This is a genomic window from Pseudomonas brenneri (assembly GCF_007858285.1).
Classification (GTDB): domain Bacteria; phylum Pseudomonadota; class Gammaproteobacteria; order Pseudomonadales; family Pseudomonadaceae; genus Aquipseudomonas; species Aquipseudomonas brenneri.
This window is the reverse complement of record NZ_VFIL01000006.1, coordinates 1-54,984: the sequence shown is the minus strand read 5'-3', so window position 1 is coordinate 54,984 and position 54,984 is coordinate 1. Positions and strand designations below refer to the sequence as shown.

The window sequence follows — 54,984 nt, the reverse complement described above, 5'->3', positions numbered from 1 at the left end:
CCAGGGGCGACTCACTGCCCAATTCTTGCAGCAAGGCCTGGGCGACCCACACGCCACCGGTGCGGATGCCAATGAAGCGCGGCTCGCTGATGGCACGGTGTTGCAAGTGGGTCGTCAGGCTCGTCGCCATCTGACGGATCAGTTCGGCGGGATTGGGCAGGCTCATGGTGGCTCCTTCAGGGGCTTGGGCAGCGTGACGCTGGCAAAGTCCGGGCTCAAACGTAAGAAGACGCGGCAAGCCGCGTCAGTCAGGATTCAAATAAAGCGGTGTTTTCATCCAGCCAGCCCTGCAACAGCAAGGCGGCGGCAATGGCGTCGACCGGGTTGTCGCGGTAGCTGCCCTTTTGCCCGCCACGATCGCGACGCTCACCCTTGGCCTCGAAGGTGGTCAAGCGCTCATCGTGGGTATAGAACGGCAGGTTGTAGCGCCCATTGAGGCGGCGGGCGAATTTTTCCGCGCGCAGGCACATATCGCTGGGGGTGCCGTCCATGTTCAACGGCAGGCCAACCACCACCGCGTCGGGCTTCCACTCCTTGATCAGGGCTTCGACCTGATTCCAGTCCGGTATGCCGTTCTGCGCCTTCAAGGTACACAGCTCGCGGGCTTGGCCAGTGATGACCTGGCCCACGGCGACGCCGATCTGCTTGGTGCCGTAGTCAAACCCGAGGATCAATCGCAAGGCCATCAGGCGTGTCCCGCCTGGCTGGTCAGCAGGTTGAGGTTGACCCCCAACTGTGCCGCCGCGGCGTTAAGACGCAGCTCGCTGGCGGTATTGAACAGAATGTCGGCATCAAACGGGCAGGTCAGCCAGGCATTGTTGGCCAGCTCTTCTTCCAGTTGCCCGGCTTCCCAGCCGGCGTAGCCCAGGGTAATCAGGCTCTGCTTGGGGCCGACGCCATCGGCGATGGCAAACAGCACGTCCTGGGACGTGGACAGCGATACCCCGTCCAGATCAACCGTTGCCTGAAACGTCGGGCCCGTGGGGTGCAGCACGAAACCACGGTCGGTCTGCACCGGCCCGCCGAAATAGATCGGCACCGCCTGGCAACTGGCGGGTGGGTCGATCTCCGGGCGCAGTTGCTCAAGGATATCGGCCAGGTTCAGGTCCTGCGGGCGGTTGACCACCAACCCCATGGCGCCATTGGCCGTGTGCTCGACGATATAGGTCAAGGTGTGCGCAAAGTTCGGGTCGGCCATATGGGGCATGGCGATCAGGAAGTGGTGCTTGAGGTAAGTCGGGCTGACATTTTTCATGTCCGCTAGTGTGGCGTTGGAGGGGCGAACTGACAAGCTGGGGATGTGTAGGAAATCGGTTAGCGGATTTATTTCCTGTGTAGGAGTAAGCTCGCTCCTACACCGTTGAGGGGGCAGATCAGTTGCTGGAAAGACGATCTCCCTTGGCAAAACGCCAGGTGCGGATGATTTCCAGGCGGTCGATATCGTTCAGGTCACCGGTAAACGGGGCGAACGGTGCGGCCAGGCGCACGATGCGTTGCGCCGCCTGGTCCAGCAACGGCTGGCCGGACGACTCCAGCACCAGCACTTCATATAAGGAGCCGTCGCGGTTGATCGACACCAGCAGGCGCAGGTTGCCGTAGATCTGCTGGCGCCGGGCCTCGTCCGGGTAGTTCAGGTTGCCGATGCGCTCGACCTTCTTGCGCCATTCGTCCTTATACCAGGCGCCTTTGTCGCGCATGGTCGAGGCGGCATTGAGCCGGTAGATGCGCGGGCGCTTGGCGTACAACTGTTGCTCATTGGCCAGTTCGGCCTCCAGGCTGGAGATTTCGCTGGAAAGTTGCGAGGCGTCGAATGTGGGGGCGGGTGTGCGTGGCGCAGGCTCAGTCTTCACGGCTTCGCGCGGGGTCGCGGTTTTCTGTGGCTTTGGCGCGACAGTGGCGACAGCCGCCTTGGGCACGGCCTGCTTGACCTCGGGTTTGGCCGCAGGAGGCGGCGTGACCTTATTGATCTTGTTGTCCTGGAAGGGCGCCACTTCGGTGGTCTTGGGCACTGCCTTCTTGTCCAGGGTACCGCTGCCTTGCTGATTATCCTGCGCCAGAAAGTCAGCCTTCTCGGGCTTTTTCTCACTTTTGAAGGTGGCGAGGGTGATTTCCAGGGTTTTACTGATCTGCTGGGGTTCGACGAAGGTAAAGCCCAGCCCGAGGATCAACGCCAAGTGAATCAGCGCTGCCAGGAACAGGGTAAAGCCGAGCCGATCAGCCGGGCGCACGCGGCTGCGGCTGAATTCGGGGGGCAGGTCAGACGGGAGCGTCATAGCAGGAAAACCAACATCGCGCGTTTCACAGGTGGCGCATGATAGCGCAATGTTGGTTTACATCCGGCTGTTCTATGTCACTTGGCTTGTAGCTTGTCGGCAATCGCTGCCATGAGCATTTCGCCGATATTGGTGCCGAACGCGTTGTCTATTTCGCGAATACAGGTCGGACTGGTGACGTTGATTTCCGTCAGGTGCTCGCCAATTACGTCAAGGCCTACAAACAGCAGGCCTTTTTTCCGCAGGGTCGGGCCAACCTGGGCGGCGATCCAGCGGTCCTTGTCGCTCAGCGGGCGGGCTTCGCCACGGCCACCTGCCGCGAGGTTGCCACGGGTCTCGCCGGCCGCCGGGATACGCGCCAGGCAGTAATCCACCGGCTCGCCGTCGATCATCAGGATGCGCTTGTCGCCATCCTTGATCGCCGGTAGGTAGGCCTGGCCCATGATCTGCTGGGTGCCCAGCGCGGTCAGGGTTTCGAGGATGACCGACAGGTTCGGATCGCCTGCGCGGTGGCGGAAGATCGAGGTGCCACCCATGCCGTCCAGCGGCTTGAGGATCACATCACCGTGCTTGGCGGCAAATTCACGCAGCACGTCGGCGCGGCGGCTGACCACGGTCGGTGGCGTGCACTGTGGGAACAGCGTGGCGAACAGCTTTTCATTGCAGTCACGCAAGCTTTGCGGCTTGTTGACGATCAGCACACCCGCGCGCTCGGCCTGCTCCAGCAGGTAGGTGGAGTAGACGAACTCCATGTCGAACGGCGGATCCTTGCGCATCAGGATCACGTCCAGGTCGCTCAGGGGGCTGTCGACCTCGTCTGCCAGCTCAAACCACTTCTCAGGGTTGGCGAACACCTGCAAGGGGCGCATCCGCGCCCGCGCCTCGCCGTCACCCTGGTAAAGGTCGCGCTGTTCCATATAGAACAGGGTCCAGCCGCGGGCTTGGGCGGCCAGCAGCATGGCCAGCGAGCTATCCTTTTTATAGGAGATGCTGGCGATAGGGTCCATGACAATGCCGACGCGAACGCTCATGGGGGATTTCCTCTAGCAAATAAGGGCGCATAAAAGTGGCGTCAGAGTGGCGCTGCGGCTGTTGTGGGTCAAGGAAAAACCACCTTGCCGGTCGGCCGATAGATTGCCTCCCCAGTCTGTGCTAAAAAGGCTGCCATGGCGTGTCGGCCCTTGAACCACAAGGGTTCTGGCGCTCGTCCCTGGCAATATCCGGCAGTACACACCGAAAACCGATTCGCTGTGGCGATGGTAGAGCAGATATGGAACAGCATTCCAACGCCTTGAAAGTGATGGTGATCGACGATTCGAAAACGATTCGCCGCACCGCTGAGACGCTGTTGAAGAACGTAGGGTGCGAAGTCATCACGGCCATCGACGGTTTTGATGCCCTGGCCAGGATCGTCGACCATCACCCGCACATTATCTTTGTCGACATCATGATGCCGCGCCTGGATGGTTATCAGACCTGCGCCCTGGTCAAGAACAACCCGGCGTTCAAGGCCATCCCGGTGATCATGCTGTCATCCAGGGATGGCCTGTTCGACAAGGCCAAGGGGCGCATCGTTGGTGTCGATCAATTTTTGACCAAGCCTTTCAGCAAGGAAGAACTGCTGAGTGCGATCAAGGCCTATGTGCCGGGTTTCGCTGCAGTAGAACAAGCACATTGACCCAGCCCCCTCGGGGCTTGCGTCAACCAATGTAGTGGGGAAAACCATGGCACGCGTTCTGATCGTCGACGATTCGCCGACTGAAATGTACAAACTGACGGGCATGCTGGAAAAGCACGGCCACCAGGTCCTCAAGGCCGAGAATGGCGCCGACGGCGTGGCCCTGGCCCGCCAGGAAAAACCCGATGCGGTGTTGATGGATATCGTCATGCCGGGCCTCAATGGTTTCCAGGCCACGCGCCAGCTGTCCAAGGAGCCGGAGACCAACGGTATCCCGATCATCATCGTCACCACCAAGGACCAGGAAACCGACAAGATCTGGGGCGCACGCCAGGGGGCCAAGGCGTACCTGACCAAGCCGGTGGAAGAAGACAAGCTGATCGAAGTCCTGAACTCGGTGCTCAAGCCCTGACGGCTCGCCCCCATGACCGAGTCGCAAACCGCCTTTGAGCTGCTGCTGGACATCGACCGCCGCTGCCGCCTGCTGGCCGCTGACCTGCCGTCCCAGGAAACCCGCTCCCACAGTTGGAGCGGCATCGGTTTTCGCCTGGGGGAGCATTGGTATGTCGCGCCCATGGGCGAAGTCGCCGAGGTGTTGCATGAGCCGCGCTGCACGCTGATGCCCGGGGTCAAGCCCTGGGTCAAGGGCGTGGCCAACCTGCGCGGGCGCTTGCTGCCGGTGATCAACCTGTGCGGGTTCTTCGGCTATGAGTTATCGGCCGCGCGCAAACAGCGCCGGGTGCTGGTGATCGAGCACGAAGACACCTTTGTCGGCCTGCTGGTGGATGAAGTGGTCGGCCTGCAACATTTTGCCCAGGACCTGCTGCGCCCGGTATCGGCCAGTGTGCCCGCCGCCAGCGCTGCGTTTATCCAAGGCCAGTTCAGCGGCGACCCGCTGTGGCAGGTCTTCAGCCCCTTTGCCCTGGCCCAGGCCCCGGGCTTTCTGGATGTTGCCGCATGAGCACCGTCACTCCCGTCAAACCGCAGCCAGCTTCGCGCAGCCGTTCGCAGATCATCGTGCTGTTTATTGCGCTGATCATCTTCATCATGCTGCTGTTCGCCAACTTTGCCTACCTCAACACCCAGTCCACCTATGACAAGCAGTACATCGGCCATGCCGGCGAGCTGCGGGTACTGTCCCAGCGCATAGCCAAGAACGCCACGGAAGCAGCGGCCGGCAAGGCCGCGGCGTTCAAGCTGTTGAGCGAGGCGCGCAATGATTTTGCCCAGCGCTGGGGCTACCTGAAAAAAGGCGACCCGGCCACCGGCCTGCCTGCCGCGCCCAGCGCCGTGCGCAGCGAAATGCGCGCCGTGCAGCACGACTGGGAAGCCCTGCTGAAGAACACCGACGTGATCCTGGCCAGCGAGCAGACGGTGCTGTCGTTGCATCAAGTGGCGGCGACCCTGGCCGAAACCGTACCGCAATTGCAGATAGAGTCGGAAAAGGTCGTCGAAATCCTGCTGCAACGCGGCGCGCCCGCCAGCCAGGTGGCGGTGGCCCAGCGCCAATCGCTGTTGGCCGAGCGCATCCTGGGGGCGGTCAATACGGTGTTGGCGGGGGACGAAACTGCCGTCAAGGCCGCCGACGCCTTTGGCCGCGATGCCAACCGCTTTGGCCAGGTCCTGGCCGGCATGCTCCAGGGCAGCGCCGGCCTGAAAATCAGCGAAGTACAAGACCCCGACGCCCGCGCGCGCCTGGCGGAAATCGCCGAGCTGTTCGAGTTTGTCTCCGGCTCCGTGGATGAAATCCTCGAAACCTCGCCGCAACTGTTCCAGGTGCGCGCCTCGGCGAGCAACATCTTCAGCCTCTCGCAAACCCTGCTCGATGAAGCCTCGCACCTGGCCATCGGCTTTGAAAACCTCGCCGGCGGGCGCACCCTCGACACCATCGGAGGCTATGTCCTGGGCTTGCTGGCGTTGGCCTCGATCATCCTGATCGGCCTGGTGATGGTGCGCGAGACCAATCGCCAGTTACGCGAAACCGCCGAGAAAAACGAACGCAACCAGAACGCGATCATGCGCCTGCTGGACGAAATCGAAGACCTGGCTGACGGCGACCTCACCGTGACCGCCTCGGTGACCGAAGACTTTACCGGCACCATCGCCGACTCCATCAACTACTCGGTGGACCAGTTGCGCGACCTGGTGGCGACCATCAACCTCACCGCCGGTGAAGTCGCCGGCGCCGTGCAGGAGACCCAGGCCACGGCCATGCACCTGGCCCAGGCCTCGGAGCATCAGGCCCAGCAGATCGCCGAGGCGTCGACGGCAATCAACCAGATGGCCCAATCCATCGACCAGGTGTCGGCCAATGCCGCCGAGTCCTCGGCGGTTGCCGAACGCTCGGTGGAAATCGCCAACAAGGGCAACGAGGTGGTGCACAACACCATCCATGGCATGGACAACATCCGCGAACAGATCCAGGATACCGCCAAGCGCATCAAGCGCCTGGGGGAGTCGTCCCAGGAGATTGGCGATATCGTCAGCCTGATCGACGACATTGCCGAGCAGACCAACATCCTCGCCCTCAACGCCGCGATCCAGGCAAGCATGGCCGGTGATGCCGGGCGCGGCTTTGCGGTAGTGGCCGATGAAGTGCAGCGCCTGGCCGAACGTTCGTCAGCCGCGACCCGGCAGATCGAGAGCCTGGTGCGGGCGATCCAGACCGACACCAACGAAGCGGTGATCTCCATGGAGCAGACCACCACCGAAGTGGTTCGTGGTGCGCGGCTGGCCCAGGACGCCGGGGTGGCGCTGGAAGAAATCGAGGGCGTGTCCAAGACCCTGGCTGCCTTGATCCAGAGCATTTCCAACGCCGCGCAGCAGCAAACCTCGTCGGCAGGGCAGATCTCGCTGACCATGAACGTGATCCAGCAGATCACCAGCCAGACCTCATCCGGCTCCACGGCCACCGCCGACAGCATTGGCAACCTGGCCAAAATGGCCAGCCAACTGCGGCGCTCGGTATCGGGTTTCACCTTGCCGCCCGTGCGCAAGACCGATGAATGACATGCCCACCCAAAACCACCGCAATCTAAATGTGGGAGCGGGCTTGCTCGCGAAAGCGGTGTATCAGTCACCTGATGTGCCGACTGACCCAGCGCTTTCGCGAGCAAGCCCGCTCCCACATGGATTCTCACGTTTCACCCATTCAGACGGGAGTCGTTATGGTTGACCGGCACGACTACGTCGCCCTCGAATGGGTCAAGGGCGAGATCGCCGACACCCTGAAGCAGGCCCGTTCGGCGCTGGACGCCTACACCGACGAGGCCAGCGATGAGGCCCTCGCGCAGTGCCTGGAGGGCATTCACCAGGTTCATGGTGCCCTGCAAATGGTCGAGTTCTACGGCGCGGCGTTGCTCGCCGAAGAAATGGAGCACCTGGCCCAGGCCCTGCAAGCCGGGCGTGTCAGCCAGCGCGAAGAAGGGATTCGCCTGCTGCAACAGGCCCTCGGGCAACTGCCGTTGTACCTGGACCGTGTCCACAGTGCCCGGCGCGACCTGCCCCTGGTGGTGTTGCCGCTGCTCAACGACCTGCGCAGTGTGCATGGCAAAAGCCTGCTCTCGGAAACCAGCCTGTTCAGCCCGCAACTGCTGGTGATCGCGCCGCTGCCCGAGGATGCACTGGCCCAACGTGCGCCGGCGGATTTTGCCGAGCAACTGCAGCAGTGGCGGCAAATGTTGCAACAGGGCTTGGCCGGGCTGCTGCGTGAGGACCACGGCCCGAGCAACCTGGAAGATATGGCCCGGGTCTTCGCCCAACTGGAAGCGCTGTGTCACGGCGCGCCGTTGCTGGCGTTGTGGCAAGTCACCTCGGCGCTGACCGAAGGCATGCTCACCGGGGTCATCGCCAATAGCCCGGCGTTGCGCAGCCTGTTCAAGAGTTGTGACAAGGTGCTCAAGCGCCTGCAAATCCAGGGCATCGAAGGGATCAACACCCCGGCGCCGGACCAATTGCTCAAGAGCCTGCTGTTCTATATCGCCAAAGTCACCCGGCCGACCCCGCGCATGCAAAGCCTCAAGGAACGCTATGGCCTGGATGAGGCCTTGCCCGACAGCGCGGTGGTCGATGCCGAACGTGCGCGCCTGGCCGGACCCGACCGCAATGCCATGGGCTCGGTACTGGGTGCGTTGTGTGAAGAGCTGGTGCGGGTCAAGGAACGCCTGGACCTGTTCGTGCGCAGCGACCGCCAGCACCTCTCGGGCCTGGACAGCCTGTTGGCGCCCTTGCGACAGATTGCCGACACCCTCGCGGTATTGGGGTTTGGCCAGCCGCGCAAAGTCATCATCGACCAGTTGGCGGTGGTCCAGGGCCTGGCCCAGGGGCAGCGTGAACCCAACGATGCGGTGTTGATGGATGTGGCCGGGGCGTTGTTGTATGTCGAAGCGACGCTGGCCGGGATGGTCGGTACCGTCGAGCCGCAAAGCCGTGAAGACAGCCGCCTGCCCACCACCGACCTGACTCAGATCCACCAGTTGGTGATCAAGGAATCATGCCAGTGCCTCAAGCAGGCCCGGGAACTGGTGATCGACTGCCTTGAAGCGCACTGGGATACGCAGCGCCTGGAGTCCCTGCCCGAACTGCTGACCCAGGTGCGTGGTGCCCTGGCGATGATCCCGCTGCACCGTGCGGCGAGCCTGATGCGTGGTTTCAATGACTACGTGGATGAGCAATTGATGGTCCACGCCACTGCACCAGCGGCGGTGGACCTTGAGCATTTTGCCGATGTGCTCACCAGTCTTGAGCACTACCTGGAGCGTATGCTGCAGGACCCGGATGCACCGGGCGAGCGCGTACTGGATATCGCCTTCGACGGGCTTGCGGCGCTCGGCTACGCGCCCGTACAGGCGCAGCAGCCCTGGCGCCAGGAGCGGGCCGTGCCGGCCGATGAGTTGCCGGTCGACTCCCAGACCCTGGCCCAGGCGCTCGCCAGCCCGACCCCGCGCCTCAACCCGCCGGCACTGCAACGCCCGGGCAGCCTGTTGCCGCCGCCTGCCGACGAAGAGTCGGTGGATGACGAACTGCGTGAGGTGTTCCTGGAAGAAACCGCAGAAGTGCTGGAAGTGTTGCAGCGCCTGGTCCCCCTGGGCGCTGCGAGCCTGGCCGACAAGACTGCCCTGAGCGACATGCGCCGAGCCTTCCATACCTTGAAAGGCAGCGGGCGCATGGTGCGGGCGTTGGTGTTGGCAGAGTTGGCCTGGGCTGTGGAAAACCTGCTCAACCGCGTGATCGAACGGGTCGTCGCGCCCGGCCCTGAAGTCCAGGCGGTATTGGACGATGTTGTGTTACTGCTGCCCGAGTTGATCGCCGAGTTCGCCTCTGACACTCAGCGCCAGCGGGACGATGCCGACCACCTTGCGGCACGCGCCCACGCCCTGGCCAATGGCGCGCCATTACCGGTTGCCGTGGAGCCGGACGACAACACGCTCGACCCGCTGCTGCTGGAGATTTTCCGCAACGAAGCGCTAAGCCACCTGGACAGCCTCAATCGGTTCTTGCACCAGGCCACCGAACAGATGCCGCTGCACGTCAGCGACGAGTTGCAACGCGCCCTGCATACCCTCAAGGGCAGTGCCTATATGGCGGGCGTCTTGCCAATCGCCGAACTGGCGCGGCCGTTGGATCACTTGACCTGTGAGTACAAGGCCCATCGCCTGGCGCTGGACCTGGATGAAGTCGAACTGTTGCTGGAGGGTGAAGCCCTGTTCCAGCGCGGCTTGCGCCAGTTGGGCAGTGATCCCCTGGTGCCTATCGAAGGCGCGCAGTCCTTGATCGAACGCACCCAGGCGCGTCTCGACAGCCAGCTCGAAGCCTTCCTCAACGCCCCGAGCACGGGCTTGCGGGTCAAGCGCGACCCGCAGTTGATCAGCAACTTCCTGGCCCAGGGCATGGATATCCTGCTGGACGCCGAAAGCCTGCTGCGGCGCTGGCAGCAACACCCCGGCGAGCGCCAGGAACTCAGCGCATTGCTGGACGAACTGACCACCCTGGGCGAGGGCGCGCACCTGGCCGACCTGCACCCGATGGACGAGTTGTGTGAAGCCTTGCTCGACCTGTACGGCGCAGTGGAAGAGAGCAGCCTGGCGGTCAGCGAGCGGTTTTTCCATGAGGCCGAGCAGGCCCATGAAGCCCTGATCAACATGCTCGACCAACTGGCCGCCGGCCAGGAAATCAGCCCGGCGCCGGCACGCATGAAGGCCTTGCGCGAGTTGCTCGATGAAGGGCTGGACCCGAGCGCCACCGGGCTGATCAAAAGCGATGGCAGTCGTACACTGAGCATTGCCGAATTGGGCGCGGCCACCACCCAGTTGCAACAGGACTGGGCGGTGGACGATGAGATCGTCGAGATCTTCCTTGAAGAGGCCGTGGATATCCTCGACAGCGCCGGGCAATCCCTCAAACGCTGGTTACTGGAGCCCGACGGCGTGGCGCCGCTCTCGTCCCTGCAACGCGACCTGCACACCCTGCGGGGCGGCGCGCGCATGGCCGAAATCGGCCCGGTGGGCGATCTGGCCCAGGAACTGGAAAGCCTTTACGAAGGCCTGGTGGACCGGCGCTACAGCTACTCCGGCGAATTGGCGCAAGTGTTGATGGACAGCCATGAACACCTGGCGTTGCAGTTGGAGCAGTTGCAAGAGCAGCAACCCTTGAGTGATTCCAGCGCCCTGATCAACCGTTTGCGCGAGGTACGCCAGAACGCCGCGCCGGTGGCGGTTCCCACACCGCTCGAGGCGCAGGTAGCCGGCAGTGATCCCGAGCTGCTGGACATCTTTCTTGAAGAAGCCGCCGACATTCTCGACAGCTCCGGCGCCGCGCTGTTGCGCTGGCAGGCCGAGCCGCAGAATCGCCAGGAAGTCGAGACCCTGCTGCGCGACCTGCACACCCTCAAGGGCGGCGCACGCATGGTCGAGATCGGCCCCATCGGCGACCTGGCCCATGAGTTGGAGTTTCTCTACGAAGGCTTGTCGGCCGGCTTGCTGGCGCCTACCGCTGAGCTGTTTGCGTTGCTGCAAGGCTGCCACGACCGCCTGGCACAGATGGTCGAGGCGGTGGCGGCGGGGTTGCCGGTTGGCTCGGTAGAACGTCTGATCGAGCGGATCAAAAGCCTGGTCCAACCTGTCGAAGCCCAGGCTGCCCCGGTCGCGATGCCCGCCGCCAAACCCGAGGCGCCGGCTGCCAGTGAGCCGGGCGCGGACATGGTGAAAATCTCTGCCGAACTGCTGGATGACCTGGTCAACCTCGCCGGTGAAACTTCGATTTTCCGTGGGCGTATCGAGCAGCAGGTCAACGATGCACGCACCGCCCTTACTGAGGTGCAAACCACCATCGAGCGCATGCGCGACCAACTGCGCCGCCTCGATACCGAGACCCAGGGGCGGATCCTCAGCCGCCAGCATGCCGAAGCCGAGCGCCTGGGCTACGAAGAATTCGACCCGCTGGAAATGGATCGCCATTCGCAGTTGCAACAACTGTCCCGTGCGTTGTCCGAGTCGGCTTCGGACCTGCTGGACCTCAAGGAAACCCTCGACCAGCGAAACCAGGATGCGCAGAACCTGTTGCAGCAACAGGCGCGCATCAACACCGAGTTGCAAGAAGGCCTGATGCGCACGCGCATGGTGCCGTTCGAGCGCATGTTGCCGCGCCTCAAGCGCATCGTGCGGCAAGTGGCCGGCGAGCTGGGCAAGGATGTGGAATTCGTGGTCGGCAATGCCGAAGGCGAGATGGACCGCAACGTGCTGGAACGCATGGCAGCGCCCCTGGAACATATGCTGCGCAACGCCGTCGACCACGGCCTGGAGTCGCGGGATGCGCGGCTGTTGGCGGGCAAGCCGGAGAAAGGTCGGATCACCCTGGACCTGAGCCACGAAGGCGGCGATATCATCTTCGACATGCGCGACGACGGCGCCGGCGTGCCGCTGGATGCGGTGCGGCGCAAGGCGATCAAGCGTGGCCTGCTGGACCCGGAGATGGAGATCAGCGACCGCGACGTGTTGCAGTTCATCTTGCAGCCGGGGTTTTCCACTGCCGAAAAAATCACCCAGATTTCCGGGCGTGGCGTGGGCATGGACGTGGTGCACGAAGAAGTGCGCCAACTGGGCGGCAGCATGTTCATTGACTCCACACCCGGCCTGGGCGTGCACTTTCGCATTCGCCTGCCGTTTACCGTGTCGGTCAACCGGGCGTTGATGGTGCAGTGTGCGGAGGACCAGTACGCGATTCCGCTGAACACCATCCAGGGCCTGGTACGGGTGTTGCCCAATGAGCTGGAAGGGCGCTACCAACTGGATCCACCTGTGTATGAATACGCGGGCCAGCGCTACGAGTTGTATTACCTGGGCGAGTTGCTGCACACCGTCGCCCGGCCCAAGCTGCTGGGGCAAGGCCAGCCGTTGCCGGTGCTGTTGATGCAATGCAACGAGCGGCACATCGCGGTGCAGGTGGACGACATGGCCGGTACCCGGGAAATCGTGGTCAAGGGCCTGGGCCCGCAGTTTGCGGCGGTGCAGGGGCTGTCCGGGGCGACCATCCTCGGCGACGGCCGGGTGGTGTTGATCATCGACCTGCTGGCGCATATCCGCGCCCTGGCACCGGCGTTGCCGGCCCAGGCAATGGAGAATCCGCTGACGGTCAACGAGCCGCAGAAAAAACGGCGGTTGCTCGTGCTGGTGGTGGACGACTCGGTCACTGTGCGCAAAGTCACCAGCCGCCTGTTGGAGCGCCACGGCATGAGCGTGCTGACCGCCAAGGACGGTATCGACGCCATCGCCGTTCTGGAGGAACACACCCCCGACCTGATGTTGCTGGATATCGAGATGCCGCGCATGGACGGCTTTGAAGTGGCGATCCAGGTACGCAACGACCCACGGCTCAAGCGCCTGCCGATCATCATGATCACCTCGCGCACTGGCCAGAAACATCGCGACCGGGCCATGGCCATTGGCGTCAACGACTACCTTGGCAAGCCGTATCAAGAGTCGGTGCTGCTCGAAAGCATCGCCTACTGGAGCCCGAAACATGCTTGACCACCGCACCAGTCAACTCACCGGCCTGCTCCTGCCCTTGGCCGACCGCCACCTGCTGCTACCCAACGTAGCGGTGGCCGAGCTGATCGATTTCCAGCGCGGCGAACCGGCCAGCGACGCACCGCCGTGGTACTTGCGGCAAGTGACCTGGCGCGACCAGCAATTGCCCTTGATCAGCTTCGAGGCAGCGTGTGGCGGTGCCAGCGTGGTCAGCGAACGCGCGCGGATCGTGGTCCTCAACGCCTTGGGTGGACGGGCGACGTTGAAATTTATCGCGCTGGTGATCCAGGGCATTCCCCGCTCGTACAAGCTCGACAGCCAGTTGAGCTATGTGGACGTGCCTCTATCGCCCCTGGAATTGGCGGCGGTACAGGTTGGCGAGCATGTGGCGAAAGTGCCGGACTTGATGGGGCTGGAGGCGCTGCTGGTCGAGGCTGGGTTGGCCTGAATGTGGAAGCGGGCTTGCGCTTGGCGCCAGCCCTTACTCAATCTGCGCAAAACGCTCAATGAGCGGTTGTTCACGGTGTTCCGCTTGCCAAAGATCGTAGGCACTTTGCATCGACAACCATAACCGCGCTTTGCTGATGCCTGCCCGTTCCAGCCTCACGGCAAGGTCTGGGCTGACTGGCGCGTGACCATGCAGGATCCTGGAGAATGTTTCCCTGGCAAAGCCGAGCCGCCGGGCCATTTCGGTAATGGTGATGCCCAAGCTGGGCATCACATCCTCAAGCAGGATTTCGCCGGGATGTGGTGGGTTGTGCATACCCATGTGCGTGCCCCTGTTCAATGGTAGTCAAGGTAATCAACCAGTTCGACGTGATCATCCAGCATACGAAAAATGATGCGCCAGTTGCCGCTGATGCTGACGGAACAGTAGTCGAGCAGATCGCCTTTGAGCCGATGAAAGCGCCATCCTGGGAGATTCAATTCGCCCGGGTGTTCTGCGCTATCCAGAATCAGCAGCACACGACGCAAGCGTTTCGCGTGACCCGCGTTGATGCCTTTGGTTGATCCTGTTTCATAAAAAGTCTGGAGTCCCTTGTGTTTCCAACTGACGATCATGGACGGATTGTGATGTGATACATCACGCTCTGCAATGGCCTTGTATCGGGTTTTGGGGTCAGATTCATGATGCTCTGCTGGTGGGATGATTCAAATCCAAAAGGCTAGTGAGGCGACATCCGAGCAACAACCCTAAAAGTTTGTAGGAATGATTGGTGGGGATGCAGCCCTCAGATTTTTCCCGCACGTTTTCGCGCCGCCCATGAACTTGTCGCTCGTAGCCTTCGCGCCTAGGCTTCGTCGGTCATCGCAAAAAACGGTGACACGGACGTGCAAGTCCGGTTACATATCGGCGCACCAACGCCCATAGCCATTCAACGGGCGTTTTTTATGCCTGCTGTGTTTGTTATGGCGGCTGTGCGTGGGAGATCTTCGGGTCTGCCGGGGTCCGATATGCCCGGTCTTGCACACCTGCGCACAGCTGCCACCCGATTTGCGTGCAAGCAAGCGGTGTCAGTCTCCTTCACATATCGGAGATGTTCACCATGATCAAACCCACCCCCAACCCGCCTACCTCATCCAATCTCTTCACCGTCAACCCGCACCAGAACACCGAAACCCTGCTGGTCAACGCCAGCGAAACCCTCGCGTCCCTCAACGCCCTGACCTGCGGTCTGGCCTTTGAGTTGAACGGCGCCCAGCGCGGCGTACTGCTGGCGATCCAACAAATGACCGAACTGGGCCAACTGCTGGTCGAGCGTGCGTTGGAGCAAATATCGCCTGCGGCCGCTGCGTAAAACTTGATCAGTCCCAGAAAAGGACCGTTCGTTCCCTTTTTGGGACTGATGCCTGCTCGGGTAAAGCCCTACGTAAGCCCGCCGATAACCCAAGGAGTCTTTCGGTGGAAGCAACAACACAATGTGGCTATTCGACGTATTTGCCCGGCTGTATAACCTCAACCCGTTTACCTTCGCTTTAATCATGTGGTTTGTGGTGCTGGTGATCACCGCCAGCGTGACGATGAAATGCCCAACCAGGCGCGGCAAGCTCGTAGGGTTTGGGATCACGTCCGTAGGCGCAGTGTTGATTCTGCGGCACCTGGAGCTGCTGACGCTCAGCGCCACGGGTAAAGAAATCAAAGGGGTCGTGACCAATTTTGTAGTCATGACCCTGGGCGGCCTGGGCTCGGGCCTGCTTGCAGTCGCTATCTCGAAAGGGCCGAACAAGGCCGAAATCGAACAGACCCGCAATTTCATCCGCGGCTGGGGCCTGAGGGGCTTTGAATACCTGTACGTGTTTATCCTCATGTGCTCACTCGCCTTGTCTGTGCTCTGCCTGCTCTTGTGGTTCTTCGGTTGGCCTGTGGTGACGGGGCATGCAGTGTCGGGCTTGTTGCTGGTGTTCCTGGGCGCGGTGTTGGGCTGCGCGATCGTCTCCCGTCTGCGCCGGTTAATGAAATGGGAGCAGTGGGGCGTGGGTCTGTTGTTTGGGCTGTTGCTGTTTCTGCTGCCGGTGTATGTGCAGGCGATTGGGGGGCTGGTGAGCTGGAGCCTGGCGGCGGTGCTGGGGTTTCATACCGTGGCAGGCATAGCCATGGGCTGGACCGTGTGGCGCCAGCGTATGGAATGGCTGTAGGAGGTAGGAGCGAGCTTGCTCGCGAAGGACGAATAGGCGCCGCGCGTTACCTGATAGCGCTGCATTATCGTTGACGGTTTTCGCGAGCAAGCTCGCTCCTACAGGGGGGGATCGTTACTCCAACCGTAACGGTTCGCCGCCGAGCTTGATTGATACCCCCCCTCATTCACTCCTATGGTGAGCCCCACGACAGCGAACCCGTGGAGCGATCATGACAACAACAATAACCCCCGACTCGCGCTGGACGCGGCGACGCGATGAGAAACAGCGGCGCCTGGCGCGGGTGGCCTCCCTGACTGATGGCGTGGTGTTGCCCACCGAGCGCATTGTCGAGGCCCTTGAAGCCCTGATCCTGCCCGGCGACCGGGTGGTGCTGGAAGGCAACAACCAGAAGCAGGCCGACTTTCTCTCGCGCTCCCTGGCCAAGGCCGACCCGGCCGTGCTCCATGACTTGCACATGATCATGCCCAGCGTCGGGCGCTCCGAGCACCTGGATCTGTTTGAAAAGGGCATCGCGCGCAAGCTCGACTTTTCGTTCGCCGGCACCCAATCCCTGCGCATCAGCCAGTTGCTCGAAGACGGTCTGCTGGAAGTCGGTGCGATTCACACCTACATCGAACTCTATGCACGGCTGGTGGTGGACCTGATCCCCAACGTGGTGCTGTCTGCCGGCTTCATGGCCGACCGCGCCGGCAACATCTACACCGGCCCCAGCACCGAAGACACCCCGGCGCTGATCGAGCCGGCGGCCTTCAGCGATGGCATCGTCATCGTCCAGGTCAACCAGTTGGTGGATGACGTCAGCGACTTGCCCCGGGTGGACATTCCGGCGAGCTGGGTGGATTTTGTGGTGGTGGCCGACAAGCCGTTCTACATCGAACCGCTGTTCACCCGCGACCCGCGCCACATCAAGCCGGTGCATGTGTTGATGGCGATGATGGCGATCCGTGGCATCTATGAGAAACACAACGTTCAGTCGCTGAACCACGGCATCGGCTTTAACACCGCGGCGATTGAATTGATCCTGCCGACCTACGGCGAATCCCTGGGCCTCAAAGGCAAGATCTGCCGCAACTGGACCCTCAACCCGCACCCGACGCTGATCCCCGCCATCGAAAGCGGCTGGGTCGAGAGCGTGCATTGCTTCGGCACCGAACTGGGCATGGAACACTACATCGCCGCGCGGCCGGATGTGTTCTTCACCGGTCGCGACGGCTCGCTGCGCTCCAACCGGATGTTCTGCCAACTGGCCGGCCAATACGCGGTGGATCTGTTTATCGGCGCCACCTTGCAGGTCGATGGCGATGGGCATTCCTCCACCGTGACCCGTGGTCGCCTGGCCGGGTTTGGTGGTGCGCCGAATATGGGGCACGACCCGCGCGGGCGCCGCCACGGCACCCCGGCCTGGCTCGACATGCGCCACGGCGATGCCCCAGAAGCCCTGCTGGAGCGCGGCAAAAAACTCGTCGTGCAAATGGTCGAGACCTTCCAGGAGGGCGGCAAACCCACCTTCGTCGAAACCCTCGACGCGGTGGAAGTGGCGCGCAAAAGCGGCATGCCGCTGGCGCCGATCATGATTTACGGCGACGACGTGACCCACCTGCTCACCGAAGAAGGTATCGCCTACCTGTACAAGGCGCGCTCCCTGGAAGAGCGCCAGGCGATGATCGCCGCCGTCGCCGGAGTCACGGCCATCGGCTTGCGCCATAACCCCAAGGACACTGCGCGCATGCGCCGCGAAGGCTTGATTGCCTTGCCCGAAGACCTCGGCATCCGCCGCACCGACGCCACCCGCGAACTGCTGGCGGCCAAAAGCGTGGCCGACCTGGTGGATTGGTCCGGCGGCCTGTACAACCCGCCCGCCAAGTTCAGGAGCTGGTAAATGCACGCACTCAAACTGCACACACTGACCCTGGCCGAACAACTGGCGGACCTGGCGGTCGACGCGCTGATCGACGAAGCCGACTTGTCGCCCAAACCGGCATTGGTGGATCGGCGCGGCAACGGCGCCCACAACGATCTGCACCTGGGCTTGATGCATGCCTCGGCGCTGTCCTTGTGGCCGGCGTTCAAGGAAATGGCCGAGGCGGCGATTGAGCTGGGTGAAATCGGCTTGCCGCTGCGCGAAGCCCTCGGTCGTATCGGGCGCGAAGGTGAGCAAGCGATGCTCACCACCACACAAGGCGTGAACACCCATCGTGGCGCGATCTGGGCCCTCGGCCTGCTGGTGGCTGCCGTCGCGTTGGACCCCACGTCCCGCAACGCCAGCGCCCTGAGCCTGCGCGCCGCGCGCCTGGCCCTGCTCAATGACCGCTATGCGCCGCAACCGTTGAGCCATGGCGTGCAAGTCGCCCAACGCTACGGCGTGCGCGGCGCCCGGGAAGAAGCGCAATTGGGCTTCCCTGCGGTGCTGCAACGTGGCCTGCCGCAACTGCACGCAAGCCGCGTGCAACAACAGGGCGAGCAGAACGCTCGGCTCGATGCGCTGCTGGCGATCATGACCCAACTGGCCGACACCTGCGTGCTCTACCGTGCCGGCACCGAAGGCCTGCAAGCCATGCAGCAGGGCGCCCAGGCCGTGCTCGATGCAGGCGGCAGCGCCAGCCTGGGCGGGCGTCGCCGGCTCAACGAACTGGACCAACAGCTACTGGCCCTGAATGCTTCCCCCGGTGGCGCCGCCGACCTGTTGGCCGCCTGCCTGTTTATCGACCGCATCGAGTCTTGCGACGGAGCGTTTTGATGGAAACCCTATCTTTTGAATTCCCTGCCGGGCAGCCGCCCAAAGGCCGTGCGCTGGTGGGTTGCGTCGGTTCCGGCGACCTTGAAGTGCTGTTGGAACCGGGCACTGCGGGCACCTTGAACATCCAGGTGCAAACCTCGGTCAACGGCGCCGAGCAACGCTGGCAACACCTGTTCCAGCGGCTTTTCCAGGAACAGACACCGCCGGCCTTGAACATTCAGATCCACGATTTTGGCGCCACCCCCGGCGTGGTGCGCTTGCGTCTGGAGCAAGGTTTCGAGGAGCTTGGCCATGACTGACTTACTCAACCGACACAGCTTCGTCGAGCTCGGCGCCCGTCAGCGGGCCAAGGCGTTGCTGGATGCCGGCAGCTACCGGGAACTGATCGACCCGTTCCAGCGCGTGATGTCGCCTTGGCTGAGTCGCCAGGGCGTGGTCCCGCAAGCCGACGATGGGGTGGTGATCGCCAAGGGCACCCTCGACGGTTTACCCGTGGTGATCGCCGCCATCGAAGGCAACTTCCAGGGTGGCAGCCTCGGTGAAGTGGGCGGCGCGAAAATCGCCGGCGCCCTGGAGCTGGCCGCCGAGGACAACCGCAATGGCATTCCCACCCGCGCCGTGCTGCTGCTGGAAACCGGTGGCGTGCGCTTGCAGGAAGCCAACCTCGGGCTGGCGGCGATTGCCGATATTCACGCCGCGATTGTCGACCTGCGCCAGTACCAGCCGGTGATCGGCGTGGTGGCTGGGAGTGTCGGTTGTTTTGGCGGCATGTCCATCGCCGCCGGCCTGTGCAGCTACCTGCTGGTGACCCGCGAAGCCCGCCTGGGCCTGAACGGCCCGCAGGTGATCGAGCAGGAAGCCGGCCTTGAAGAGTACGACTCCCGCGACCGGCCCTTTATCTGGAGCCTGACCGGCGGCGAGCAGCGCTTCAACAGCGGCCTGGCCGACCGCTATGTGGCGGACGACGTGGCGCAGATCCGCCAGCAGATCAGTGAACTGTTGCAGCAAGGTTTGCCGGCCACTCAACGCAGTCGCCAGGCCGACTATTACCTGGCGCGCCTGGCTGAACTGGACGCCGCACCGCAGATTGAGCCGGCCACGGTTCGTGACCTGTATCAGGGAGAACGCTCATGAGCGGTTTGCAGTGGTTCAATGCATTGAGCGCTGGCGCAGCGCCGGTGGCGGGTTTGCCGGCGTCGTTGAAAGTGGCGGATGGCGTGCTCGGCGAGCAGGCCGTACGGTTTATCGCGGTGGTGCCGGATGCCGCCAACCGCTTCCCCCGCGCACGCCAGGGTGAGGTGGGTTTGCTGGAAGGCTGGGGCTTGGCCAAGGCGGTGGATGAAGCCATCGCCAGCGGCGATCAACGGCCGATCATTGCCATCGTTGATGTGCCGAGCCAGGCCTATGGCCGTCGCGAAGAAGCGCTGGGCATTCATCAAGCCTTGGCTGGCGCAGCAGACAGTTACGCCCGCGCCCGTCTGGCCGGGCATCCGGTGATCGCATTGCTGGTGGGCAAGGCTATGTCCGGTGCGTTTCTTGCCCATGGCTACCAAGCCAATCGCCTGATTGCCCTGCGCGATCCTGGGGTGATGGTGCACGCCATGGGCAAGGCCTCGGCGGCGCGGGTGACCTTGCGCAGCGTCGAAGAACTGGAAGCCCTGGCCGCCAGCGTGCCGCCCATGGCCTACGACATCGACAGCTACGCCAGCCTTGGTTTGTTGTGGGAGACCCTGACCGTCAGCCAGATTGAACAACCGACTGCCGACGACCTGGCGCGGGTCAGCGATTGCCTGGTGCAGGCGATCAAGGACATACAGAACAGCGGCGTGCGGGATTTGCGGGGGCGCCTGGGCGCCGTCAACCGTGCGGCGTCCAGCCATGTACGCGAGCTGCTGCGGGAGCAATGGTGAACGCTCACGACTTGCTTTGGGGCATGACCCCGGGGCATTTGCCTGCTGACGCACCGGCCTGGGTGCTGGACGTGATCGGCGCGGGACACCCGGTGGTGGTACGCCGGGCGCAGGCTGAACCGGGCCATGTGGCGGTGGGTGTGCGCGGGCGTTTGCGTGAGCAGCGCTTTGCCGCCGTGATGCCGCTTGCGGCAGTGCGGCGGCGGGTGGTGCCCGAGGCACTGTGCGACGTGATCTCGCCCCGCAATCTGCCGGCGCTGCGGGCACTTGCGCAGCTGCGGACGGTGCTGGCGAAGGAGATCTGGGGCGTCACTGGCAGTGCGGGTTTCGAGTTGGCTACGGGTATTGAAGCGCTGCATGCCCAGAGTGATCTGGATTTACTGCTGCGCACCCCCGAGCGTCTTGGACGGGGCGATGCCGAAGATCTGCTGGCGATTCTGGACACGGCGCCGTGTGCCGTGGATCTGCAACTGCAAACGCCGTATGGCGCGGTGGCCTTGCGGGAATGGGCCGGCCCATCGCAGCGGGTTCTGTTGAAAAATGCCAGCGGCGCGCACCTGGTCGTCGATCCATGGCAGGCGGTGGCATGAGCAGCCTTTTGGTATTCCCGGGGCAGGGCGCCCAGCGCCCGGGCATGCTCCAGCAATTACCCGCCAGCGTCCTCGACGAAGCCAGCGATGCCTTGGCGCACGATGTGCGCCAGCTCGATTCGGCGCAGGCCCTGGCCAGTACCCGCGCAGTGCAACTGTGCCTGCTGATCGCCGGCGTGGCTCATGCCCGTCAGTTGCAACACACGCCGGACTACGTGGCGGGCCTGTCCATCGGCGCTTACCCGGCGGCCGTGATCGCCGGCGCCCTGGCGTTTGCCGATGCACTCAGGCTGGTCAGCCTGCGCGGTGAACTGATGCAGCAGGCTTATCCACAGGGTTACGGCATGACCGCGCTGATCGGCCTGGAGTTATCCACCGTCGAAAGCGTGCTGGCCGAGATCCATAGCCCTGATTCACCGGTGTACCTGGCCAATATCAACGCCGACAACCAGAGCGTGATCGCCGGCAGTGATGCGGCCATGCAGAAGGTCGCCGACCGTATCAAAGGCCAGGGCGTGGCCAAGCGGCTGGCCGTCAGCGTGCCGTCCCATTGCGCGCTGCTGGAGGTGCCTGCGCAAACACTGGCCGAAGCCTTCGCCAAGGTCACGCTCAAGGCACCGACCATCACCTACCTGAGCAGCACCCGTGCGCGGCCAATCCGTGATGTTGAACAACTGCGCGATGACCTGGCCTTCAACATGTGCCGCATCGTCGATTGGCGCGGCACTGTGCAAAGCGCCTATGAGCGCGGCGTGCGCCTGCAAATCGAACTGCCTCCCGGCGCGGTACTCACCGGCCTTGCGCGGCGGGTATTTGAACAAGGCACCGTGATTGCCTTCGACGGTGCCCGCTTGGACACCTTGCAGGCCCTGCTGGAACAGGAGGGCCGCCGTCACCGATAAAGCATGACCTTGGCTTTCGAAGCACAAAAACAACAATTTCGATCAAGCATCAAGAGGACAACCAGCATGATTATCTACGGTGTGGCGTTTCTGGCGCTGTGTACCCTGGCGGGCCTGTTTATCGGCGAGCTGTTGGGCAAATGGATGGGCATCCCGGCCAACGTCGGCGGGGTGGGGATCGCGATGTTGCTGCTGATCGGCCTGGGCAGTTACCTGGGCAAGCGTGGCCTGTTTACTGGCAAGTCGGAGCAGGGCGTGAGCTTCTGGGCGGCGGTGTATATCCCGATTGTGGTGGCCATGGCGGCCCAGCAAAACGTCTATGGCGCGATCAGCGGTGGTCCCATGGCAATCCTCGCCGGCACCTGCGCGGTGGTGGTGGCATTTGCCCTGGTACCGGTGTTGGTCCGCATCGGCAACCGTGAGCCGGATGCGGTCGTCACCACCAAGTCGGCAGGGTGAGCGCGATGTACGAATCCTTGATGAAAGTCATCACCGGCTACGGCCTGATCAGTGGTTTTGCGGTGATCGGTCTGACCATGTGGGTGTCCTACTGGATCAGCGATACCTTCACCAAAGGCCGCTTGCATGGGTCGGCTATCGCGATCCTGCTGGGCCTGGTTCTGTCCTATGTGGGGGGTGCGTTTACCGGCGGGTCCAAGGGCGTGGTGGATATCCCGCTGCTGTCGGGCATTGGTCTGCTGGGCGGGGCGATGCTGCGGGACTTCGCCATCGTCGCCACGGCGTTTGGGGTGAGTGTCGATGAGCTCAAGCGCGCGGGGTATGTGGGGGTGCTGGCGCTGTTTGTCGGGGTCGGCTCATCGTTTATCGCGGGCGTCGGAGTGGCCATGGCCTTTGGTTATACCGATGCGGTGAGCCTGACTACCATCGGTGCTGGCGCCGTGACCTATATCGTCGGGCCGGTGACCGGGGCGGCGATTGGCGCCAGTTCCGAGGTGATGGCGCTGTCCATTGCGGCGGGGTTGATCAAGGCCATTTTGGTGATGGTGATGACCCCGTTCGTGGCGCCGCTGATTGGCCTGAACAGCCCGCGCAGTGCGGTGATCTTCGGCGGCCTGATGGGCACTTCCAGCGGCGTCGCGGGCGGGTTGGCGGCGACCGATCCGAAGCTGGTGCCTTATGGTTGCCTGACGGCGGCGTTTTATACGGCGCTGGGGTGTTTGTTGGGGCCTTCGTTGTTGTTTTTGATGATGCGGGGGTTGGTGGGGTAGGGCGTAGATCGCTGTTAAAAGATAGGGTCCCATCGCAGGCAAGTCAGCTCCCACATTGGAATGCATTTCAAATGTGGGAGCTGCGGTGCGACGATTCGACTTGCCTGCGATGGCGGTTTCAATCCTGCCGATTGGCATACATCCGACACTCTGCCAACAACGCCAGCAAATTCGGATCGCGCTCCTTGGCCTTCAAGAACACCACGCCAATGTGCTGCTGCAGCCGGTAGCGTGCCTGCAATGGAATCAGCTTCACCCGGTTCTCATACACCGCCGCAATCCTTCCCGGCAGCAATGCATATCCCACCCCCGAGCTGACCATGCTCAGCAAGGTGAAGATGTCGTTGACCTGCATCGCCACCTTCGGCTCGAAACCCGCCTGTTTGAACACCCGTGCGCCATCCTGGTGAGTGGCGAAGCCTTGGGTCAGGGTGATGAAGGTGGCGTCGCGCACCTGGGCCAGGTCGATTTCCTGTTCGCGGTCCAGGGGCGAATCGGCGGGGGTAGCGAGGAAGATGTCATCGGAAAACAGCTGGATCTGCGCGCAGTCCGGCTCCATCACCTGGTCGTCGAGGGAGATCAGGATCGCGTCGACTTCCATGTTCTTGAGCTTGTACATCAGGTCGACGTTGGAGCCCAGGATCAGGTCGATATTGAGCTCGCTGCGGCGGATTTTCAGGCCCATGATCAGTTGCGGCACGGTCTTGACCGTCAGCGAATACAGGGCGCCGAGCTTGAAGCGTTCGGCGGAGAAACCAGCGGCCTCGCGGGTCAGGCGCACGCTATCGACCACGTCTTGTACCAGCTTCTGTGCGCGTTCTTCGAGCACGTAGGCGCTTTCCAGCGGGGTGAGGTTGCGGCCTTCGTGCTTGAACAACGGGCAGCGCAGGGCGTTTTCCAGGGAGTGGATGGCCCGGTGCACGCTGACATTGCTGGTCTGCAACTCGGCGGCGGCGCGGGCCAGGTTGCCGGTGCGCATGAAGGCCAGGAAGATTTCCAGTTTCTTGAGGGTGAACTCTTCATCGATCTGCATGGCGATGACTCTTATTCGAATGCGTTCGATTGTGCCCTTAAAGCGCCGCAACCGTCATAACGGTCTTGCACTCTGGCCTGTCAGGCCTGAGCCTTACGGGGTCGATGCAGCAGTTTTGGAGGTTGGCGACACATGTATCACGGAGAACGATTCAACGCCTGGAGTCATTTGCTCGGCGCCGTGGCGGCCTTTATCGGCGCGGTGTGGATGCTGGTGGTGGCGAGCATGGACGGCAGCCCGTGGAAGATCGTCAGTGTGGCGATCTATGGTTTTACCCTGCTGGTGCTGTACAGCGCCTCGACGGTGTATCACAGCGTGCGCGGGCGCAAAAAAGAAATCATGCAGAAGGTCGATCACTTTTCGATCTACCTGCTGATCGCCGGCAGCTACACCCCGTTTTGCCTGGTGACCCTGAACGGGCCATGGGGTTGGACGTTGTTCGGGATTGTCTGGGGGCTGGCGGTGATCGGGATCCTGCAGGAGATCAAGCCGCGCTCCGAGGCGCGCATTTTGTCGATTGTGATCTATGCGGTGATGGGCTGGATCGTGCTGGTGGCGGTCAAACCGTTGATTGCCGCGTTGGGTACGGACGGTTTTATCTGGCTGGCGTCGGGTGGGGTGCTGTACACGGTGGGGATTATCTTTTTTGCCCTGGAGCATCGGCTGCGGCACTCCCATGGGATCTGGCATTTGTTCGTGATCGGCGGCAGCCTGCTGCACTTTGTGGCGATCATGCGCTATGTGCTCTGACAGACCACATGGAGCTGGTTTTTGTGTGGGCGCTGGCTCCTACAGGGTTCTGCGGTGTTTTAGAGGCGGTCTAGCTGCTCCTGGGCACGGCTGCCAAAGATCTCCAGCAGGCTGGCCAACATATGCGGCGGCGGTTCATCCGCGCGGGTCAGGGCGTACAGGGTGATGGGCAGCGGCGGGGCCAGGGGACGGATGCAGGTGCTGTCGGTGGAAGCGCCCAGCGCGGTGAAGGGGTCGATCACGGCCAGGCCGGCGCCGGACTCCACCATGGCCCGGGCCAGGGAGTAGGTCTGGACTGAAATGCGCACGCGCGGCGGCGGTTCGACGGCCTCCAGGTAACTATCGAGTCGCGCCGACAGCGGGTCGGCGCTGGACAGGCCAATCAACGGTGCGCCCGCCAGGGCCATCAAGGGCAAGGGCTTGCCCAGTTCAGCCTGTGCCCAGTAACCCCGTGGTGCCAGCGCGACCAACACGCCATGGGCCAAGGCCTGGGCTTTGAGCCCTGGATGGTCTGGGGACTTGAGCGTCAGCGCCACATCCATCTCGCGCATCAACAGGTTTTGCACCAGTTCGCGGCTGTGGGCGCTGGACAGTTCGCAGGCAATGTCCGGGTAGCGTTGGGTCCACTCGCCAATCGCCGGTGGCAACAATGACAAGGCCAGGGCCGGTGTGGCGCCGATGCGCAGGCTTTGGCCGGGCGCGCGCCGCAGGTTCTGGGACAGGCGCCGCACGCCTTGCAGGCTTTCGCTGACCTTATCGACTTCGCGCTCCAGGGCCAGGGCTTCCGGGGTGGGCTGCAGTTTGCCGCGTATGCGCAGGAACAGCGGGAAGCCCAGTTGCAGTTCGGCGTGTTGCAGCACTTTGGTCACCGCCGGTTGCGAGACGTGCAGCAACTGCGCGGCGGCGCTGACGGAGCCGGTCTGGCGGATGGCCTGGAAGATTTCGATATGACGCAAGCGCATGACGAGTCCATAACCTTTGTTTATAGGTGGTCCATCTTTATTCATTGTCCGGCGCCTGTCACCTGCCCCTAGTCTTGTACGCTCATAACAAGCATCGAGAACGCACATGGCTCAGCAGGTTTGCATCATTGGCGGTGGGGTCATCGGTCTGGCGAGCGCCTATGCCCTGGTGCGCGCCGGCATGGACGTGACGGTGGTCGAGGCCCGCGACAGCCTGGGCAGCGAGACCAGTTTTGCCAATGGCGGCCAACTGTCCTATCGCTACGTCGCGCCGCTGGCGGACAAAGGCGTGCCATTGCAAGCGATTGGCTGGATGCTGCGCGGTGACTCGCCGTTGAAGCTGCGGCCCCGCCTGGACCCGGCGCAATGGCGCTGGATGGCCTCGTTCCTCGGCGCCTGCCGGGCTTCGGTGAACAAGCGCAATGCCAGCCACTTGCTGCGCCTGGCCACCTTGAGCCAGGGCATCTTGCAGCAATGGCGCGAAGAGGATGGGCTGGACGGCTTCGACTGGCAGCGCAACGGCAAGCTGGTGACGTTTCGCAGCCATCACACCTTCGAGCATGCCCGGGGCAAAGTCATGGACCGCCTGCAACAGCAGGTGTTGTCCGCCGCTGATTGCACACGGCTGGAGCCGACCCTGGGCGCCCAGGATTTTGTCGGTGGGATCTACACGCCCAATGAAGAAGTGGCGGACTGTCATGCGTTTTGCCAACAATTAGCCGCGCGCCTGGAAGCGTCGGGCCGCTGCCGGTTTTTGCTGGGCCGCAAGGTCTCCGGTATTCGCCATGCCAACGGCACGGTGCAGGCGATTGAGTTGGGCGACGAGGTGATGCCGGTGGAGCACCTGGTGCTGGCAGCGGGGGTGCGCAGCCCCGAACTGGCCTTGCCGGGCATCGCATTGCCGTTGTACCCGCTCAAGGGCTACAGCTTGAGCGTGCCGATTGGCGAGGAGCATGCAGCGCCAAGGATCAGCATCACCGACTATGACCGCAAGATCGTGTATGCACGTATCGGCGAGCAGTTGCGGGTGGCGGCAATGGTCGACATCGTCGGTTTTGATACGGGCCTTGAGCCCAAGCGCCTGGCCCTGATCAAGCGCCAGGCCAGTGAGACCTTCCCCCTGGCCGGCGATTACAGCCAAGCCATCGAGTGGGCCGGCATGCGCCCGGCCACCCCCAGCGGCGTGCCGCTGATTGGCGCCAGTGTGTACCGCAACCTGTGGCTCAACCTCGGTCACGGCGCCCTGGGTTTCACCCTGGCTTGTGGCAGCGGCCAGGTGTTGGCGGAACTGATCGGCCAGCACAGACCTTCCATTGATATGCAGGGCCTTGCGCCCCGCGCCGCTTAGGACATAGCAATGACCATCACCCGGATCAACAGCAACAGTCGCCTGTCGGGCGCCGTGACCTTCCAGGGCCTGGTATTTCTCTCCGGCCAGGTGCCGGACGAAGGCCAGGACGTCACCACCCAGACCCGAGAGGTGCTCGCCAAGATTGATGCGCTACTGGCCGAGGCTGGCAGCGACAAGGATCATCTGCTCAACGCAACCATTTACCTGAAGAACATCCAGGATGGCTTTGCGCCGATGAACGATGTCTGGTCCGCCTGGCTCACGCCCGGCCAGGCACCGACCCGCACCACCCTGCAGGCGGAACTGGCACGCCCGAGCGTGCTGGTGGAAATCAGCGTCATTGCTGTACGTCGTCCATAACAAGAAAACCAACGGAGAATAACAATGCACAAAATCACGTTGATCGGCACTGCACTGGGGCTGCTGTTGACGGCCCAGGCCCAGGCCAATGAAGCGCCGCTGACGGGCACCCTGGCCAAGGTCGCCAATGCCAAGAGCATCACCCTGGGCTACCGTGATGCGTCGGTGCCGTTTTCCTATGTCGGTGACCACACCGGCAAACCCATGGGTTACTCGGTGGACCTGGCGAGCAAGATCGTCGAGCGCATCCAGCAGAAGACTGGCGTGCCCCAGCTCAACGTGAAGTACAACCTGGTCACCTCCCAGACCCGCATTCCGTTGGTGATCAACGGCACCGTGGACCTTGAGTGCGGCTCCACCGGGGTGACGGCCGAGCGGCAGAAGCAGGTGGCGTTTTCCTATGGCTTTATCTACGTGAAGGGCCAGTTGCTCACCGCCAACGACAGCGGTATCCAGCGCTTCGCCGACCTGCGTGGCAAGAATGTGGTGACCACCGCCGGTACCACCAACGAACGGTTCCTCAAGAGCTACAACCACGAGCACAAGTTGGATATGTCGGTAATCAGCGCCAAGGACCATGGTGAAGCGTTCCAGATGCTGCAATCGGGCCGCGCCGTGGCGTTCTATATGGATGACGCTTTGCTCTACGGCGAGCGTGCCAAGGCCAAGGACCCGCACAAATGGGTGGTGGTAGGCGAGGAGCAGTCGCGAGAAATCTACAGCTGCATGGTGCGCAAGGACGACCCGCAGTTTCTGGCGGTGGTCAACGAGACCCTGGGCGAGCTGTACAGCTCGGGGGAAATCAATGGGATTTACCAGCGCTGGTTTGAACAGCCGATTCCGCCGAAGGGCTTGAACCTGGAGTTCCCGATGACCAGCGAGCTGAAGGCGATCATTGCCAAGCCGGTGAGTGATCCGGTGGAGTAAACACTCAATCCCCATGTGGGAGCGGGCTTGCTCGCGAAAGCGGTGTGTCAGTCAATACATCCGCAGACTGATAAAACGCTATCGCGAGCAAGCCCGCTCCCACATTTTTGATTGGGTTTACATGCAGGGTTAGAAGTCGCCCCAGAGTTGTTGAGCAACGGATAGCGCGACTACCGGTGCAGTCTCGGTGCGCAACACCCGCGGGCCCAGTCGTGCGGCGTGGAAACCTGCGTGTTGTGCGGTTTCTACTTCGCCATCGGTCAAGCCACCCTCCGGCCCGATCAAGAACGCCAGGCTCGACGGCTTGGCATGGCTCACCAGCGGTTCGGCCACCGGGTGCAGCACCAGTTTCAAATCGGCCTCGACCTGTTTCAGCCAGTCGGCCAGCAACAGCGGTGGGTGAATCACCGGCACTGTCGAGCGGCCGCATTGCTCGCAGGCGCTGATTGCGACCTGGCGCCAGTGCAGCAGGCGTTTGTCGGCACGTTCGTCCTTGAGGCGCACTTCGCAGCGTTCGCTGAAGATCGGCGTGATGGCGTTGACCCCAAGCTCGGTGGCTTTCTGGATCGCCCAGTCCATACGCTCGCCACGGGACAGCCCCTGGCCCAGGTGAATGTGCAGCGGCGATTCGACCTGGCCGGCGAAGGCTTCGGTCAGTTGCACGGTCACGCGTTTTTTCCCGACTTCCAGCAGGCTACCGCGAAACTCCTGGCCAGAGCCGTCGAACAGTTGCACGGCATCGCCTTCGTTCATTCGCAGCACGCGGCTGATGTAATGCGCCTGGGCTTCGGGCAACTCGTGGTCGCCAAGGCTCAGCGGGGTATCGGTGAAAAAGCGCGACAGTCTCATGGGTGTTCTCTGCAAATAATGTGTGTGTTGCTATACGGCGGGAGCGACGCTTTTCCTGTAGGAGCCGGCTTGCCGGCGATGGAGGTCAACGATGACGAGGGTTGCCCGGATGAACGCGGCGTCCTCACGTTTTTCGCCGGCAAGCCGGCTCCTACAGGGGAGGGTTAGCCGGGGTCGCGAAAGCCTGGGTGAAAGTCTTTCGGGACTGCCACGCTGACTTTGCTGTTGGTGGCGATATCAATGCCTTCAGTCGCCACTTCGGCCAGGAAGTCGATCTGCTCCGGGGTAATCACGTACGGCGGCAGGAAATACACCACGCTACCCAGGGGACGCAGCAAGGCCCCGCGTTCCAGGGCGTGTTCGAATACTTTCAGGCCGCGCCGTTCCTGCCACGGGTAGGCGGTCTTGGTGGCCTTGTCCTGCACCATCTCGATGGCCAGCACCATGCCGGTCTGGCGCACTTCTGACACATGGGGGTGGTCCACCAGGTGCGCGGTGGCCGTGGCCATGCGTTGGGCCAGGGCCTGGTTGTTCTCGATGACGTTGTCTTCTTCGAAGATATCCAGGGTCGCCAGGGCCGCCGCACATGCCAGCGGGTTGCCGGTATAGCTGTGGGAATGGAGGAAGGCGCGCAGGGTCGGGTAGTCGTCGTAGAAGGCGCTGTACACATCTTCGGTGGTGACCACGGCCGCCAGTGGCAGGTAGCCGCCAGTCAGGGCCTTGGACAGGCACAGGAAGTCCGGACGGATGCCCGCCTGTTCGCAGGCGAACATGCTGCCGGTACGGCCAAAGCCCACGGCGATTTCGTCGTGGATCAGGTGTACGCCATACCGGTCGCAGGCCTCGCGCAGCAGCTTGAGGTACACCGGGTGGTACATGCGCATGCCACCGGCGCCCTGGATCAGCGGTTCGACGATCACGGCGGCGACGCTGTCGTGGTTGTCCGCCAGGGTCTGTTCCATGGCCTGGAACAGGTTGCGCGAGTGTTCTTCCCAGCTCATGCCTTCGGGGCGCAGGTAGCAGTCCGGGCTGGGCACCTTGATGGTGTCCAGCAGCAAGGCCTTGTAGGTCTCGGTGAACAATGGCACATCGCCTACCGACATCGCGGCGATGGTTTCGCCGTGGTAGCTGTTAGTCAGGGTGACGAAGCGCTTTTTGTTCGGCTGGCCGCGGTTGAGCCAATAGTGAAAGCTCATCTTCAGCGCGACTTCGATGCACGACGAGCCATTGTCGGCGTAGAAACACCGGGTCAGGCCTTCGGGTGTGATCTTCACCAGGCGCTCGGACAGTTCGATCACCGGCTGGTGGCTGAAACCGGCGAGGATCACGTGCTCCAGTTGGTCCACCTGATCCTTGATGCGCTGGTTGATGCGCGGGTTGGCGTGGCCGAATACGTTGACCCACCAGGAACTGACGGCATCGAGGTAGCGTTTGCCTTCGAAGTCTTCCAGCCATACGCCTTCACCGCGCTTGATCGGCACCAGCGGCAGTTGCTGGTGGTCTTTCATCTGGGTGCAGGGATGCCACAGCACCGCAAGGTCGCGCTGCATCCACTGGTTATTCAAGCCCATCTTTTAGTCTCCTCGAAGCGCTGCCACGGCCTGCGCAGGCAAAACAATCGCGCAAGCCTATGCAATGGCGGGCTGTGTCACAACCCATGAACGGTGAATTGGCAGTAAATGCAGGACGGTCTGTCACGTTTCTGCTGAATAGTCCTTAATCCCTGGTTAATTTAGTGTTCATAGGCTCAAGATCGGATTAATCGATCTTTCGAAGCAAAATTTTCCGCTTTATATCGATAGATAAATCGCTAGTCTTGGGCACAGTTCTTACGGGATTTGGGTAATGCAGCTACGAAACTCATCGACCCGCTACGGCTGGGTCAGCATTGTTATTCACTGGAGCGTGGCGCTGGTGGTGTTTGGTTTGTTCGCGTTGGGCCTGTGGATGGTCGGTCTCGACTATTACAGCGCCTGGCGTAAAGACGCACCGGATTTGCACAAGAGCATTGGCCTCACGCTGTTTGCCGTCATGTTGGTGCGTATTGTCTGGCGTCTGCTCAGCCCGCCGCCGCCAGCGTTGGCCAGTTATAGCCGCATGACGCGGATCGGCGCGGCATTTGGCCATGCGTTCCTGTATCTCGGGCTGTTTGCCGTGATGATTGCTGGCTACCTGATTTCCACCGCAGACGGTGTCGGGATCCCGGTGTTTGGTTTGTTTGAAATTCCTGCCGTGGTTTCCGGTCTACCGGACCAGGCAGACGTAGCTGGCCTGGTGCATTTGTACCTGGCCTGGGTACTGGTGGTGTTTGCCGGCCTGCATGGCGTGGCGGCCTTGAAACACCACTTTATTGATCGTGATGCGACCCTGGTGCGTATGCTGGGGCGCAAAGCCTGATGTTCAACCTCGACTCACAAGGAATAGAAAGCATGTTGAAAAAGACTCTCGCCGCTCTGGCAATCGGTTCTGCTCTGCTGTCTGCAGGTTCGGTGATGGCCGCTGACTACGTGATCGACAAGGAAGGCCAGCACGCCTTCGTCGACGTCAAGGTCAGCCACTTGGGCTACAGCTTCATCACCGGTACCTTCAAGGATCTGGACGGCAAGTTCAGCTTCGATGCGGCCAAGCCTGAAGATGCCAAGATCGAAGTGAATGTGCGCACTGCTAGCATCTTCACCAACCACGCCGAACGTGACAAGCACGTGACCAGCAAGGACTTCCTGGAGTCGGGCAAATTCCCTGACGCCAAGTTTGTCTCCACCAGCGTCAAGCCAACCGGTAAGAATGCTGATGGCAAGCTGACCGCCGATGTGACCGGTGACCTGACTTTCCACGGCGTTACCAAGCCGATCGTGGTCAAGGCTACTTTCCTGGGTGAAGGCAAGGATCCATGGGGCGGCTACCGTGCCGGCTTTGAAGGCACCACCAGCATCAGCCGCAAAGAGTTCCATAAAGACGGCATGGACGTTGGTCCACAGTCCGACAAAGTTGAGTTGTACATCACCTTTGAAGGTGTAAAAGCGAAGTAATCCTTCGTCTGTAGGAGCGAGCAAGCTCGCTCCTACAGTTTGAAGGCATAAAAAAACGCCCCGTATCGCAAGATACGGGGCGTTTTTTATGCTTTTGACAACCTAGCGGTTGCGAGTCAGCAACGCAGGTTTTTCACCACGAGGACGGCCTGGCAGTTGATCCAACTGTTCAGGTGTCAGGATCCGATCACTTTTCGATTCTTTGTGAATGATCTTCGGTGCAGGGCCGCCGCGCGGGTTCTGCACAGCCGGCTCTGACAAGCGCGGCTGCTCATCACGAGCCGGGCGACGGTTGCGCGACTCTTCGCGACGGGCCTGGCCATCACGCGGTGCGCCGTTACGCGGACCACTGCGCTTGGCAGGTGGCGTACCGGTGGTGCCACCGCTGTTGTTGCGCGGACCATTCTGGCGACCCTGTGGCTGAGCACCGGTGCGCGGAGTACCGGCGCCAGCACCCGGTGCCGGGGCACCTGGACGACGACCACGGCCCTGGGCCGGCTTGGCCTGGGGCACGTAGTCAACGCGGTTACCAAAGTTATCCACATCGTCGTCGAGGAACTCGTCCGGTGCGCGGTCAGCGGCAGCACGTGGCGGCTGGCTCGGCTGGCGCTGTTCGCGGGCCGGGGTACCTTCGCGGGGCTTCTGCTCACGGGCTGGGCGTTCGCCACGGCCGTTGGTTGGCGCTTTTTCCTTGCCGCCCTTGTCCTTGCCTTTGTCGCGACGACCACCGCCACCACCGCCGCCGTTCGGGCCATCGCCCTTTGGACCGCGTGGGTTGCGTGGGTTACGCACGTCCGGACGCTCGCGCACTTCCGGTTTTTCGGCTTCCACGGTGCTGGAATCGAAGCCCATCAGGTCGCCGTCGGCGATTTTCTGCTTGGTCATGCGCTCGATGCTTTTCAGCAGTTTTTCTTCATCCGGCGCGACCAGGGAAATGGCCTCGCCCGAACGACCGGCACGGCCAGTACGGCCGATACGGTGCACGTAGTCTTCATCGACGTTTGGCAGCTCGAAGTTGACCACGTGTGGCAGTTGGTCGATATCCAGGCCGCGGGCGGCGATATCGGTGGCAACCAGGATGCGTACGGAGCCAGCCTTGAAGTCGGCCAGGGCCTTGGTCCGCGCGTTCTGGCTCTTGTTGCCGTGGATGGCGACGGCGGTCAGGCCGTGCTTGTCCAGGTACTCGGCCAGGCGGTTGGCGCCGTGCTTGGTACGGGTGAACACCAGGACCTGTTCCCAGGCGCCAGCGGTGATCAGGTGGGCCAACAGCGAGCGCTTGTGGCTGGCTGGCAGGCGGAACACCCGTTGCTCGATACGCTCGACCGTGGTGTTGGGCGGCGTGACTTCGATGCGCTCGGGGTTGTGCAGCAGCTTGCCGGCCAGGGCGGTGATGTCATTGGAGAACGTTGCCGAGAACAGCAGGTTCTGACGCTTGGCCGGCAGGCGTGCGAGGACTTTCTTCACGTCATGGACAAAGCCCATGTCGAGCATGCGGTCGGCTTCGTCCAGCACGAGGATTTCCACGTGGGACAGATCGACGCTGCCTTGGCCGCACAGGTCGAGCAAACGACCAGGGCAGGCGACCAGCACGTCAACACCACGGGACATGGCCTGGACCTGTGGGTTCATGCCGACGCCGCCGAAGATGCAGGCGCTGACGAACTTCAGGTCGCGGGCATACAGCTTGAAGCTGTCATGCACTTGGGCTGCGAGTTCGCGGGTGGGGGTCAGGACCAGTACGCGCGGTTGGCGCGGGCCGTGACGCTGGGATTTGTCCGGGTGACCGTTGGGGAACAACCGCTCCAGAATCGGGAGGGCGAAGCCACCGGTTTTACCAGTACCTGTCTGTGCCGCGACCATCAGGTCGCGACCTTGCAACACGGCGGGAATGGCCCGCTGTTGCACCGGAGTAGGCTCGGTATAGCCCGCTGCCTCGATGGCGCGGACTAAAGCCTCGGAGAGACCGAGGGAAGCAAAGGACATGAGTAATCCTGTTTTAGTTAGGGCTTGGCCCAAAGGGATAATCTTGCCGGGCGCGAATGGCGCTTAGGGGAGCGCAATCCCGTCCGGTCCTGCTGCGTCTGGCGGGCACTCCACCGGCTCGCGCGGGCTGAAAAGCTGCGCTGTAGCGGGGTTGGGTGCCTTTTTCAAGACCTCAGCGGCCGGGCGTAAGCCTGGCGGAAAGGCCGGAGTATAACAGAGCAATCACTGCGCGCTGCTTTCCTGCTGCTCAACGGTGTCGTCCAGCCGTGCTGACGGAGCTATTTGTGCGTGTGAACCGGCATATTTTGCGCTCAAGGCCGCGTAGGCGGGCTCTTGCTTGAAGCGCTTGAGTTCGGCGGCAAAGCGCTGGACCAGCAAGTCCATGCCTGCGCCACGGCGTACGGCGAGGAATTGCTTCTGGCTGCTGATCACCGGCGGCGCCTGGGTAACCTGGTTTTCCAGGCCCAACGCCTTGAGCACATGTTGGCCGACCCGGCGGTCGGTGATCACCAGGTCAATCCGACCACGGGCCAATTTACCGAAGTTGGCTTCATGGCTGGGGGCCGGCTCACGGGTGAATCCCGAGGACTCGCTGAATTCGCGGCCATACAGGTAGCCCGGCGAGGTGCCGATGGTCAGCCCCTTGAGGTCATCCAGGGTCTGGAACGGATGTGGGCGCTGATTGGCGTAGAACATCACAAACTCAACCTGGGACAGCGGTTCGCTGGGGTAAAGCAGCGCTGCGTCCCGCTCATGGCTGTGAAAGATATCCAGCGCGCCATCGGCCAGGCCCTGGTCGAGCATGGCCAGGCAACGCTTCCAGGGCAGGAACTGCCATTGCACCTCGATCCCCAGGCGCTGGAACACGATGACCGTGGTCTCGTAGTCGAGCCCGCGCATCTGGCCGTTTTCTTCGTAGACGTAAGGCGCCCAGGGTTCGGTGACAATGCGCAATTTCTCGCCGTGGGCGGTCAGGCTCAGGCAAGTAAAAAGAACGGCGGTCAACAACTGGAGAATGACGGGCATACCCTGAGGTTACGACTGTCTCAGGTTAAAGAGAAGCTCTGGATCGGGGATCTTCAGGCAGCAAACCTGAACTTTTATTGTGCTGCCGACCCGCAAGGATTCCGGGCCGGCAGTACACAGGGCAGCCTCAGCGTGGCAGCTTGAGGTTGTTCCAGATCGCCAGGCTCGGGTCAGCCTGGTTCAGGGTGTAGAAGTGCAGCCCGGGTGCGCCACCTTGCAGCAGGGTCTCGCACATTTCACTGATGACCTGCTCGCCGAAGGCCTGGATGCTTTTGACGTCATCGCCATAAGCTTCCAGTTGCTTGCGCACCCAACGCGGGATTTCTGCACCGCAGGCGTCAGAGAAACGCGCCAGCTTGCTGTAGTTGGTGATCGGCATGATGCCCGGCACGATCGGGATATTCACGCCCAGGGCCTGCACGCGCTCGACGAAGTAGAAGTAGCTGTCGGCGTTGAAGAAGTACTGGGTGATCGCACTGTTGGCGCCGGCATTGGCTTTGCGTACGAAGTTGTGGAGATCGTCTTCGAAGTTGCGCGCCTGGGGGTGCATTTCCGGGTAGGCGGCCACTTCGATGTGGAAGTGGTCACCGGTCTCTTCCCGAATGAAGCTCACCAGGTCGTTGGCGTAACGCAGCTCGCCGCTGGCGATACCCATGCCGGACGGCAGGTCACCGCGCAGGGCGACAATGCGCTTGATGCCGGCGGCCTTGTATTGGGTCAGCAGGCCGCGCAGGTCGTCCTTGCTGTCGCCCACGCACGACAGGTGCGGAGCGGCAGGCACTTTGACTTCGCTTTCCAGCTGCAGCACGGTGTTGATCGTGCGATCGCGGGTCGAGCCGCCTGCGCCGTAGGTGCAGGAGAAAAAATCGGGGTTGTAGCTGGCCAACTGCTTAGCAGTCGCCATTAGTTTTTCATGCCCAGCATCGGTCTTGGTCGGGAAGAACTCGAAGCTGTAGCGACGGTCTTGGGACATGGTAATACCCTTGGAAACTCGAAGGCCTGGAAGGCATACACAATCGAAGCGGGTGCCGGGCTTTCTGTGGGAGCTGGCTTGCCTGCGATAGTGTCACCACGGTATTGCTCAAATACCGAGGTGCCTGCATCGCGGGCAAGCCCGGCTCCCACAGAAGAGCCGGCGCCAGCAGGGCCGATCAGTAGCGGTAGGCGTGCGGCTTGAACGGACCTTCAACCGTCACGCCGATGTAGTCGGCCTGGGTCTTGGTCAGTTGAGTCACGACGCCGCCGAAGCCGCGGACCATTTCCAGGGCCACTTCTTCGTCGAGTTTCTTCGGCAGTACTTCCACGGTCAGGCGCTCGGCTTTCTGGGCGGGCGACAGGTCGGCGTATTTCTGGCCGAACAGGAAGATCTGCGCCAGTACCTGGTTGGCGAACGAGCCATCCATGATGCGGCTTGGGTGGCCCGTGGCGTTGCCCAGGTTCACCAGGCGGCCTTCGGCCAGCAGGATCAGGTAGTCGTCGTTCTGCGGGTCGAAATCACCGGCACCGGTACGGTGAACCTTGTGCACCTGAGGCTTCACTTCTTCCCATGCCCAGTTCTTGCGCATGAAAGCGGTGTCGATTTCGTTGTCGAAGTGACCGATGTTGCATACCACGGCGCGCTTTTTCAGGGCCTTGAGCATGTTGGCATCGCACACATTCACGTTACCGGTGGTGGTCACGATCAGGTCGATCTTGCCCAGCAGGGCCTTGTCGATGCTGGCTTCGGTGCCGTCGTTCTGGCCGTCGATGAACGGCGAAACCACTTCGAAACCGTCCATGCAGGCTTGCATGGCGCAGATCGGGTCAACTTCGGAAACCTTGACGATCATGCCTTCCTGACGCAGGGACTGGGACGAACCCTTGCCCACGTCACCGTAGCCGATCACCAGGGCTTGCTTGCCCGACAGCAGGTGGTCGGTGCCGCGCTTGATCGCATCGTTGAGGCTGTGACGGCAGCCGTACTTGTTGTCGTTCTTGCTCTTGGTCACCGAGTCGTTGACGTTGATGGCCGGGATTTTCAGCTCGCCCTTGGCCAGCATGTCCAGCAGACGGTGTACGCCGGTGGTGGTTTCTTCGGTCACGCCGTGGACGCGGTCCAGGATGGCCGGGTATTTCTTGTGCAGCAGCTCGGTCAGGTCGCCGCCGTCGTCGAGGATCATGTTGGCATCCCAAGGCGCGCCATCTTTCAGGATGGTTTGCTCCAGGCACCACTCGTACTCTTCTTCGGTCTCGCCTTTCCAGGCGAAGACCGGGATGCCGGCAGCAGCGATAGCCGCCGCGGCCTGGTCTTGAGTCGAGAAGATGTTGCAGGACGACCAACGCACTTCGGCACCCAGGGCAACCAGGGTTTCGATCAGCACGGCAGTCTGGATGGTCATGTGGATGCAGCCGAGAATCTTCGCGCCCTTGAGCGGCTGTTCAGCGGCGTACTTGCGACGCAGGCCCATCAGGGCTGGCATTTCGGATTCGGCGATAAAGGTTTCGCGACGGCCCCAGGCAGCGAGGGACATGTCGGCGACTTTGTAGTCGGTAAAACCTGCAGGCGTGTTGACAGCGCTCATGAAGAGCCTCCATTCGTAGTGTGCGAATGGGCGCCGTTGTGCGTTTAGTATCCAACCAGGACAACCCGGCTGGGCAACGCCCCATCCGAGCCTGACAGGCCGGGGCCTGCTGCAGCGCCCCTCGGACAGGTGGCGGGAGAACGGTATCAATCGCAGATGACCGTTTTGAAACGGTGGCGATTATAGCCGCCTGCGCCCGACTTCCCAAGCCTTTCTGTCGGCGCCATGAAGATCGCTCATGACACTGATAGGCAATGCCTCATAGAGCTTGGGCCGGCGCTCTGCCATGATGTTGCCCATCATTTCGCAAGACGCTTTGGAGTGAACATGAACTTCCACACCCGCAAATGGGTAAAACCCGAAGACCTCAACCCCAACGGCACCCTGTTCGGTGGCAGCCTGTTGCGCTGGATCGACGAAGAAGCGGCGATCTATGCGATTGTCCAACTGGGCAACCAGCGGGTGGTGACCAAGTACATCTCCGAGATCAACTTTGTCAGCGCTTCGCGCCAGGGCGACATCATCGAGCTGGGCATCACCGCTACCGAGTTTGGCCGCACCTCCATCACCTTGACCTGTGAAGTGCGCAACAAGATCACGCGCAAGAGCATCCTGACCGTGGAAAAAATGGTCTTCGTCAACCTCGGCGAGGACGGCCTGCCGGCGCCCCATGGTCGTACCGAGATCAAGTACGTGAAGGATCAGTTTCAGGACGACAGCGAGTAACGATCCGCCGTGTAGCGGTGGTCATTGAACGCTCTTGAGGGCGCACTGGTCGTACCTGAAATCGCCCCCTCGTTCAGGTACGCCCATGGCCACGCAAAAAGACGGCAAGACCCCCAACCTGTCGCAGGAAGAGCAGCAGGACGTGGACAAGAACCAGCCACCCAGGGCGGCGGTGCTGCATGAAATCATTCGCACCCAGGGCGACCAGGAGCTGGAGCGCAGCGTAGCGGCGTTGTGGTGGTCGGCGCTGGCGGCCGGCTTGACCATGGGCCTGTCCTTGATGGCCATGGGGTTGCTCAACTCACGTCTGCCGGACGGCGAGGGCTTCAAGGTGATTGCCAGCCTTGGCTACTGCGCAGGCTTTCTCGCGGTGATTCTCGCGCGCCAGCAACTGTTCACCGAAAACACCCTGACCGCCGTGCTGCCGGTGATGAGCAAACCGACTCTGGGCAATGCCGGGCGCTTGTTGCGGTTGTGGACGGTGGTGCTGGTGGGCAACCTCTGCGGCACCTTGCTGGTGGCCTATGTGATGTTGCACTTGCCGATTTTTGATGCCAAGACCGACCTGGCCTTTCTCGACATCGGGCGCAAGGTCATGGAGAACGACACCGGCCAGATGTTCGCCAAAGGCATCGTCTCCGGTTGGATGATCGCCACCATGGTGTGGATGATCCCGTCCATGGAAAGCGCCAAGATGTGGATCATTATCCTGATCACCTACCTGATGGCGCTGGGCGACTTTACCCACATTGTGGTCGGCTCGGCGGAGGTGTCCTACCTGGTATTTGCCGGCGAGTTGCCGTGGAAGGACTTCTGGCTGGTATTCGCCGGCCCGACCCTGGCCGGCAATATCATCGGTGGCAGTTTTATCTTCGCGCTGATCAGCCATGCGCAGATTCGCAGCGAAAGCAGCTTGCCGGGCAAAAAGGCTGCGGATCCCAGGCATCCGCAGCCGATCGACAAGGATCAGTGACGCCAGGGTGTAGAGGGTGCGCCAGCGCGGTATTTGGTATAAATATGGGCTGACACATCACGAATCACTTATAGGAGGTTCCATTGCTTGCGACAGTCTTGGTACTGGTAGCGGCACTGTTGCATGCGACGTGGAACACCTTGATCAAATTCAGCGGCGAACGCCTGTTGGTGATCGCCTGCATGGACAGCGTTGCGCTGTTGTTTGTTCTGCTGGCGGTGGGGTTTGTGTCGCTGCCGCCCCTGGAAATCTGGCCGTGGATCATCGCTTCGGCCTTGTTCGAGTTGCTCTACCGTTACCTGTTGATCCAGGCCTATCGCGTCGGCGACCTGGGGCTGGTGTACCCGTTGATGCGTGGTTTATCACCGCTGGTGGTGCTGGCGCTGACCCTGGTGTTTGCCGGGGAAGTGCTCAGTACCCAGCAGATTGTCGGCATCCTGCTGATCCCGTTCGGCATGCTGTGCCTGTTGTGGCAGGGCGGTGGCGGGGATCGGTTGCCCTGGTCGATGTTGCCGGTGGTGGCGCTGATCGGCCTGTGCATCGGCTGCTATACCTTTCTCGACGGGCAGGCGCTGCGGCGCTGGTCGCACCCGTTGGATTACCTGGTCTGGCTGACACTGCTCAGCGCCTGGCCCTTTCCGCTGTTGGCCATGGTGCGCAAACGTGCCGCGTTCAGCCTGTTCTGGCGAACCCAGTGGCGATTGGGGCTGAGCGTGGGATTGTGCGTGTTGTTGAGCTACGCTCTGGTGCTTTGGGCCATGCAGTTGGGCTCGATTGCCGAGGCCGCCGCGCTGCGGGAAGTCAGCGTGATCCTGGTGGTGTTGTTCGGCATGCGTTACCTGAAAGAACCTTTCGGCCGCTCCCGGCTCTTAGCCTGTGGGTTGGTGTTGATCGGCATGCTCGTGATGAAACTCTAACCAGCGGATAAAACTAAAAAAGGAATGAGTGATGACTGTCGCTTTCTGGTGTGTGTTGATCGCAATTTTTCTGCCGTACCTGTGTACCGGCGTGGCCAAATTCAGTGGTGGCAAATTCGGGCCCCGGCAGAACCATGACCCCCGGGCCTTCCTGGAAACCCTGGAAGGCTTTGCCAAGCGTGCCCATAGCGCGCAGCTCAACAGCTTTGAAGTGACCCCGGCGTTTGCCGCCGCGGTGATCATTGCCCACATGGCAGGCAATGCGGAACTGGTGACCATCAACGTACTGGCGGTTCTGTTTATCACCAGCCGCCTGCTTTTCATCATCTGCTACCTGGCGGACTGGGCGATCTTGCGCTCGCTGGTGTGGTTCGTGGGCATGGCGTTGATTGCGAGCTTCTTCTTCGTCTCGATGTAAGGTCCACCGCAGATCCAGTGTGGGAGCGGGCTTGCTCGCTCCCACATTCGATCCTCAGCTTCCTGTCGGGGCGTCCGGCACTTTGGGTAGCGCTGCGCCCTTGGGCCACAGCATCCAGATCTGGCCCTGTTGCTTCATATTCCCGGCCAGTTCGCCTGCGGCATCACCCGTGCCCCAGAACAGGTCCGCACGTACCTCACCGACAATTGCACCCCCCGTGTCCTGGGCCGCTACCGGTCGTACCACCGGCGAGCCGTCGGGCCGGGTTGTCGACAGCCACAACAGGCTGCCCAGCGGGATGACCTTGCGGTCCACCGCCACGCTGTAGCCTGCGGTCAGCGGCACGTTCAGCGAGCCACGCGGGCCTTCATTGCTGTCGGGCCGGGTGCTGAAAAAGACGTAGCTGGGGTTGCTCGCCAGCAACTCGGGGATGCGTTCCGGGTGCGCCTTGGCCCAGGCACTGATTGCGCCCATGCTGACTTCTTCTTTCTTCAGCTCGCCTTGCTCCACCAGCCAGCGGCCGATAGGGCGATAGGGGAAACCGTTCTGGTCGGCGTAGCCCACGCGCAATTGGCGACCATCAGCCAGCTGGATGCGGCCAGAACCCTGGATTTGCAGGAATTGCAGGTCCATCGGGTGGGTCAGCCAGGCAATCGGCTTGGCGCTGGAGCCTTGCTGGTTGATGGTGCCAGCATCGTCATAAGGCTTGAGTACCCGGCCTTCCAGGCGCCCACGCAGGCGTTTGCCCTTGAGTTCCGGGTAGATGCTTTCCAGGTTGACGATGATCAGGTCGTCCGGCACCCCAAACACGGGGACATGGGCGGTTTTAGTTTCGGTGAGGCTGCCTGGATAGACCGGTTCGTAGTAGCCAGTGATCAGGCCATTGGGCGTATTGTCCGCCGAGCGCAGGCCGTAGACGTCCAACTGTTGCTTGAGGAAGCCGCGGATGTCGCCGGCATTGCCCGGCACATTGGCCGCTGCAGCACAGGTGGTGCCCCACACCGGATCGTTCTTCAGGCGTTGGCAGGCACTGCGCCAGGACTCGAAACCGGCTTGCAGGTCGCTGTCCGAAACCACGGGCAGGGCTTCCCAGGTAGCGCTGACATAGGTCGCCACGGCGTGAGGTTTTTCGGGCGCAGGCTTGGGGGCCGGAGTGTTGCCGCCGTCGCATCCGGCGAGCAGCGCGATCATTGGCAGAGCCCACACCAGTCGGCGGCTCCAGGGGGTGACGAGGTTATTCATGCAAGTAATTTCCAAGGCGATTGCCCGAGCCGGTCGCGGCGCAAGCATCCATATTATTAATAGGGCTATTGGTCTTTGCGGGCGGGGCGAGGATACTGGCCGCCGTTTCCCGTGACCCAGAGCCACCATGACTTTTAAAAAACTGACTGTTGTATTGCTGGCCTGCCTGACGCTGACCGCCTGCGGTGGTGTTGACCCAAATTCGCCGTTGGGCCAGCGCAAGGCTATCTTCAAGCAGATGCTCAAGACCGGCGAAGACCTGGGTGGCATGCTGCGTGGCCGTATCCCGTTCGACGGGGCGAAATTTGCCGAGGGCGCCGTCAAGCTTGACGCCCTGTCCCATGAGCCGTGGAAGCACTTTCCAACGGTGCGCGAAGAAGATCACACCAGTGCCAAGGACGATGTATGGCAGAAACAGGCCCAGTTCCAGGAACTGGCGCGCAACCTTGAGGCGGCCACCGGTGAATTGGTGATCGCCAGCCAGGTGCAGCCTTACAAGGCCAGTAACCTGGGGCCGGCCGTGCAGAAAGTCGAAGATGCCTGCAGCGCCTGTCATAAGCAGTTTCGCGACCATTGAGACGGATCGGCCAAGAAGGCTGTATGCGTCTTACTTGTCCAGATCGTCGAGGGCTTCCTGCAACTCTTTGCGCGACTCGGCGAGCTTATCCTTACGCTTGTTGATCTTCTCGGAATCGCCCTTTTTCATGGCCTTGTCGAGGTCGGCCTGACGGCGGCTGACTTCGTGCTTGGCATCCAGCACCTTGTTTTCGCGTTCCTTTTTCAGGGAGGCGTCGGTGCAGTGGGCGGTGACTTCGCTCAAGGCCTTTTCCAGACCGGCTTGTTGCTCACTGTTGCCGTGGGCCTTGGCCTGTTCGATTTGCAGGCTGATGGCCTGGCGCTTGGCGGCGCAACCGGTCAGTTGCGGGGCTGTCTCGGCAGCCAGCAATGGCGTGCTCAGGACGCTGGTGATGGTCAACAGGGCAAGCGGTGCAAGAAACTTCATGGAAACTCCAAAATAAACAAGATCGTTGTCAGGTGGGCAGGATGATTTCTGCTGGCACCGGTTAATGTAGTTGGCCCGGGACTAAAAGCCGTCGATCCCGGCAGCCCGTAGCGTTTCACTCATGGCCAACACCTGAGGGTCGTGAAAAAAGGCACTCAATTGTGCTGCACGTCCCGGACCGATTCCCGCTTCGGCCTGCCACGCTTGCGCGTCTCGGGCGGCCAGGGCCTGCCAGTCGCCTGCCAGGTTATTGCGTGCGCTAGGTGGTAAACCCAGGGCCTTCAACCATTGAGCAAACGGTCGCTGGCGCGCAGTGCGCAAGCTGGCCTGTAGGCGCGCACTGCTGCGGTCGCCGAATCCGTCAATGGTAGCAAGCTCTGTCTCATCAAGGTTCAACCAATCCACTAAACCACTGATTTGGCCGGCCTGGATCAAGTTGCTCCAGGTCTCGCGGCCAATGTGTGGCAGGTCCAGGCCCTGCTTGCCACTGAGCCAGGTCAAGCGGGCGAGTAACTGTTCTTCGCAGCCTGGGGCCAGTTGCCAGCAGCTCAGGTGATGGAAATCGCTCGCGACAGGTACCGTGACATCAACACGGGGGTGGCTGCGCAGGATGACCTGGTCGAGCCTTGGGATCACCTGGCCAGCAAGGCTGATGGATACCTGGTCTCCAGGGCGGATATCCAGTGCCTGCCAGCGCTTCAGGGAGCCGACACTGACGCGCTTGATCTGTCGGTCATCAAGCAACACCGGGTCGAGTTCCAGGATCGGTGTGATACGGCCGGTGCGGCCAATCTTGAAGCGGACCTGGCGCACATGGGCCAAGGCTTTGACGGCCGGATATTTCCAGGCGACGGCCCAGTACGGTGTGCTCGGCTGCCAGCGCTGTGCCGGGGCGCGCTGGCTTTGGTGCAGCACTACGCCATCGGTGGCGAATGGCAATGGCTGACCATGCCAGAAGGCGCGCCAGTGCCGGGCTTGTTCGAAGTTCTCGATGGGCTGGCTGTAGCGCTGGCTGTCGATAAACCCCCAGCGCGTGAGGTTATCCAGTTGCTGCTTGAGGTCTGCCGGCCCTTGCGGCCAGGCCCAGACAAACAAGCCGATACCGGCGGCGTCGGCGTCACTGAGTTGTTGGCGGTTCATCAGCCCGGAGATTTTGCTGCGGGCATTCATGCCGCCCGTCTCCCCTTGTATGTGTGCGTCGAGGCGCCAATACAGTTCACCCTGCAAGAGCAGGTCGATGGCCTCGGGCAGCCGTTGCACGATACCGGGAATCCTGCGGGCCGAGGCGGTCCAGTCCTGGCCCAGCAGGCCATCACCGCGGCTGATGACCTGAGTCAGGCGGCCCGCACGATAGACCAGGGTAACGGCCACGCCATCGATCTTGGGTTGTATCCACAGGTCGCTGCGTGTACGGATCCAGTCTTCCACGGCGCGGTCGTTGAGCAGTTTTTCAAGACCGGTGTGCGGGACGGGATGGGCGATGGTGCCCCGCGAACTGGACAAGGGGTTGTCGGCAGGTGACGGCACCTGTGCAAAGCAACCCCGCCATTGCTCCAGGCGCATGCGGGCCTGGTCGTAGAGTTCGTCGCTGATCAGGGATTGGCCGAGCCGGTGGTAGCTGTCGTCCCACAGGCCGATTTGCCGTTGCAGGGTGTTTATTTCGTCTTTGGCCTTGTCGGCTGGCCAGTCCGGGCAGCCCTGCGCCCAAGTGACGATAGGGAAGAGCATCAACAGCAGGTAGGTCAGCAGGCGTGGCGTCATCATGAGCATCCTTGCTCTGAAGGGGCGCCCAGCCTAAAGCAAGCAAACGCCCATAAAAAAGCCCCGCAGGCGCGAGGCTTTTTACCGGGTGTGTCTGCTTACTTGAACAGACCGCCCAGGGCTTTCACGGTGTCGTTGCTATCAGCCTTGGCCTGCTGCTTTTGCGAGGCTTCGTCAAGCTTGCCTTGGGACTCGCCGACTTTTTTGCAACCTTTGTTTACCTGATCCAGTGCGGCCTGCATGGCCTTCACTTTCAGGTCTTCGCCATTGGCTTTGGCGGCATCGACCTTGGCTTGCAGTTCCTGGCTCTGTTTTTCGCAGTTGCCGGACGCGCCGCCCAGTTGGGAGGTCAGGGCGCCGGTCAGGCCGCTCAGGTCAGCAGCGTGTGCTGGCAGGACGAACAGGCTGAGCAGAATGGCGGCAGGGGCGAAAGTGGCAATACGCATGAAAAACCTCAATGTTCGATTGCCTGCGCACTTGGCAATCCCGAGCAGGCGCAGTGCAGTATCCAATGTGGTTAAGGGCTCGGGAGGGGGCGGATTCTAGTGGGCCATCATTTGGCCTGCAAGGGTTGGATCCAATTAATGTGAGCTCGCTCCTACAATTAAGGCAATAAAAAGCCCTGCCGGGCGAACCGGGCAGGGCTTTGGGTGTTGCGTGCAGCGATTACAGGCCGGCGGCGGTCCGCAGGTCGTCAGCGCGGTCGGTTTTCTCCCAGGTGAACGTGGTGAAGGTGTCGTCGCCGACAGTCTTCTGTTCAGGGGTGCGGCCGAAGTGGCCGTAGGCCGCGGTTTCCTGGTACATCGGGTGCAGCAGGTCGAGCATGGTGGTGATTGCGTACGGACGCAGGTCGAAGATCTCACGCACCAGCTTGACGATCTTGTCGTCGCTGATCTTGCCGGTACCGAAGGTATTCAGCGAGATCGACGTAGGCTGGGCCACACCAATGGCGTAGGAAACCTGAATTTCGCAACGCTCGGCCAGGCCGGCCGCGACGATGTTCTTGGCCACATAACGACCCGCGTAGGCCGCCGAGCGGTCAACCTTGGAGGGATCCTTGCCGGAGAATGCGCCGCCGCCGTGACGGGCCATGCCGCCGTAGCTGTCGACGATGATCTTGCGCCCGGTCAGACCGCAGTCGCCCACTGGGCCACCAATGATGAACTGGCCGGTCGGGTTGATGTGGAACTGGGTGTCCTTGGTCAGCAGTTCGGCAGGCAGCACGTGCTTGACGATCAGCTCCATCACGCCTTCGCGCAGGTCTTTGTAGGAGACTTCCGGGTTGTGCTGGGTCGACAGCACCACGGCGTCGATACCCACCACTTTGCCGCCTTCGTAACGGCAGGTCACTTGGGACTTGGCGTCCGGGCGCAGCCAGGGCAGCAGGCCGGACTTGCGGGCTTCGGCCTGGCGCTTGACCAGTTGGTGGGAGAAGGTGATCGGCGCCGGCATCAGCACGTCGGTTTCGTTGCTGGCGTAGCCGAACATCAGGCCCTGGTCGCCAGCGCCCTGATCTTCCGGCTTGGCACGGTCGACACCCTGGTTGATGTCAGGCGACTGCTTGCCGATGATGTTCATCACGCCGCAGGTCGCGCCGTCGAAGCCGACGTCGGAGCTGGTGTAGCCGATATCGGTAATCACGTCACGGACGATCTGCTCCAGGTCGACCCAGGCCGAGGTGGTGACTTCACCGGCGATGATTGCTACGCCCGTTTTCACCAGCGTCTCGCACGCCACGCGGGCGAACTTGTCTTCAGCAATGATGGCGTCCAGCACCGCATCAGAAATCTGGTCGGCGATTTTGTCCGGATGCCCTTCAGACACGGACTCGGAGGTGAAAAGGGAATATTCGCTCATCTCGATGTTTTCCTGATATTTACCGATGGTGAGTGTCGCCAGATGGCCGCTGAAAGTGGCGGACCTGAATCTGGAAACCATTACGTAAGCCTACATAGAGGCTTTCCCCGGGAACGAGTCCCGCAGCGGTGGCCCAACGGGCCAGATCGTCCTGTTCAAACCCCAACCATAGATCACCGCAGGCCTCCCTGGCCCAACTCTGGTTGTGGCTGCATAAATCGGTGACCAACAGACTGCCGCCCGGTTGCAGCAAACCGGCCATTTGCTTGAGGGCATCGGCCGGGGCAGCGAAATGGTGCAGGACCATGTTCAGCACCACGCAATCGGCTTGCAGCCCTACATCATCCAAGGCATCGGCCAGTCGCAGGCTGACGTTGCCCAAGTGTTCGCGCTCGCAGAGCTGGCGTGCCAGTTCCAGCATGGCCGGGCTGTTGTCCAGCGCCGTGACCTGGTGAAAGCGACATGCCAGCTCCGGCAGGAACCCACCGTCGCCCGGGCCGACTTCCAGCGCCGTGGCGCCTGCGTCGAAGCCCAGTTTGTCGAGCAGCGCCAACACGCTTTCGCGGTATTGCGCCAACCCGGCAATCAGGTCCTGCTGGGCGCGAAACTTGTCCGCCACCCGTGAGAAAAAATCCTGGCTGGCGGCGGCGCGTTGCCCGTGGACCTGGGCGATGCGCGACTGCACGTCAGCCGGCAGGGCCAGGTTATCCACCTCTTCCAGCAGCGCAGCATGCAGCTTGCCACCCAGCAACTCGGTGTGGGGCAGGGCGCGGCGATAAAAAATCGCATTGCCTTCACGGCGCGTAGCCACCAGATCGGCCTGGGCCAGCACTTTCAAGTGGTGGCTCATGCCGGATTGGCCAATGGCAAAGATCCGCGCCAGTTCCAGCACGCCAAACGAGTCGTTGGCCAGGGCGCGCAGTACATTCAGGCGCAGCGGATCACCGCCGGCCTTGCACAGGGCCGCCAGCTCATCGCAGTCGTCGGGGCGAATGGAAGGCGCAGGTAAGTTCATAAGGCCAGCAGTCTAGTGATGAGGTGAAATCCTCGCAAGGCCAATATCAAAAAGTTTTGATATTGGTCGATAATCGGTGGTTATAAGCAGGCGCTATAACCTTTAGACGAACGGCGGGAAGTGTTCTTGCCGTCAATGCAGTCCAAACCACAGGAAAAACCTACATAAGTCGGTATCTGTCATTGCCCCTGAGGCCTTGGCTGAGGGAAAATGCCGGTCCTTTTTTCCGTTTCTTTTATTCAACCTCCAGGAGATCAGCGATGCCCAGCCGTCGTGAGCGTGCCAACGCCATTCGTGCCCTCAGCATGGATGCCGTGCAAAAAGCCAACAGCGGCCATCCCGGTGCCCCGATGGGCATGGCGGATATCGCCGAGGTACTTTGGCGTGACTACCTGAAACACAACCCGAGCAATCCATCGTTCGCCGACCGTGACCGCTTCGTGCTGTCCAACGGCCATGGCTCGATGTTGATCTATTCGTTGCTGCACCTGACGGGCTATGACGTCACCATCGACGACCTCAAGAGCTTCCGTCAGCTGCACAGCCGCACCCCGGGCCACCCGGAATTCGGCTACACCCCAGGCGTTGAGACCACCACCGGTCCCCTGGGCCAGGGCCTGGCCAACGCTGTTGGCTTCGCGCTGGCAGAAAAAGTCCTGGGCGCGCAGTTCAACCGTCCTGGCCACAACGTTGTCGACCACCACACCTACGTGTTCCTGGGTGATGGCTGCATGATGGAAGGCATTTCCCACGAAGTCGCTTCCCTGGCCGGCACCCTGGGCCTGGGCAAGCTGATTGCCTTCTACGATGACAACGGCATCTCCATCGACGGCGAAGTCGAAGGCTGGTTCACCGACGACACGCCCAAGCGTTTCGAAGCCTACAACTGGCAGGTAATCCGCAACGTCGACGGCCACGATCCGGAAGAGATCAAGACCGCCATCGACACCGCGCGCAAGAGCGAGCAGCCGACCCTGATCTGCTGCAAGACCACCATCGGCTTCGGTTCGCCGAACAAGCAAGGCAAGGAAGACTGCCACGGTGCCCCACTGGGTGACGCGGAAATCGCCCTGACCCGCGAAGCGCTGAAGTGGAACCATGGCCCGTTCGAAATCCCGGCTGATATCTACGCCGAGTGGGACGCCAAGGAAGCCGGCCGCGCGGCCGAAGCCGAGTGGGACCAGCGTTTTGCTGCCTACTCCGCCGAGTTCCCACAGCTTGCCAACGAACTGGTACGCCGCCTAGCCGGTGACCTGCCTGCCGACTTCTCGGAAAAAGCCTCGGCCTACATCGCCGAAGTCGCGGCCAAGGGCGAGACCATCGCCAGCCGTAAAGCCAGCCAGAACGCCCTGAACGCCTTTGGCCCGCTGCTGCCTGAGATCCTCGGCGGTTCGGCTGACCTGGCCGGTTCCAACCTGACCCTGTGGAAAGGTTGCAAGGGTGTCTCGGCTGAAGACGCCAGCGGCAACTACATGTACTACGGCGTGCGCGAGTTCGGCATGAGCGCCATCATGAACGGCGTTGCCCTGCACGGCGGCCTGGTGCCTTACGGCGCGACCTTCCTGATGTTCATGGAATATGCGCGCAATGCCGTGCGTATGGCTGCGCTGATGAAGAAGCGTGTGATCCATGTCTACACCCACGACTCCATCGGTCTGGGCGAAGACGGCCCGACGCACCAGCCGGTCGAGCAACTGACCAGCCTGCGTACCACGCCGAACCTGGATTGCTGGCGCCCATCGGACGCGGTCGAATCGGCCGTGGCCTGGAAGCACGCCATCGAGCGCAAGGATGGCCCTTCGGCGCTGATCTTCTCCCGTCAGAACCTGCAGCATCAGGTGCGTACCGACGCGCAGATCGCCGACATCAGCCGTGGCGGCTACGTGCTCAAGGACTGCATCGGCGAGCCGGAGCTGATCCTGATCTCCACCGGTTCCGAAGTGGGCCTGACCGTTCAGGCCTACGACAAACTGACTGCCCAAGGCCGTAACGTGCGCGTTGTGTCCATGCCGTGCACCAGCGTGTTCGAAGCCCAGGACGCCGACTACAAGCAATCGGTCCTGCCGTTGCAGGTCAGCGCGCGTATCGCCATCGAAGCGGCTCACGCCGACTACTGGTACAAGTACGTGGGCCTGGAAGGCCGTGTGATCGGCATGACCACCTACGGTGAGTCGGCGCCGGCGCCAGCGTTGTTCGAAGAGTTCGGTTTCACCCTGGAAAACATCCTGGGTCAGGCTGAAGAGCTGCTGGAAGACTAAGGCTGTAGAGTGGGGTGGTTGTACTGACGCCTTCGCGAGCAAGCCCGCTCCCACATTTGGAATGCATTTCAACTGTGGGAGCGGGCTTGCTCGCGAAGGCGGCGGTACATTCACCGCATCACCCAAGGTAATCGAGAACCCCATGCCTCAACCGCGTCCCTACAAAGTTGCACTCAACGGCTACGGCCGCATTGGTCGTTGCGTCTTGCGTGCTCTGTTCGAGCGAGGGGCGGCGGCCGGGTTTGAAATTGTTGCGATCAACGATCTGGCTGACATGGCCAGCATCGAATACCTGACACGCTTTGACTCCACCCACGGCCGGTTCCCCGGCGAAGTGCGGGTCGACGGCGATTGTCTGCATATCAATGGCAGCTGCGTGAAGGTCTTGCGCAGTGCTACCCCCGAAGGCATCGACTGGAAAGCACTGGGCATCGATCTGGTGCTGGAATGCTCCGGTGTCTATCACACCCGTGCCGATGGCCAGCGTTTCCTCGATGCCGGCGCCCCGCGCGTGCTGTTTTCCCAGCCGATGGCCAGTGAGGCGGATGTTGACGCCACCATCGTCTACGGCGTCAACCAGGACTGCCTGAGTGGTGACGAGTTGCTGGTGTCCAACGCCTCCTGCACCACCAACTGCGGTGTGCCGTTGTTGCGCCTGCTGGACCAGGCGATTGGCCTGGAATATGTGTCGATCACCACCATTCACTCGGCGATGAACGACCAGCCGGTGATCGACGCCTACCACCATGAAGACCTGCGCCGCACCCGTTCGGCATTCCAGTCCGTGATCCCGGTGTCCACCGGCCTGGCGCGGGGTATTGAACGCCTGCTGCCGGAACTTGCCGGGCGAATCCAGGCCAAAGCAGTGCGCGTGCCGACGGTGAACGTGTCGTGCCTGGATATCACGATGCAGACCGTCAGTGATACCGACGCTGGCGAGGTCAACCGGATCCTGCGCGAGGCCGCTACCAGCGGCCCGCTCAAGGGGCTGTTGGCCTACACCGAACTGCCGCACGCCAGTTGTGATTTCAACCATGACCCGCATTCGGCGATTGTCGATGCCAGCCAGACCCGCGTTTCCGGCCCCAGGCTGGTGAATATCCTGGCCTGGTTCGACAACGAATGGGGCTTTGCCAACCGCATGCTCGACGTAGCAGAGCACTATCTGCACATCGCCACTAAACAACCTCAACAGTAATTCAGGAACTGCGACCCATGACCGTGTTGAAGATGACCGACCTCGATCTGCAAGGTAAGCGCGTACTGATCCGCGAAGACCTCAACGTCCCAGTCAAGGACGGTGTTGTCACCAGCGATGCGCGAATCCTGGCCTCGCTGCCGACCATCAAGCTGGCCCTGGAAAAAGGCGCGGCCGTGATGGTCTGCTCCCACCTGGGTCGTCCGACCGAAGGTGAGTTCTCTGCCGAAAACAGCCTCAAGCCTGTAGCCGACTACCTGAGCAAGGCCCTGGGCCGCGAAGTGCCTTTGGTGGCTGATTACCTGGGCGGCGTCGAGGTCAAGGCCGGCGACATCGTGTTGTTCGAGAACGTGCGCTTCAACAAGGGCGAGAAAAAGAACAGTGACGAACTGGCCCATCAATATGCGGCGTTGTGCGACGTGTTTGTGATGGACGCTTTCGGCACCGCTCACCGCGCCGAGGGTTCGACCCATGGCGTGGCTAAGTTCGCCAAAGTGGCCGCTGCTGGCCCGTTGCTGGCTGCCGAGTTGGACGCACTGGGCAAGGCCCTGGGCGCACCGGCCCAACCAATGGCCGCCATCGTGGCCGGCTCCAAGGTGTCGACCAAGCTGGACGTGCTCAACAGCCTGAGCCAGATCTGCAACCAACTGATCGTTGGCGGCGGCATTGCCAACACCTTCCTGGCCGCTGCTGGCCATCCGGTAGGCAAGTCCCTGTACGAGCCGGACCTGCTGGACACCGCCCGTGCCATCGCGGCCAAGGTCAGCGTGCCACTGCCAGTGGACGTGGTAGTGGCCAAGGAATTCGCCGAAAGCGCCGAAGCCACCGTCAAGCTGATCGCAGACGTGGCGGCTGACGACATGATCCTGGATATCGGCCCGCAAACTGCCGCGAACTTCGCTGAACTGCTGAAAGCCTCCCAGACCATTCTGTGGAACGGCCCGGTTGGTGTGTTTGAGTTCGACCAGTTCGGTAATGGCACCAAAGTGCTGGCCAAGGCGATTGCCGAAAGCTCGGCATTCTCGATTGCCGGCGGTGGCGACACCCTGGCGGCCATCGATAAATATGGCGTAGCTGAGCAGATCTCCTACATTTCTACCGGTGGTGGCGCGTTCCTTGAGTTTGTCGAAGGCAAGGTCCTGCCAGCCGTTGAAGTGCTGGAAAGTCGAGCCAAGGGCTGAGACCCAGGGTCTGGAAAAGGAGCATTCCCATGATCAAGCCATTCGCGCTGGTGATTGCCGCAGGCCTGTTGGCCGGCTGCGGCAGTGCGCCCAAGGCGGCGCCCGAGACTCAAGGTGCTGCGCCGGACAAGGGTTGCTACCAGTCCGACTGGCAGGCCGAGACCATGCCGGTGATCAACAAGCGCATAGGGCCTGACAGGCTGGAGAAGTACGACTCCCCGCCCAAAGGTAAGGAACAGGGTTGCCCTTGATGGGTCTGATTCACTAACCGACAGCAGTGGCGGCCCCTGGCCGCCGTTCGAGGATTGGCAATGAAAGGCGTTATCGCCCTGGCAGCACTGGCTCTATTGGCCGGTTGTGCCAACCTGAACATGTTCAACAAGGCAGAGCCACAGCCAGAGACATGGACCACTTGGGTGTGCGACAGCCAGGCCCAGGTGAACTGGCGGTTTATCGGCGCGGATCGCAGCCAGGTGGATGTACGCCTTGGCGGCTCCGACCAGGTGTATCGCCTCAAGCAAGACGTGGCGGCTTCCGGCACGCTGTATAGCAATGACCAGTTGGCGTTTCACACAAAAGGTGAGGAAGGCCTGGTTTACTGGGTCGCCACTGACGATTTGATCGGCCGGGGCTGCAAGGCCCAGTAATACAGAACACTGAAGATCTCATGTAGGAGCGGGCTTGCCCGCGCAAGCGGTGGGTCAGTTGGCGAATTCGGTGTCTGGTACACCGCGATCGCAGGCAAGCCAGCTCCCACATGATTCGGTTCCAGATTGGAATTTGGGTCAGGCCCAGTAGCAATAACGATTCAGCAGGCCAAGGCCCAACCCCTTGATCTGCAATAACTTGAATAGCAGCCGCCGCTACGGCAGGCTTGCACGATTAACGACCCTCGACCGGGAGAGAGACACAATGGCACTTATCAGCATGCGTCAAATGCTGGACCACGCAGCCGAGTTCGGCTACGGCGTTCCAGCCTTTAACGTCAACAACCTTGAGCAGATGCGCGCCATCATGGAAGCCGCTGACAAGACCGACTCCCCAGTGATCGTCCAGGCTTCGGCTGGTGCCCGCAAATACGCTGGTGCACCGTTCCTGCGTCACCTGATCCTGGCTGCGATCGAAGAATTCCCGCACATCCCGGTGTGCATGCACCAGGACCACGGCACCAGCCCTGACGTGTGCCAGCGCTCCATCCAACTGGGCTTCAGCTCGGTGATGATGGACGGCTCCCTGGGCGAAGACGGCAAGACCCCGACCGACTACGACTACAACGTGCGCGTCACCCAACAAACCGTGGCCCTGGCTCACGCCTGCGGTGTTTCGGTAGAAGGCGAACTGGGCTGCCTGGGTTCGTTGGAAACCGGCATGGCCGGTGAAGAAGACGGCATCGGCGCCGAAGGCGTGCTGGATCACAGCCAGATGCTGACCGACCCGGAAGAAGCCGCTGACTTCGTCAAGCGCACCCAGGTCGATGCCCTGGCCATCGCCATCGGCACCAGCCACGGCGCCTACAAGTTCACCAAGCCACCTACTGGCGACGTGCTGGCCATCGACCGCATCAAGGAAATCCACAAGCGCATCCCCAACACCCACCTGGTGATGCACGGATCTTCCTCGGTACCGCAAGAGTGGCTGGCGATCATCAACCAGTACGGCGGCGACATCAAAGAAACCTACGGCGTCCCGGTTGAAGAAATCGTCGAAGGCATCAAGCACGGCGTGCGCAAGGTCAACATCGACACCGACCTGCGCCTGGCCTCCACCGGTGCAATGCGTCGCCTGATGGCCACCAACCCGAGCGAGTTCGACCCACGCAAATTCTTCGGCGCCACAGTGACGGCGATGCGTGATGTGTGTATCGCACGTTACGAAGCGTTCGGCACTGCCGGCAATGCCTCGAAGATCAAGCCGGTGTCGTTGGAAGCGATGTACCAGCGGTATTTGAAAGGTGAGTTGAACGCCAAGGTCAATTAAGTCTGGTGCGTTAAATAAAAAACCCGCAGAGATGCGGGTTTTTTATGCATGAAATATTAGTTATGTGTGTTGGGTTGTTGTCGTGATGAGTTATAAAGAGCTTTTTGTTGTGGTGAAAAGCTAATATGGGTGGCTCATTTCTTTTTGCAGTAAATATTCAGGGATGTTATGCCGTAAATTTTTTTGGCATCGTCCTCTACTATCTTTGTCGCTTTTTTAACTGCCTCACTCTCAGACGAAGCGGTGACAGTTTCAGTTGGATTGCCGGGTAATGATGATATGCGACATAAGTATGTATCCTCCTTCGCGTAGACTGAAGAGGATACAGCGAGTGTGCAAGTCAGGATGGTTGCAGTGGCTAATATTTTTCTTAAGTTTAATGACTCAATAAAGTCTGGGGGTTTCATGTCTTTTGCTCCTCTGGGTTGATTTGAGATCTTAAGATAGTTACTTTTGTTTTTCTTCTCTACTGTGAAATGTCACAGGTCTAAAAGGGTTTTTATATTTTTGATTGCTTTCGTGAACTATATATTTTTACAGGTGAACGGGGTGGTAAAGGAAAGGGGGTTATTTAATTGCTACATAAATTCGTCCCCTTTACCCTCAAATAGTCTCCTTATTCCACCATTCTCCCCCTTTCTCCTC

Annotated in this window: 56 protein-coding genes and 1 riboswitch (1 of these 57 only partly in view); of the genes, 34 read left to right on the top strand and 22 right to left on the bottom strand. The window is 61.5% G+C overall.

Going from position 1 to position 54,984, the window contains the following annotated elements; all coding sequences use genetic code 11:
• The 5 genes from pyrR to gshB all read right to left on the bottom strand — a co-directional run.
• On the bottom strand, positions 1-166 hold the beginning of the coding sequence (gene pyrR / locus FJD34_RS14405) for a bifunctional pyr operon transcriptional regulator/uracil phosphoribosyltransferase PyrR (RefSeq protein ID WP_065942744.1). It extends 341 nt beyond the left edge of the window; only the first 166 of its 507 coding nucleotides appear in the window; the start codon lies at positions 164-166; its stop codon lies beyond the left edge, outside the window.
• A gap of 82 nt (positions 167-248) precedes the next feature.
• Positions 249-686 (bottom strand): Holliday junction resolvase RuvX, encoded by a 438-nt coding sequence (gene ruvX, locus FJD34_RS14400; protein WP_005792259.1) that lies wholly within the window; start codon positions 684-686, stop codon positions 249-251.
• Positions 686-1,255 carry a YqgE/AlgH family protein gene (locus FJD34_RS14395; RefSeq protein ID WP_090292314.1) on the bottom strand — a complete coding sequence of 190 codons (570 nt, stop codon included), beginning with the start codon at positions 1,253-1,255 and terminating at the stop codon, positions 686-688. The genes ruvX and FJD34_RS14395 overlap by 1 nt, the downstream gene beginning before the upstream one ends.
• Positions 1,256-1,373: 118 nt before the next feature.
• Positions 1,374-2,273, bottom strand: a complete 900-nt coding sequence (locus tag FJD34_RS14390; RefSeq protein WP_032858789.1) for an energy transducer TonB — start codon at positions 2,271-2,273, stop codon at positions 1,374-1,376.
• Positions 2,274-2,350: 77 nt separating this feature from the next.
• Positions 2,351-3,304, bottom strand: coding sequence for a glutathione synthase (gshB, locus tag FJD34_RS14385; RefSeq protein WP_032858787.1), 954 nt, complete (start codon positions 3,302-3,304; stop codon positions 2,351-2,353).
• A gap of 239 nt (positions 3,305-3,543) precedes the next feature.
• Between gshB and pilG the strand changes: the two genes are divergently transcribed.
• From pilG to FJD34_RS14355, 6 genes are all read left to right on the top strand, one after another.
• A complete protein-coding gene (gene pilG, locus FJD34_RS14380; RefSeq protein WP_032858786.1) occupies positions 3,544-3,951 on the top strand; it encodes a twitching motility response regulator PilG in 408 nt (135 codons plus the stop codon).
• 46 nt (positions 3,952-3,997) lie between these two features.
• Positions 3,998-4,363 (top strand): twitching motility response regulator PilH, encoded by a 366-nt coding sequence (gene pilH, locus FJD34_RS14375; protein ID WP_029300454.1) that lies wholly within the window; start codon positions 3,998-4,000, stop codon positions 4,361-4,363.
• Between the two features lie 12 nt (positions 4,364-4,375).
• On the top strand, positions 4,376-4,912 hold the full coding sequence (locus FJD34_RS14370; protein ID WP_032858785.1) for a chemotaxis protein CheW: 537 nt from the start codon (positions 4,376-4,378) through the stop codon (positions 4,910-4,912).
• Entirely contained in the window at positions 4,909-6,960 is a 2,052-nt protein-coding gene (locus FJD34_RS14365; protein WP_065942742.1) for a methyl-accepting chemotaxis protein, read from the top strand. Before FJD34_RS14370 ends, FJD34_RS14365 begins: the two co-directional genes overlap by 4 nt.
• A gap of 158 nt (positions 6,961-7,118) precedes the next feature.
• Positions 7,119-12,974 (top strand): Hpt domain-containing protein, encoded by a 5,856-nt coding sequence (locus FJD34_RS14360; protein WP_090292311.1) that lies wholly within the window; start codon positions 7,119-7,121, stop codon positions 12,972-12,974.
• Positions 12,967-13,422: a chemotaxis protein CheW gene (locus FJD34_RS14355; protein WP_032858780.1), complete on the top strand. Its 456-nt coding sequence runs from the start codon at positions 12,967-12,969 to the stop codon at positions 13,420-13,422. The genes FJD34_RS14360 and FJD34_RS14355 overlap by 8 nt, the downstream gene beginning before the upstream one ends.
• 33 nt (positions 13,423-13,455) lie before the next feature.
• Here FJD34_RS14355 and FJD34_RS14350 read toward each other — a convergent pair whose 3' ends face one another.
• Together FJD34_RS14350 and FJD34_RS14345 are read right to left on the bottom strand one after the other, a co-directional pair.
• Positions 13,456-13,743 (bottom strand): HigA family addiction module antitoxin, encoded by a 288-nt coding sequence (locus FJD34_RS14350; RefSeq protein ID WP_065942740.1) that lies wholly within the window; start codon positions 13,741-13,743, stop codon positions 13,456-13,458.
• Positions 13,744-13,757: 14 nt separating this feature from the next.
• A complete protein-coding gene (locus FJD34_RS14345) occupies positions 13,758-14,036 on the bottom strand; it encodes a type II toxin-antitoxin system RelE/ParE family toxin (RefSeq protein WP_083204802.1) in 279 nt (92 codons plus the stop codon).
• Between the two features lie 485 nt (positions 14,037-14,521).
• Between FJD34_RS14345 and FJD34_RS14340 the strand changes: the two genes are divergently transcribed.
• From FJD34_RS14340 to madM, 11 genes are all read left to right on the top strand, one after another.
• Positions 14,522-14,773 (top strand): DUF6124 family protein, encoded by a 252-nt coding sequence (locus tag FJD34_RS14340; RefSeq protein WP_065942763.1) that lies wholly within the window; start codon positions 14,522-14,524, stop codon positions 14,771-14,773.
• A gap of 121 nt (positions 14,774-14,894) precedes the next feature.
• Positions 14,895-15,611 carry a hypothetical protein gene (locus tag FJD34_RS14335; RefSeq protein ID WP_032858777.1) on the top strand — a complete coding sequence of 239 codons (717 nt, stop codon included), beginning with the start codon at positions 14,895-14,897 and terminating at the stop codon, positions 15,609-15,611.
• Positions 15,612-15,822: 211 nt separating this feature from the next.
• The gene (gene mdcA / locus FJD34_RS14330; RefSeq protein WP_032858775.1) at positions 15,823-17,493 is read left to right on the top strand and encodes a malonate decarboxylase subunit alpha; all 1,671 of its coding nucleotides are present in this window, start codon (positions 15,823-15,825) and stop codon (positions 17,491-17,493) included.
• Positions 17,494-18,351 (top strand): triphosphoribosyl-dephospho-CoA synthase, encoded by an 858-nt coding sequence (locus FJD34_RS14325; protein ID WP_032858773.1) that lies wholly within the window; start codon positions 17,494-17,496, stop codon positions 18,349-18,351. It begins immediately after the preceding gene.
• Positions 18,351-18,650 (top strand): malonate decarboxylase subunit delta, encoded by a 300-nt coding sequence (locus FJD34_RS14320; protein ID WP_032858772.1) that lies wholly within the window; start codon positions 18,351-18,353, stop codon positions 18,648-18,650. The genes FJD34_RS14325 and FJD34_RS14320 overlap by 1 nt, the downstream gene beginning before the upstream one ends.
• Positions 18,643-19,485 carry a biotin-independent malonate decarboxylase subunit beta gene (locus FJD34_RS14315; protein WP_090292308.1) on the top strand — a complete coding sequence of 281 codons (843 nt, stop codon included), beginning with the start codon at positions 18,643-18,645 and terminating at the stop codon, positions 19,483-19,485. The genes FJD34_RS14320 and FJD34_RS14315 overlap by 8 nt, the downstream gene beginning before the upstream one ends.
• Positions 19,482-20,261: a biotin-independent malonate decarboxylase subunit gamma gene (gene mdcE / locus FJD34_RS14310; RefSeq protein ID WP_090292306.1), complete on the top strand. Its 780-nt coding sequence runs from the start codon at positions 19,482-19,484 to the stop codon at positions 20,259-20,261. The genes FJD34_RS14315 and mdcE overlap by 4 nt, the downstream gene beginning before the upstream one ends.
• Positions 20,255-20,851, top strand: a complete 597-nt coding sequence (locus tag FJD34_RS14305; RefSeq protein ID WP_065942734.1) for a malonate decarboxylase holo-ACP synthase — start codon at positions 20,255-20,257, stop codon at positions 20,849-20,851. Before mdcE ends, FJD34_RS14305 begins: the two co-directional genes overlap by 7 nt.
• Positions 20,848-21,753, top strand: coding sequence for a malonate decarboxylase subunit epsilon (gene mdcH / locus FJD34_RS14300; RefSeq protein WP_090292304.1), 906 nt, complete (start codon positions 20,848-20,850; stop codon positions 21,751-21,753). The genes FJD34_RS14305 and mdcH overlap by 4 nt, the downstream gene beginning before the upstream one ends.
• Before the next feature lie 66 nt (positions 21,754-21,819).
• Positions 21,820-22,212, top strand: coding sequence for a malonate transporter subunit MadL (gene madL, locus FJD34_RS14295; protein WP_032858764.1), 393 nt, complete (start codon positions 21,820-21,822; stop codon positions 22,210-22,212).
• A 5-nt stretch (positions 22,213-22,217) separates the two neighbouring features.
• The gene (gene madM / locus FJD34_RS14290) at positions 22,218-22,982 is read left to right on the top strand and encodes a malonate transporter subunit MadM (protein ID WP_090292300.1); all 765 of its coding nucleotides are present in this window, start codon (positions 22,218-22,220) and stop codon (positions 22,980-22,982) included.
• Between the two features lie 118 nt (positions 22,983-23,100).
• On the opposite strand, the gene FJD34_RS14285 is transcribed toward madM, so the two are convergent.
• Complete coding sequence (locus FJD34_RS14285) at positions 23,101-24,015, bottom strand: LysR family transcriptional regulator (RefSeq protein ID WP_032858760.1); 915 nt, start codon at positions 24,013-24,015, stop codon at positions 23,101-23,103.
• Between the two features lie 132 nt (positions 24,016-24,147).
• Here FJD34_RS14285 and trhA point away from each other — a divergent pair, with 132 nt between their 5' ends.
• A complete protein-coding gene (gene trhA / locus FJD34_RS14280; RefSeq protein WP_032858758.1) occupies positions 24,148-24,765 on the top strand; it encodes a PAQR family membrane homeostasis protein TrhA in 618 nt (205 codons plus the stop codon).
• Between the two features lie 59 nt (positions 24,766-24,824).
• On the opposite strand, the gene FJD34_RS14275 is transcribed toward trhA, so the two are convergent.
• The gene (locus FJD34_RS14275; RefSeq protein WP_090292298.1) at positions 24,825-25,727 is read right to left on the bottom strand and encodes a LysR family transcriptional regulator; all 903 of its coding nucleotides are present in this window, start codon (positions 25,725-25,727) and stop codon (positions 24,825-24,827) included.
• Between the two features lie 106 nt (positions 25,728-25,833).
• On the opposite strand from FJD34_RS14275, the gene FJD34_RS14270 reads away from it, so the two are divergent.
• Genes FJD34_RS14270 through FJD34_RS14260 form a run of 3 tightly spaced genes read left to right on the top strand, consistent with a single transcriptional unit; the run spans position 25,834 to position 28,365 of the window.
• Positions 25,834-27,075 (top strand): D-amino acid dehydrogenase, encoded by a 1,242-nt coding sequence (locus FJD34_RS14270; RefSeq protein WP_032858754.1) that lies wholly within the window; start codon positions 25,834-25,836, stop codon positions 27,073-27,075.
• Between the two features lie 9 nt (positions 27,076-27,084).
• A complete protein-coding gene (locus tag FJD34_RS14265; protein ID WP_032858752.1) occupies positions 27,085-27,438 on the top strand; it encodes a RidA family protein in 354 nt (117 codons plus the stop codon).
• Positions 27,439-27,462: 24 nt separating this feature from the next.
• Entirely contained in the window at positions 27,463-28,365 is a 903-nt protein-coding gene (locus tag FJD34_RS14260; protein WP_032858750.1) for a transporter substrate-binding domain-containing protein, read from the top strand.
• A gap of 129 nt (positions 28,366-28,494) precedes the next feature.
• Here the strand turns inward: FJD34_RS14260 and FJD34_RS14255 are convergent, their stop codons facing one another.
• Together FJD34_RS14255 and FJD34_RS14250 are read right to left on the bottom strand one after the other, a co-directional pair.
• Complete coding sequence (locus tag FJD34_RS14255) at positions 28,495-29,214, bottom strand: 16S rRNA (uracil(1498)-N(3))-methyltransferase (RefSeq protein ID WP_032858748.1); 720 nt, start codon at positions 29,212-29,214, stop codon at positions 28,495-28,497.
• 164 nt (positions 29,215-29,378) lie between these two features.
• Positions 29,379-30,785 (bottom strand): adenosylmethionine--8-amino-7-oxononanoate transaminase, encoded by a 1,407-nt coding sequence (locus FJD34_RS14250; RefSeq protein ID WP_032858746.1) that lies wholly within the window; start codon positions 30,783-30,785, stop codon positions 29,379-29,381.
• A gap of 274 nt (positions 30,786-31,059) precedes the next feature.
• Here FJD34_RS14250 and FJD34_RS14245 point away from each other — a divergent pair, with 274 nt between their 5' ends.
• Together FJD34_RS14245 and FJD34_RS14240 are read left to right on the top strand one after the other, a co-directional pair.
• Complete coding sequence (locus FJD34_RS14245; protein WP_032858744.1) at positions 31,060-31,611, top strand: cytochrome b; 552 nt, start codon at positions 31,060-31,062, stop codon at positions 31,609-31,611.
• Positions 31,612-31,643: 32 nt separating this feature from the next.
• A complete protein-coding gene (locus FJD34_RS14240; RefSeq protein WP_065942728.1) occupies positions 31,644-32,243 on the top strand; it encodes a YceI family protein in 600 nt (199 codons plus the stop codon).
• 102 nt (positions 32,244-32,345) lie between these two features.
• Here FJD34_RS14240 and FJD34_RS14235 read toward each other — a convergent pair whose 3' ends face one another.
• From FJD34_RS14235 to ahcY, 4 genes are all read right to left on the bottom strand, one after another.
• The gene (locus tag FJD34_RS14235; RefSeq protein WP_032858740.1) at positions 32,346-34,226 is read right to left on the bottom strand and encodes a DEAD/DEAH box helicase; all 1,881 of its coding nucleotides are present in this window, start codon (positions 34,224-34,226) and stop codon (positions 32,346-32,348) included.
• 222 nt (positions 34,227-34,448) lie between these two features.
• Positions 34,449-35,252 carry a substrate-binding periplasmic protein gene (locus tag FJD34_RS14230; RefSeq protein WP_032858739.1) on the bottom strand — a complete coding sequence of 268 codons (804 nt, stop codon included), beginning with the start codon at positions 35,250-35,252 and terminating at the stop codon, positions 34,449-34,451.
• A gap of 127 nt (positions 35,253-35,379) precedes the next feature.
• Positions 35,380-36,225, bottom strand: coding sequence for a methylenetetrahydrofolate reductase [NAD(P)H] (metF, locus tag FJD34_RS14225; protein ID WP_032858737.1), 846 nt, complete (start codon positions 36,223-36,225; stop codon positions 35,380-35,382).
• A 178-nt stretch (positions 36,226-36,403) separates the two neighbouring features.
• A complete protein-coding gene (gene ahcY, locus FJD34_RS14220; RefSeq protein ID WP_032858735.1) occupies positions 36,404-37,813 on the bottom strand; it encodes an adenosylhomocysteinase in 1,410 nt (469 codons plus the stop codon).
• A gap of 21 nt (positions 37,814-37,834) precedes the next feature.
• Positions 37,835-37,942, bottom strand: a riboswitch (S-adenosyl-L-homocysteine riboswitch).
• 198 nt (positions 37,943-38,140) lie between these two features.
• Between ahcY and FJD34_RS14215 the strand changes: the two genes are divergently transcribed.
• The 4 genes from FJD34_RS14215 (at position 38,141) to FJD34_RS14200 (ending at position 40,847) form a co-directional block, all read left to right on the top strand.
• On the top strand, positions 38,141-38,539 hold the full coding sequence (locus tag FJD34_RS14215) for an acyl-CoA thioesterase (RefSeq protein ID WP_029297383.1): 399 nt from the start codon (positions 38,141-38,143) through the stop codon (positions 38,537-38,539).
• Positions 38,540-38,624: 85 nt separating this feature from the next.
• Positions 38,625-39,512: a formate/nitrite transporter family protein gene (locus FJD34_RS14210; RefSeq protein WP_032858734.1), complete on the top strand. Its 888-nt coding sequence runs from the start codon at positions 38,625-38,627 to the stop codon at positions 39,510-39,512.
• 83 nt (positions 39,513-39,595) lie between these two features.
• The gene (locus tag FJD34_RS14205; RefSeq protein WP_032858733.1) at positions 39,596-40,429 is read left to right on the top strand and encodes an EamA family transporter; all 834 of its coding nucleotides are present in this window, start codon (positions 39,596-39,598) and stop codon (positions 40,427-40,429) included.
• A gap of 31 nt (positions 40,430-40,460) precedes the next feature.
• Positions 40,461-40,847, top strand: a complete 387-nt coding sequence (locus FJD34_RS14200) for an MAPEG family protein (protein WP_032858731.1) — start codon at positions 40,461-40,463, stop codon at positions 40,845-40,847.
• A 54-nt stretch (positions 40,848-40,901) separates the two neighbouring features.
• Here the strand turns inward: FJD34_RS14200 and mltA are convergent, their stop codons facing one another.
• A complete protein-coding gene (gene mltA / locus FJD34_RS14195) occupies positions 40,902-42,089 on the bottom strand; it encodes a murein transglycosylase A (RefSeq protein ID WP_032858730.1) in 1,188 nt (395 codons plus the stop codon).
• A 127-nt stretch (positions 42,090-42,216) separates the two neighbouring features.
• Here mltA and FJD34_RS14190 point away from each other — a divergent pair, with 127 nt between their 5' ends.
• Positions 42,217-42,666: a c-type cytochrome gene (locus FJD34_RS14190; protein WP_090292295.1), complete on the top strand. Its 450-nt coding sequence runs from the start codon at positions 42,217-42,219 to the stop codon at positions 42,664-42,666.
• A 30-nt stretch (positions 42,667-42,696) separates the two neighbouring features.
• On the opposite strand, the gene FJD34_RS14185 is transcribed toward FJD34_RS14190, so the two are convergent.
• From FJD34_RS14185 to FJD34_RS14165, 5 genes are all read right to left on the bottom strand, one after another.
• Positions 42,697-43,092, bottom strand: a complete 396-nt coding sequence (locus tag FJD34_RS14185) for a DUF1090 domain-containing protein (protein WP_032858726.1) — start codon at positions 43,090-43,092, stop codon at positions 42,697-42,699.
• A gap of 81 nt (positions 43,093-43,173) precedes the next feature.
• Positions 43,174-44,853 (bottom strand): NAD-dependent DNA ligase LigB, encoded by a 1,680-nt coding sequence (gene ligB / locus FJD34_RS14180; protein ID WP_373290064.1) that lies wholly within the window; start codon positions 44,851-44,853, stop codon positions 43,174-43,176.
• Positions 44,854-44,951: 98 nt separating this feature from the next.
• Positions 44,952-45,299 (bottom strand): DUF1090 family protein, encoded by a 348-nt coding sequence (locus tag FJD34_RS14175; protein WP_032858724.1) that lies wholly within the window; start codon positions 45,297-45,299, stop codon positions 44,952-44,954.
• 220 nt (positions 45,300-45,519) lie between these two features.
• Positions 45,520-46,710, bottom strand: a complete 1,191-nt coding sequence (gene metK, locus FJD34_RS14170) for a methionine adenosyltransferase (protein WP_029297363.1) — start codon at positions 46,708-46,710, stop codon at positions 45,520-45,522.
• A 19-nt stretch (positions 46,711-46,729) separates the two neighbouring features.
• Positions 46,730-47,725: an ArsR/SmtB family transcription factor gene (locus tag FJD34_RS14165; RefSeq protein WP_032858722.1), complete on the bottom strand. Its 996-nt coding sequence runs from the start codon at positions 47,723-47,725 to the stop codon at positions 46,730-46,732.
• A gap of 260 nt (positions 47,726-47,985) precedes the next feature.
• On the opposite strand from FJD34_RS14165, the gene tkt reads away from it, so the two are divergent.
• From tkt to fba, 6 genes are all read left to right on the top strand, one after another.
• On the top strand, positions 47,986-49,983 hold the full coding sequence (gene tkt / locus FJD34_RS14160) for a transketolase (protein WP_032858720.1): 1,998 nt from the start codon (positions 47,986-47,988) through the stop codon (positions 49,981-49,983).
• Between the two features lie 142 nt (positions 49,984-50,125).
• Positions 50,126-51,181, top strand: coding sequence for an erythrose-4-phosphate dehydrogenase (gene epd, locus FJD34_RS14155; RefSeq protein WP_032858718.1), 1,056 nt, complete (start codon positions 50,126-50,128; stop codon positions 51,179-51,181).
• Positions 51,182-51,198: 17 nt separating this feature from the next.
• Entirely contained in the window at positions 51,199-52,362 is a 1,164-nt protein-coding gene (locus tag FJD34_RS14150; RefSeq protein WP_090292290.1) for a phosphoglycerate kinase, read from the top strand.
• 29 nt (positions 52,363-52,391) lie between these two features.
• Positions 52,392-52,613 carry a hypothetical protein gene (locus FJD34_RS14145; RefSeq protein WP_032858717.1) on the top strand — a complete coding sequence of 74 codons (222 nt, stop codon included), beginning with the start codon at positions 52,392-52,394 and terminating at the stop codon, positions 52,611-52,613.
• Between the two features lie 60 nt (positions 52,614-52,673).
• The gene (locus tag FJD34_RS14140; RefSeq protein ID WP_032858715.1) at positions 52,674-53,009 is read left to right on the top strand and encodes an MliC family protein; all 336 of its coding nucleotides are present in this window, start codon (positions 52,674-52,676) and stop codon (positions 53,007-53,009) included.
• Positions 53,010-53,274: 265 nt separating this feature from the next.
• Positions 53,275-54,339: a class II fructose-bisphosphate aldolase gene (fba, locus tag FJD34_RS14135; RefSeq protein WP_029297347.1), complete on the top strand. Its 1,065-nt coding sequence runs from the start codon at positions 53,275-53,277 to the stop codon at positions 54,337-54,339.
• A gap of 134 nt (positions 54,340-54,473) precedes the next feature.
• Here the strand turns inward: fba and FJD34_RS14130 are convergent, their stop codons facing one another.
• On the bottom strand, positions 54,474-54,746 hold the full coding sequence (locus tag FJD34_RS14130) for a hypothetical protein (RefSeq protein WP_146552216.1): 273 nt from the start codon (positions 54,744-54,746) through the stop codon (positions 54,474-54,476).
• Positions 54,747-54,984: the final 238 nt, after the last annotated feature.

What these genes read in the sequence shown, in the direction of transcription:
- ruvX (WP_005792259.1), bottom strand. Translation starts at nt 686, where the DNA reads ATGGCCTTGCGATTGATCCTCGGGTTTGACTACGGCACCAAGCAGATC.
- FJD34_RS14395 (WP_090292314.1), bottom strand. Translation starts at nt 1,255, where the DNA reads ATGAAAAATGTCAGCCCGACTTACCTCAAGCACCACTTCCTGATCGCC.
- FJD34_RS14390 (WP_032858789.1), bottom strand. Translation starts at nt 2,273, where the DNA reads ATGACGCTCCCGTCTGACCTGCCCCCCGAATTCAGCCGCAGCCGCGTG.
- gshB (WP_032858787.1), bottom strand. Translation starts at nt 3,304, where the DNA reads ATGAGCGTTCGCGTCGGCATTGTCATGGACCCTATCGCCAGCATCTCC.
- pilG (WP_032858786.1), top strand. Translation starts at nt 3,544, where the DNA reads ATGGAACAGCATTCCAACGCCTTGAAAGTGATGGTGATCGACGATTCG.
- pilH (WP_029300454.1), top strand. Translation starts at nt 3,998, where the DNA reads ATGGCACGCGTTCTGATCGTCGACGATTCGCCGACTGAAATGTACAAA.
- FJD34_RS14370 (WP_032858785.1), top strand. Translation starts at nt 4,376, where the DNA reads ATGACCGAGTCGCAAACCGCCTTTGAGCTGCTGCTGGACATCGACCGC.
- FJD34_RS14365 (WP_065942742.1), top strand. Translation starts at nt 4,909, where the DNA reads ATGAGCACCGTCACTCCCGTCAAACCGCAGCCAGCTTCGCGCAGCCGT.
- FJD34_RS14360 (WP_090292311.1), top strand. Translation starts at nt 7,119, where the DNA reads ATGGTTGACCGGCACGACTACGTCGCCCTCGAATGGGTCAAGGGCGAG.
- FJD34_RS14355 (WP_032858780.1), top strand. Translation starts at nt 12,967, where the DNA reads ATGCTTGACCACCGCACCAGTCAACTCACCGGCCTGCTCCTGCCCTTG.
- FJD34_RS14350 (WP_065942740.1), bottom strand. Translation starts at nt 13,743, where the DNA reads ATGGGTATGCACAACCCACCACATCCCGGCGAAATCCTGCTTGAGGAT.
- FJD34_RS14345 (WP_083204802.1), bottom strand. Translation starts at nt 14,036, where the DNA reads ATGATCGTCAGTTGGAAACACAAGGGACTCCAGACTTTTTATGAAACA.
- FJD34_RS14340 (WP_065942763.1), top strand. Translation starts at nt 14,522, where the DNA reads ATGATCAAACCCACCCCCAACCCGCCTACCTCATCCAATCTCTTCACC.
- FJD34_RS14335 (WP_032858777.1), top strand. Translation starts at nt 14,895, where the DNA reads ATGTGGCTATTCGACGTATTTGCCCGGCTGTATAACCTCAACCCGTTT.
- mdcA (WP_032858775.1), top strand. Translation starts at nt 15,823, where the DNA reads ATGACAACAACAATAACCCCCGACTCGCGCTGGACGCGGCGACGCGAT.
- FJD34_RS14325 (WP_032858773.1), top strand. Translation starts at nt 17,494, where the DNA reads ATGCACGCACTCAAACTGCACACACTGACCCTGGCCGAACAACTGGCG.
- FJD34_RS14320 (WP_032858772.1), top strand. Translation starts at nt 18,351, where the DNA reads ATGGAAACCCTATCTTTTGAATTCCCTGCCGGGCAGCCGCCCAAAGGC.
- FJD34_RS14315 (WP_090292308.1), top strand. Translation starts at nt 18,643, where the DNA reads ATGACTGACTTACTCAACCGACACAGCTTCGTCGAGCTCGGCGCCCGT.
- mdcE (WP_090292306.1), top strand. Translation starts at nt 19,482, where the DNA reads ATGAGCGGTTTGCAGTGGTTCAATGCATTGAGCGCTGGCGCAGCGCCG.
- FJD34_RS14305 (WP_065942734.1), top strand. Translation starts at nt 20,255, where the DNA reads ATGGTGAACGCTCACGACTTGCTTTGGGGCATGACCCCGGGGCATTTG.
- mdcH (WP_090292304.1), top strand. Translation starts at nt 20,848, where the DNA reads ATGAGCAGCCTTTTGGTATTCCCGGGGCAGGGCGCCCAGCGCCCGGGC.
- madL (WP_032858764.1), top strand. Translation starts at nt 21,820, where the DNA reads ATGATTATCTACGGTGTGGCGTTTCTGGCGCTGTGTACCCTGGCGGGC.
- madM (WP_090292300.1), top strand. Translation starts at nt 22,218, where the DNA reads ATGTACGAATCCTTGATGAAAGTCATCACCGGCTACGGCCTGATCAGT.
- FJD34_RS14285 (WP_032858760.1), bottom strand. Translation starts at nt 24,015, where the DNA reads ATGCAGATCGATGAAGAGTTCACCCTCAAGAAACTGGAAATCTTCCTG.
- trhA (WP_032858758.1), top strand. Translation starts at nt 24,148, where the DNA reads ATGTATCACGGAGAACGATTCAACGCCTGGAGTCATTTGCTCGGCGCC.
- FJD34_RS14275 (WP_090292298.1), bottom strand. Translation starts at nt 25,727, where the DNA reads ATGCGCTTGCGTCATATCGAAATCTTCCAGGCCATCCGCCAGACCGGC.
- FJD34_RS14270 (WP_032858754.1), top strand. Translation starts at nt 25,834, where the DNA reads ATGGCTCAGCAGGTTTGCATCATTGGCGGTGGGGTCATCGGTCTGGCG.
- FJD34_RS14265 (WP_032858752.1), top strand. Translation starts at nt 27,085, where the DNA reads ATGACCATCACCCGGATCAACAGCAACAGTCGCCTGTCGGGCGCCGTG.
- FJD34_RS14260 (WP_032858750.1), top strand. Translation starts at nt 27,463, where the DNA reads ATGCACAAAATCACGTTGATCGGCACTGCACTGGGGCTGCTGTTGACG.
- FJD34_RS14255 (WP_032858748.1), bottom strand. Translation starts at nt 29,214, where the DNA reads ATGAGACTGTCGCGCTTTTTCACCGATACCCCGCTGAGCCTTGGCGAC.
- FJD34_RS14250 (WP_032858746.1), bottom strand. Translation starts at nt 30,785, where the DNA reads ATGGGCTTGAATAACCAGTGGATGCAGCGCGACCTTGCGGTGCTGTGG.
- FJD34_RS14245 (WP_032858744.1), top strand. Translation starts at nt 31,060, where the DNA reads ATGCAGCTACGAAACTCATCGACCCGCTACGGCTGGGTCAGCATTGTT.
- FJD34_RS14240 (WP_065942728.1), top strand. Translation starts at nt 31,644, where the DNA reads ATGTTGAAAAAGACTCTCGCCGCTCTGGCAATCGGTTCTGCTCTGCTG.
- FJD34_RS14235 (WP_032858740.1), bottom strand. Translation starts at nt 34,226, where the DNA reads ATGTCCTTTGCTTCCCTCGGTCTCTCCGAGGCTTTAGTCCGCGCCATC.
- FJD34_RS14230 (WP_032858739.1), bottom strand. Translation starts at nt 35,252, where the DNA reads ATGCCCGTCATTCTCCAGTTGTTGACCGCCGTTCTTTTTACTTGCCTG.
- metF (WP_032858737.1), bottom strand. Translation starts at nt 36,225, where the DNA reads ATGTCCCAAGACCGTCGCTACAGCTTCGAGTTCTTCCCGACCAAGACC.
- ahcY (WP_032858735.1), bottom strand. Translation starts at nt 37,813, where the DNA reads ATGAGCGCTGTCAACACGCCTGCAGGTTTTACCGACTACAAAGTCGCC.
- FJD34_RS14215 (WP_029297383.1), top strand. Translation starts at nt 38,141, where the DNA reads ATGAACTTCCACACCCGCAAATGGGTAAAACCCGAAGACCTCAACCCC.
- FJD34_RS14210 (WP_032858734.1), top strand. Translation starts at nt 38,625, where the DNA reads ATGGCCACGCAAAAAGACGGCAAGACCCCCAACCTGTCGCAGGAAGAG.
- FJD34_RS14200 (WP_032858731.1), top strand. Translation starts at nt 40,461, where the DNA reads ATGACTGTCGCTTTCTGGTGTGTGTTGATCGCAATTTTTCTGCCGTAC.
- mltA (WP_032858730.1), bottom strand. Translation starts at nt 42,089, where the DNA reads ATGAATAACCTCGTCACCCCCTGGAGCCGCCGACTGGTGTGGGCTCTG.
- FJD34_RS14190 (WP_090292295.1), top strand. Translation starts at nt 42,217, where the DNA reads ATGACTTTTAAAAAACTGACTGTTGTATTGCTGGCCTGCCTGACGCTG.
- FJD34_RS14185 (WP_032858726.1), bottom strand. Translation starts at nt 43,092, where the DNA reads ATGAAGTTTCTTGCACCGCTTGCCCTGTTGACCATCACCAGCGTCCTG.
- ligB (WP_373290064.1), bottom strand. Translation starts at nt 44,853, where the DNA reads ATGACGCCACGCCTGCTGACCTACCTGCTGTTGATGCTCTTCCCTATC.
- FJD34_RS14175 (WP_032858724.1), bottom strand. Translation starts at nt 45,299, where the DNA reads ATGCGTATTGCCACTTTCGCCCCTGCCGCCATTCTGCTCAGCCTGTTC.
- metK (WP_029297363.1), bottom strand. Translation starts at nt 46,710, where the DNA reads ATGAGCGAATATTCCCTTTTCACCTCCGAGTCCGTGTCTGAAGGGCAT.
- FJD34_RS14165 (WP_032858722.1), bottom strand. Translation starts at nt 47,725, where the DNA reads ATGAACTTACCTGCGCCTTCCATTCGCCCCGACGACTGCGATGAGCTG.
- tkt (WP_032858720.1), top strand. Translation starts at nt 47,986, where the DNA reads ATGCCCAGCCGTCGTGAGCGTGCCAACGCCATTCGTGCCCTCAGCATG.
- epd (WP_032858718.1), top strand. Translation starts at nt 50,126, where the DNA reads ATGCCTCAACCGCGTCCCTACAAAGTTGCACTCAACGGCTACGGCCGC.
- FJD34_RS14150 (WP_090292290.1), top strand. Translation starts at nt 51,199, where the DNA reads ATGACCGTGTTGAAGATGACCGACCTCGATCTGCAAGGTAAGCGCGTA.
- FJD34_RS14145 (WP_032858717.1), top strand. Translation starts at nt 52,392, where the DNA reads ATGATCAAGCCATTCGCGCTGGTGATTGCCGCAGGCCTGTTGGCCGGC.
- FJD34_RS14140 (WP_032858715.1), top strand. Translation starts at nt 52,674, where the DNA reads ATGAAAGGCGTTATCGCCCTGGCAGCACTGGCTCTATTGGCCGGTTGT.
- fba (WP_029297347.1), top strand. Translation starts at nt 53,275, where the DNA reads ATGGCACTTATCAGCATGCGTCAAATGCTGGACCACGCAGCCGAGTTC.
- FJD34_RS14130 (WP_146552216.1), bottom strand. Translation starts at nt 54,746, where the DNA reads ATGAAACCCCCAGACTTTATTGAGTCATTAAACTTAAGAAAAATATTA.